This is a genomic window from Nocardia sp. bgisy118 (assembly GCF_057708605.1).
The window spans coordinates 57,672-115,342 of sequence record NZ_JBYISM010000027.1; the positions used below are offsets into that span (position 1 = coordinate 57,672).

General features: G+C 68.2%; 51 protein-coding genes (1 of these 51 only partly in view). 22 read left to right on the top strand and 29 right to left on the bottom strand.

What is annotated here, in order from left to right; translation table 11 throughout:
* Positions 1-24: 24 nt before the first annotated feature.
* The 8 genes from AC3EO7_RS28220 to AC3EO7_RS28255 all read right to left on the bottom strand — a co-directional run bounded on the left by AC3EO7_RS28220 (position 25) and on the right by AC3EO7_RS28255 (position 12,219).
* On the bottom strand, positions 25-1,221 hold the full coding sequence (locus tag AC3EO7_RS28220; protein ID WP_431971449.1) for an N-acetylmuramoyl-L-alanine amidase: 1,197 nt from the start codon (positions 1,219-1,221) through the stop codon (positions 25-27).
* Between the two features lie 160 nt (positions 1,222-1,381).
* Positions 1,382-1,708, bottom strand: a complete 327-nt coding sequence (gene trxA, locus AC3EO7_RS28225) for a thioredoxin (RefSeq protein WP_431971448.1) — start codon at positions 1,706-1,708, stop codon at positions 1,382-1,384.
* A gap of 35 nt (positions 1,709-1,743) precedes the next feature.
* A complete protein-coding gene (gene trxB, locus AC3EO7_RS28230; protein ID WP_431971447.1) occupies positions 1,744-2,730 on the bottom strand; it encodes a thioredoxin-disulfide reductase in 987 nt (328 codons plus the stop codon).
* An 88-nt stretch (positions 2,731-2,818) separates the two neighbouring features.
* Complete coding sequence (locus AC3EO7_RS28235) at positions 2,819-3,652, bottom strand: hypothetical protein (protein WP_435592881.1); 834 nt, start codon at positions 3,650-3,652, stop codon at positions 2,819-2,821.
* A gap of 120 nt (positions 3,653-3,772) precedes the next feature.
* Positions 3,773-4,402 carry an RNA polymerase sigma factor SigM gene (gene sigM / locus AC3EO7_RS28240; protein ID WP_431971445.1) on the bottom strand — a complete coding sequence of 210 codons (630 nt, stop codon included), beginning with the start codon at positions 4,400-4,402 and terminating at the stop codon, positions 3,773-3,775.
* A 219-nt stretch (positions 4,403-4,621) separates the two neighbouring features.
* The gene (locus AC3EO7_RS28245; RefSeq protein ID WP_435592904.1) at positions 4,622-8,518 is read right to left on the bottom strand and encodes a murein biosynthesis integral membrane protein MurJ; all 3,897 of its coding nucleotides are present in this window, start codon (positions 8,516-8,518) and stop codon (positions 4,622-4,624) included.
* Positions 8,519-9,154: 636 nt separating this feature from the next.
* The gene (locus AC3EO7_RS28250; protein ID WP_435592882.1) at positions 9,155-11,686 is read right to left on the bottom strand and encodes a DUF6049 family protein; all 2,532 of its coding nucleotides are present in this window, start codon (positions 11,684-11,686) and stop codon (positions 9,155-9,157) included.
* Positions 11,683-12,219, bottom strand: coding sequence for an NUDIX hydrolase (locus AC3EO7_RS28255; RefSeq protein WP_084501546.1), 537 nt, complete (start codon positions 12,217-12,219; stop codon positions 11,683-11,685). The genes AC3EO7_RS28250 and AC3EO7_RS28255 overlap by 4 nt, the downstream gene beginning before the upstream one ends.
* Before the next feature lie 640 nt (positions 12,220-12,859).
* Here AC3EO7_RS28255 and AC3EO7_RS28260 point away from each other — a divergent pair.
* A complete protein-coding gene (locus AC3EO7_RS28260) occupies positions 12,860-14,317 on the top strand; it encodes a CCA tRNA nucleotidyltransferase (protein WP_435592883.1) in 1,458 nt (485 codons plus the stop codon).
* Positions 14,318-14,329: 12 nt separating this feature from the next.
* Here AC3EO7_RS28260 and AC3EO7_RS28265 read toward each other — a convergent pair whose 3' ends face one another.
* A complete protein-coding gene (locus AC3EO7_RS28265; protein ID WP_431971442.1) occupies positions 14,330-15,145 on the bottom strand; it encodes a hypothetical protein in 816 nt (271 codons plus the stop codon).
* A 169-nt stretch (positions 15,146-15,314) separates the two neighbouring features.
* On the opposite strand from AC3EO7_RS28265, the gene AC3EO7_RS28270 reads away from it, so the two are divergent.
* The 3 genes from AC3EO7_RS28270 to AC3EO7_RS28280 are packed head-to-tail and all read left to right on the top strand — an operon-like array spanning position 15,315 to position 17,634.
* On the top strand, positions 15,315-16,067 hold the full coding sequence (locus tag AC3EO7_RS28270) for a LamB/YcsF family protein (protein ID WP_431971441.1): 753 nt from the start codon (positions 15,315-15,317) through the stop codon (positions 16,065-16,067).
* Positions 16,068-16,081: 14 nt separating this feature from the next.
* The gene (locus AC3EO7_RS28275; RefSeq protein WP_431971440.1) at positions 16,082-16,780 is read left to right on the top strand and encodes a 5-oxoprolinase subunit B family protein; all 699 of its coding nucleotides are present in this window, start codon (positions 16,082-16,084) and stop codon (positions 16,778-16,780) included.
* Complete coding sequence (locus AC3EO7_RS28280; RefSeq protein WP_431971439.1) at positions 16,777-17,634, top strand: 5-oxoprolinase subunit C family protein; 858 nt, start codon at positions 16,777-16,779, stop codon at positions 17,632-17,634. Before AC3EO7_RS28275 ends, AC3EO7_RS28280 begins: the two co-directional genes overlap by 4 nt.
* Here the strand turns inward: AC3EO7_RS28280 and AC3EO7_RS28285 are convergent, their stop codons facing one another.
* A complete protein-coding gene (locus tag AC3EO7_RS28285; RefSeq protein WP_435592884.1) occupies positions 17,635-19,302 on the bottom strand; it encodes a glycoside hydrolase family 183 protein in 1,668 nt (555 codons plus the stop codon).
* Between the two features lie 134 nt (positions 19,303-19,436).
* On the opposite strand from AC3EO7_RS28285, the gene AC3EO7_RS28290 reads away from it, so the two are divergent.
* Positions 19,437-20,087, top strand: coding sequence for a hypothetical protein (locus tag AC3EO7_RS28290; protein ID WP_435592885.1), 651 nt, complete (start codon positions 19,437-19,439; stop codon positions 20,085-20,087).
* A 19-nt stretch (positions 20,088-20,106) separates the two neighbouring features.
* Here AC3EO7_RS28290 and AC3EO7_RS28295 read toward each other — a convergent pair whose 3' ends face one another.
* Together AC3EO7_RS28295 and AC3EO7_RS28300 are read right to left on the bottom strand one after the other, a co-directional pair.
* Positions 20,107-21,456: an MFS transporter gene (locus tag AC3EO7_RS28295; RefSeq protein WP_435592886.1), complete on the bottom strand. Its 1,350-nt coding sequence runs from the start codon at positions 21,454-21,456 to the stop codon at positions 20,107-20,109.
* A 51-nt stretch (positions 21,457-21,507) separates the two neighbouring features.
* Positions 21,508-21,969, bottom strand: a complete 462-nt coding sequence (locus AC3EO7_RS28300; RefSeq protein WP_068060766.1) for an NUDIX domain-containing protein — start codon at positions 21,967-21,969, stop codon at positions 21,508-21,510.
* A 263-nt stretch (positions 21,970-22,232) separates the two neighbouring features.
* Between AC3EO7_RS28300 and AC3EO7_RS28305 the strand changes: the two genes are divergently transcribed.
* On the top strand, positions 22,233-23,021 hold the full coding sequence (locus AC3EO7_RS28305; protein ID WP_435592887.1) for a pirin family protein: 789 nt from the start codon (positions 22,233-22,235) through the stop codon (positions 23,019-23,021).
* A 137-nt stretch (positions 23,022-23,158) separates the two neighbouring features.
* Positions 23,159-23,653, top strand: coding sequence for a DUF4190 domain-containing protein (locus tag AC3EO7_RS28310; RefSeq protein ID WP_431971434.1), 495 nt, complete (start codon positions 23,159-23,161; stop codon positions 23,651-23,653).
* A gap of 6 nt (positions 23,654-23,659) precedes the next feature.
* On the opposite strand, the gene AC3EO7_RS28315 is transcribed toward AC3EO7_RS28310, so the two are convergent.
* Positions 23,660-24,202, bottom strand: a complete 543-nt coding sequence (locus AC3EO7_RS28315; protein ID WP_435592888.1) for a hypothetical protein — start codon at positions 24,200-24,202, stop codon at positions 23,660-23,662.
* Between the two features lie 129 nt (positions 24,203-24,331).
* On the opposite strand from AC3EO7_RS28315, the gene AC3EO7_RS28320 reads away from it, so the two are divergent.
* The 3 genes from AC3EO7_RS28320 to AC3EO7_RS28330 all read left to right on the top strand — a co-directional run bounded on the left by AC3EO7_RS28320 (position 24,332) and on the right by AC3EO7_RS28330 (position 27,699).
* Entirely contained in the window at positions 24,332-25,183 is an 852-nt protein-coding gene (locus AC3EO7_RS28320) for a Scr1 family TA system antitoxin-like transcriptional regulator (RefSeq protein WP_431971432.1), read from the top strand.
* Between the two features lie 10 nt (positions 25,184-25,193).
* The gene (locus tag AC3EO7_RS28325; protein ID WP_435592889.1) at positions 25,194-25,571 is read left to right on the top strand and encodes a DUF397 domain-containing protein; all 378 of its coding nucleotides are present in this window, start codon (positions 25,194-25,196) and stop codon (positions 25,569-25,571) included.
* Positions 25,572-25,680: 109 nt separating this feature from the next.
* Entirely contained in the window at positions 25,681-27,699 is a 2,019-nt protein-coding gene (locus tag AC3EO7_RS28330) for a M13 family metallopeptidase (RefSeq protein WP_435592890.1), read from the top strand.
* 16 nt (positions 27,700-27,715) lie between these two features.
* On the opposite strand, the gene AC3EO7_RS28335 is transcribed toward AC3EO7_RS28330, so the two are convergent.
* From AC3EO7_RS28335 to AC3EO7_RS28365, 7 genes are all read right to left on the bottom strand, one after another.
* Positions 27,716-28,798 (bottom strand): ABC transporter ATP-binding protein, encoded by a 1,083-nt coding sequence (locus AC3EO7_RS28335; protein WP_435592891.1) that lies wholly within the window; start codon positions 28,796-28,798, stop codon positions 27,716-27,718.
* Between the two features lie 30 nt (positions 28,799-28,828).
* The gene (locus AC3EO7_RS28340) at positions 28,829-30,157 is read right to left on the bottom strand and encodes an ABC transporter substrate-binding protein (RefSeq protein WP_435592892.1); all 1,329 of its coding nucleotides are present in this window, start codon (positions 30,155-30,157) and stop codon (positions 28,829-28,831) included.
* Between the two features lie 31 nt (positions 30,158-30,188).
* The gene (locus AC3EO7_RS28345; protein WP_431971427.1) at positions 30,189-31,055 is read right to left on the bottom strand and encodes a carbohydrate ABC transporter permease; all 867 of its coding nucleotides are present in this window, start codon (positions 31,053-31,055) and stop codon (positions 30,189-30,191) included.
* 13 nt (positions 31,056-31,068) lie between these two features.
* Positions 31,069-31,998 carry a carbohydrate ABC transporter permease gene (locus AC3EO7_RS28350; RefSeq protein ID WP_431971426.1) on the bottom strand — a complete coding sequence of 310 codons (930 nt, stop codon included), beginning with the start codon at positions 31,996-31,998 and terminating at the stop codon, positions 31,069-31,071.
* Between the two features lie 197 nt (positions 31,999-32,195).
* Positions 32,196-33,098 (bottom strand): L,D-transpeptidase, encoded by a 903-nt coding sequence (locus AC3EO7_RS28355; protein ID WP_435592893.1) that lies wholly within the window; start codon positions 33,096-33,098, stop codon positions 32,196-32,198.
* A 368-nt stretch (positions 33,099-33,466) separates the two neighbouring features.
* Entirely contained in the window at positions 33,467-34,834 is a 1,368-nt protein-coding gene (locus AC3EO7_RS28360; RefSeq protein ID WP_435592894.1) for a cytochrome P450, read from the bottom strand.
* Positions 34,835-34,879: 45 nt separating this feature from the next.
* On the bottom strand, positions 34,880-35,398 hold the full coding sequence (locus tag AC3EO7_RS28365) for a DUF6764 family protein (protein ID WP_431971423.1): 519 nt from the start codon (positions 35,396-35,398) through the stop codon (positions 34,880-34,882).
* Positions 35,399-35,618: 220 nt separating this feature from the next.
* Between AC3EO7_RS28365 and lppU the strand changes: the two genes are divergently transcribed.
* Positions 35,619-36,236 (top strand): LppU family putative lipoprotein, encoded by a 618-nt coding sequence (gene lppU, locus AC3EO7_RS28370; RefSeq protein ID WP_431971422.1) that lies wholly within the window; start codon positions 35,619-35,621, stop codon positions 36,234-36,236.
* 19 nt (positions 36,237-36,255) lie between these two features.
* Positions 36,256-37,743, top strand: a complete 1,488-nt coding sequence (locus tag AC3EO7_RS28375; RefSeq protein ID WP_431971421.1) for an MFS transporter — start codon at positions 36,256-36,258, stop codon at positions 37,741-37,743.
* A gap of 70 nt (positions 37,744-37,813) precedes the next feature.
* On the opposite strand, the gene AC3EO7_RS28380 is transcribed toward AC3EO7_RS28375, so the two are convergent.
* Positions 37,814-38,482, bottom strand: coding sequence for a S1 family peptidase (locus tag AC3EO7_RS28380; protein ID WP_431971419.1), 669 nt, complete (start codon positions 38,480-38,482; stop codon positions 37,814-37,816).
* 489 nt (positions 38,483-38,971) lie between these two features.
* On the opposite strand from AC3EO7_RS28380, the gene AC3EO7_RS28385 reads away from it, so the two are divergent.
* From AC3EO7_RS28385 to AC3EO7_RS28425, 9 genes are all read left to right on the top strand, one after another.
* A complete protein-coding gene (locus AC3EO7_RS28385; protein WP_431971418.1) occupies positions 38,972-39,826 on the top strand; it encodes an MlaE family ABC transporter permease in 855 nt (284 codons plus the stop codon).
* Positions 39,827-39,830: 4 nt separating this feature from the next.
* A complete protein-coding gene (locus AC3EO7_RS28390) occupies positions 39,831-40,694 on the top strand; it encodes an MlaE family ABC transporter permease (RefSeq protein WP_068060715.1) in 864 nt (287 codons plus the stop codon).
* Positions 40,695-40,701: 7 nt separating this feature from the next.
* Positions 40,702-42,180 (top strand): MCE family protein, encoded by a 1,479-nt coding sequence (locus tag AC3EO7_RS28395; RefSeq protein ID WP_435592895.1) that lies wholly within the window; start codon positions 40,702-40,704, stop codon positions 42,178-42,180.
* Complete coding sequence (locus AC3EO7_RS28400) at positions 42,177-43,220, top strand: MCE family protein (protein WP_431971416.1); 1,044 nt, start codon at positions 42,177-42,179, stop codon at positions 43,218-43,220. The genes AC3EO7_RS28395 and AC3EO7_RS28400 overlap by 4 nt, the downstream gene beginning before the upstream one ends.
* Positions 43,217-44,215 carry an MCE family protein gene (locus tag AC3EO7_RS28405; protein ID WP_431971415.1) on the top strand — a complete coding sequence of 333 codons (999 nt, stop codon included), beginning with the start codon at positions 43,217-43,219 and terminating at the stop codon, positions 44,213-44,215. The genes AC3EO7_RS28400 and AC3EO7_RS28405 overlap by 4 nt, the downstream gene beginning before the upstream one ends.
* On the top strand, positions 44,215-45,324 hold the full coding sequence (locus tag AC3EO7_RS28410) for an MCE family protein (protein WP_431971414.1): 1,110 nt from the start codon (positions 44,215-44,217) through the stop codon (positions 45,322-45,324). Before AC3EO7_RS28405 ends, AC3EO7_RS28410 begins: the two co-directional genes overlap by 1 nt.
* An 8-nt stretch (positions 45,325-45,332) precedes the next feature.
* A complete protein-coding gene (locus AC3EO7_RS28415; protein WP_431971413.1) occupies positions 45,333-46,424 on the top strand; it encodes an MCE family protein in 1,092 nt (363 codons plus the stop codon).
* Positions 46,421-47,599, top strand: a complete 1,179-nt coding sequence (locus AC3EO7_RS28420; protein WP_431971412.1) for an MlaD family protein — start codon at positions 46,421-46,423, stop codon at positions 47,597-47,599. The genes AC3EO7_RS28415 and AC3EO7_RS28420 overlap by 4 nt, the downstream gene beginning before the upstream one ends.
* Positions 47,600-47,728: 129 nt before the next feature.
* The gene (locus AC3EO7_RS28425; RefSeq protein WP_431971411.1) at positions 47,729-48,496 is read left to right on the top strand and encodes a hypothetical protein; all 768 of its coding nucleotides are present in this window, start codon (positions 47,729-47,731) and stop codon (positions 48,494-48,496) included.
* A gap of 97 nt (positions 48,497-48,593) precedes the next feature.
* Here AC3EO7_RS28425 and AC3EO7_RS28430 read toward each other — a convergent pair whose 3' ends face one another.
* The 6 genes from AC3EO7_RS28430 to AC3EO7_RS28455 form a co-directional block, all read right to left on the bottom strand.
* Positions 48,594-49,202, bottom strand: a complete 609-nt coding sequence (locus AC3EO7_RS28430; RefSeq protein ID WP_431971410.1) for a ribonuclease H family protein — start codon at positions 49,200-49,202, stop codon at positions 48,594-48,596.
* A gap of 10 nt (positions 49,203-49,212) precedes the next feature.
* Positions 49,213-49,713, bottom strand: coding sequence for an SRPBCC family protein (locus AC3EO7_RS28435; RefSeq protein ID WP_488186292.1), 501 nt, complete (start codon positions 49,711-49,713; stop codon positions 49,213-49,215).
* A 93-nt stretch (positions 49,714-49,806) separates the two neighbouring features.
* The gene (lhgO, locus tag AC3EO7_RS28440) at positions 49,807-50,985 is read right to left on the bottom strand and encodes an L-2-hydroxyglutarate oxidase (RefSeq protein ID WP_435592897.1); all 1,179 of its coding nucleotides are present in this window, start codon (positions 50,983-50,985) and stop codon (positions 49,807-49,809) included.
* Positions 50,986-51,039: 54 nt separating this feature from the next.
* Positions 51,040-51,708: a hypothetical protein gene (locus AC3EO7_RS28445; RefSeq protein WP_435592898.1), complete on the bottom strand. Its 669-nt coding sequence runs from the start codon at positions 51,706-51,708 to the stop codon at positions 51,040-51,042.
* Positions 51,709-52,066: 358 nt separating this feature from the next.
* Positions 52,067-52,858 (bottom strand): TIGR03084 family metal-binding protein, encoded by a 792-nt coding sequence (locus AC3EO7_RS28450; RefSeq protein WP_435592899.1) that lies wholly within the window; start codon positions 52,856-52,858, stop codon positions 52,067-52,069.
* A gap of 110 nt (positions 52,859-52,968) precedes the next feature.
* Positions 52,969-54,324, bottom strand: a complete 1,356-nt coding sequence (locus AC3EO7_RS28455) for a DUF445 domain-containing protein (protein ID WP_431971405.1) — start codon at positions 54,322-54,324, stop codon at positions 52,969-52,971.
* A 268-nt stretch (positions 54,325-54,592) separates the two neighbouring features.
* Between AC3EO7_RS28455 and lon the strand changes: the two genes are divergently transcribed.
* Positions 54,593-56,968, top strand: a complete 2,376-nt coding sequence (lon, locus tag AC3EO7_RS28460; RefSeq protein ID WP_435592905.1) for an endopeptidase La — start codon at positions 54,593-54,595, stop codon at positions 56,966-56,968.
* Positions 56,969-57,034: 66 nt separating this feature from the next.
* Here the strand turns inward: lon and AC3EO7_RS28465 are convergent, their stop codons facing one another.
* Positions 57,035-57,478 carry a PaaI family thioesterase gene (locus AC3EO7_RS28465; RefSeq protein ID WP_431971404.1) on the bottom strand — a complete coding sequence of 148 codons (444 nt, stop codon included), beginning with the start codon at positions 57,476-57,478 and terminating at the stop codon, positions 57,035-57,037.
* A protein-coding gene (locus AC3EO7_RS28470) for a TetR/AcrR family transcriptional regulator (RefSeq protein WP_435592900.1) crosses the window boundary here: on the bottom strand, positions 57,475-57,671 show its 3' portion. It continues 385 nt past the right edge of the window; the window shows 197 of its 582 coding nt (coding positions 386-582); the start codon falls outside the window, past its right edge — the gene reads right to left on this strand; its stop codon occupies positions 57,475-57,477. Before AC3EO7_RS28470 ends, AC3EO7_RS28465 begins: the two co-directional genes overlap by 4 nt.

A 57,671-nucleotide genomic window follows, 5' to 3' on the forward strand; every position in this document is an offset into this window, starting at 1 on the left:
AGGGGCTTTCGTTCGAGACGGAGCTCAGGCCCGGTCGGCGGCGGCCAGTTCTTCGGCCAGCAGCTCGGCGAAGGTGTACGTGCCGGTGGGCTGATCGTCCTGGCCCAGCAGGTACAGGCGCTTCACCGAGATCAGGATGGCTTCGGCGATGACGTCGCGCATGCGCGGATTGGTGAGCACCGAGGCGTCGTAGTCGTTGGTGAGGTAGCCGATGTCGACCTGGACCGTGGGCATCTTGGTGAGCCGCAACAGATCCCAGGTGCGCGAGTGCGTCCGGCAGTCCTGCAACGACGTGCGGGCCACCACCTCGCGCTGGATGAACCCGGCCAGCACCTGCCCGATCATCGAGACGGAGCCGTGCGAGTTGCCGAAGTGGAAACTGGCCACACCGTTCGCCGAGGGGCTCGGGTTGGTGGCGCAGCGCAGCGAGATCATCAGGTCGGCGTCGAAGGCGTTGGAGGTCTCGGCACGCTCGGCGTCGGTGGGGTTGGCGCCCCACGGCCGCGAGAGGAAGGTCTCCATACCCGTGGCGGCCATCCGGCCCTCCAGCCTGCTGGCCAGATCCCACAGGATCTCCGACTCGTAGACGTCGCCGAATTCGCTCGGCACCGCGTACCCCTTGTCGGGACCGCCGAGACCGGGATCGATGACGATCCGCTTGCCGGTGAGCTGCGGCCCCGCCCGGTGCACCACCTCTTCTTCGGCGATGCGGTGCGGATTGCCGCCGGTGACGCGCGCGCCGAGCAACTCCAGCGAACGCAGCGTGTCCGGACCGCAGATGCCGTCGGCGGCCAGACCGATCTCGCGCTGGAACGCGGTGAGCGCGTCGTGGGTGTGCGGGCCGAAGTACCCGTCCACTCGATGAACGTAGAAGCCGAGGTCCTGCAGTTTGCGCTGCAACGTGGCGACGTCGTCGCCGTACAGCGGCGCGGACAGCTGATAGATCAGCGTGCGCGCGCCCAGCCGGTAGGACGCCTCCTTCAGGGCCCGGTATGTGGCCGGACCCACTACACCGTCGACGAGCAGCCCGCGATGTTGCTGGAACGCGCGGACCGCGGAGTCGAGGTGGTGATCGAAGGAGGCTTCGGTGTCCTTCCAGTACTCGCGCGCGTCGCCTTGATCGGCGCCGATGGCGTGTGCGTGCAGGAAGCCGAGACTTGCCAGGGTGCTCCGAACCTCTGCGACGGCTGGACCGGTATCACCGTGACGAAGTCGGTGCATGCGTGAGAGCCCTTTCCTTCCGTCAACCCGGGTACCCACTCATGCGACGGCATACACCCTCGCACGACGGAGCGTCGGTCGATTGTCTCAGACCTGCCCCGGAATCCGACAATTACGGGGGTGGTGCAGGCATCCTACGGCGCGTCGTGGATTCGCGCCGTCAGATCTCGCCTTCCAGTTCGCGGAGGAGGGCCGCTTTGCCCTTGGCGCCGACGATCTGCTTGACCGGCTTGCCGCCGCGGAAAAGCATCATAGTGGGCAGGGAAAGGATCTCGTACTCGCGGGCCGTCTCCGGGTTGGCGTCCACGTCCAGCTTGGCGACGGTCAGCTTGTCCGCGTTCGCGCTCGCGATCTCCTCGAGCACGGGGGCGACCATCTTGCACGGACCGCACCAAGCCGCCCAGAAGTCGACGAGGACGGGCTTCTCACTGAGCAGCACCTCGTCGGCGAAGGACTTGTCGGTCACGGTGACCGTGTTCTCGGACATGGGTTTTCTCCTTGGTGAATCGGTGAGAGCGAAGATCAGTTGGTCGGCACGGCGACCGGCCGGCCCGCGGCGTCCAGGGTGTTCGCGGTGATGTCACCCTGCTCGGCCAGCCAGCGCTCGGCGTCGATCGCGGCGCGGCAGCCGGTACCCGCGGCGGTGATGGCCTGCCGGTAGGTGTGGTCGACGAGGTCGCCCGCGGCGTACACACCGGGGATCTTCGTGGCCGTCGTCGGGTGCTCGACCTGCACGTAGCCTTCGTCGTCCAGCTCCACTTGGCCGCGCACCAGCTCACTGCGCGGGTCGTGACCGATCGCCACGAACAGACCGGTCGCGGCCAGCTCGGAGGTCTCGCCGGTACGGGTGTCGCGCAGCGTGAGACTGGTCACCGCTTTCTCGCCGTGCACCTCGAGCACTTCAGCGTTCAGCACGAACTTGATCTTCTCGTTGGCCTTGGCGCGCTCGAGCATGATCCGGGACGCGCGGAACTCCTCGCGGCGGTGCACGATAGTGACGCTCGACGCGAACTTGGTGAGGAAGGTCGCTTCCTCCATGGCCGAGTCGCCGCCGCCGACCACCACGATGTCCTGGCCCTTGAAGAAGAAGCCGTCGCAGGTGGCGCAGGCGCTCACGCCGCGGCCGAGCAGTCGCTGCTCACCGGGGACGTTCAGATAGCGCGCGGCCGAGCCCATGGCCAGGATGACCGCGTACGCCTGGTAGGTCTGATCGCCCACCGTGACCGTCTTCACCGGCCCGCTCAGGTCGATGGCGTCCACGTCCTCGGTGCGGATGTCCGCGCCGAAACGCTTGGCCTGCTCGCGCATCTCGTCCATCAGGTCGGGGCCCATGATGCCGTCGCGGAAGCCGGGGAAGTTCTCGACCTCGGTCGTGGTCATCAGCGCGCCGCCGAACTGGGTGCCTTCGAACAGCAACGGCTCGAGTTCGGCGCGGGCGGCGTAGACGGCCGCGGTATAGCCCGCGGGGCCGGAGCCGACGATGATCAGGTCGCGAACTGGCGTGCTCATGGGGCCCTTCCGAGAAGATCTGGGGGGAACGTGACGGTCAACAACAGCCTAAACGCTGTTGTTCCCGCGCCGGGCGGCCCGTGCTCGGTCAGCCGATGTCGGTGACTTGCTTCACCTGCGGGTCGCTCGTGGTGCAGCCGGGGCCGACGACCAACGCCGTGACCTTGTTCTGGGTGGGACCGGTGAGCAGGATGAGCACCGCGTCCTTGCCCTGATACTTCATGTTCATCGACCCGAGGACTGCTCGGTCGATGCCCGTGGCGGCGACGCAGCGGTCGAGTGCGGCTCGGTTGCCGAGTGGTCCGGTGACGTCGTTGCGGCCGAGGGCGGCGAGCGCGGCGGTGGGGGTCAGATCACCGAGGGGACCGTTGCTCGGCGTCGGTTGTGCGGTGGGCGTCACTTCGTCGACGCGGAGCATTTGGGCGCCGATGGCGGTCCCCGCGATCACCGCGAGGGCGGCGGCCGCGGCGGCGAGCCAGCGCAACCGTCTTCCGCGACGCTCGTCGAGCGAGACGGGCGCCGCGAGGTTATCCGTCCGCTCTTCGGAAGGCATTGGCGCGCTGTGACTTCCGACGGCAGCGTCGTGTCCGGGGGCGGCGCCGTTCCAGGATGCCGCGGTGCCGATCCGATGAATGGTGGCGACCCGTTCGGTCGGCTCCTCGTCCAGTTCCAGTTCGGTGACGAAGGCCGCGAGCCGTTCGCAGACGTCCTCGGGCATCGGATGGACGACGCGCTCGTCGGCGCGCAGGGCGCGAATCCGCGTCGTCACCTCGTCCAGGGAGCGCAGGTAGCGCACGGCGTCCGAGTCGGCGCGGACGGCGGGCCACAGTCGCGCGCCGAGTTCGGGGTCCACGTTGTCGGCGTGCAGGTCGGCCAGCAGCTCCGGCGAAAATGGAGGCTGCGGTACGGACCGGGTCGCCATCGCACCTCCAGTGTTCTCATCCGACGTAACTGTCTTGTCTGCCGCGGTCGGGCCGCGGGAACTCGCGGGCACCGTATGTACATCGCTCAGGTGTTCGTCACTATTAATGACGCATCGCCACTACTTCCGGTTCCCCGGATCACGGAGAAATTCCAACCGTTCTTGCAGGCGTTGCCTGCCGCGGGCACAGCGACTCTTGATGGTGCCCTCCGGAACCCCCAACATCGCGGCCGCCTCCGACACGCTATACCCCTCCAGATCGATCGCGACCAGAGCGGTGCGCTGATCGGGCGGCAGCGAGAACAGCGCGCGGTCCACCACGATCGACATCTCCAGTTCGGCGAACTCGTCTCGTTCGTCGCGCGGCTCCGGCAGCGTCTCGGGTGACAGCGGGATCGCCCGCCGGGTCTTGTTGCGCCGGATCCGGTCCAGGCAGGCGTTCACCACGATCGCGTGCAGCCAGCTGCGTACCTCGGCCTCGGCGCGGAACGATCCCGCGGTGCGGTGCGCGGAAAGCAATGCGTCCTGGAGCGAATCGGCGGCGTCCTCGCGGGTGTAGGAGGTGCGCAGGGCGGTCTGCCAGAGGTGGTCGTTGTGCCTGCGCAGCAGTTCGGCGAAGGCGTGGCGCTCGCCGCGCGCGTGGGCGCTCAGCAGTTCTTTGTCGGTGAGCTCGCCGAGCGCGAACGAGCGCTCGCGGGACGCGACCCGCGAGCTTCCCGCGTGGGAATCCTCGTTCAATTCGGACGACAAGACCAACCCCTTGGACGTGCGCTCAACTGACGACAGCGCGAAGCGGTCGTCGCCGAAAAAATTTCGCAGCATCCGGGATCGAAAAAACCAGGTCCCGGGAAGCTCCCCTACTGAGAGCGCGAGCCGATCATATCGGGGATGCCGAAGTGGCAGCAACAAGACCGCTCGGGATGGGATACGCCGGAACAGGCGAGAATTCGGCGCGCGGGCCGGGTGGAATCAGGGTGCGGCGTCGAACCGCAGATCGGCGATCGTCGTCTGGAACTGGTTTCCCGAGCGGCCGAGACCGGTGATCCAGACCAGCACGTAACGAGCGGACTGGTCTGCGCTGACCGGGATTTCGGTGACGCCGTCGGCCAGCTGGGCCGTGCCGATCAGCTGGGTCTGATCCAGTGTCGGCGAATTCGTCGGCGAGGTACGGATTTCCACGGACGTACCGGGGCTCGGCGAGGTGATCGAGACGTTCGTCAGCTTCGCCGGGCTCGGCAGCGTGGCCAGCAGCCCCACGCCCTTCTTGAGGGCGGGGAACTGCTGGAAGTACTGATCGGAGCGCCAGACGGTGGCCGGGTCGTTGTCCAGCACCGCGCCGACGCCGCTGACGTTGTCCGGCGTGCCCTCCGGGGAGAACACGGTCGCTCCGGTCACCGGGACCGGGACGCCGCCCTCGGACGCCTGGTTGCCAGGGATCGCTCCGGCCGGCGTGGTCGGCGAGGGCAAACTGTTGGTGGTCAGACCGATATTGCGCTGCTCGTCGAGCGGTGCTTCGGACGCGCCGGGCGCGAAAACGCTGACCATCCACCAGATCACGATGCCGACCACCAGCGCGGCCAGAATGCCGAGGCCGACCATGATCCACATCATGCGCTGCGACCGCTCGCGTTCCGCGGCGAGCAGTTCGGGATCGGCCAGCGAATCGTCGGTGTTGACCGGCTGCGCCCGCTGCCCGAGCCGCAGCACCGGAATGAAATCGGTCTTCTGGTCGACGACCGAGGCCTGTTCCAGCACGTGCTGGACGGTGGCCGCGGTCCGCACGCCCTTGTTCGACTCCAGCGAGCGCACCGCGACCGCGGAGATCTCGAAGGGCACCTCGGGCCGAATCTGTCTCGGCTCCATCGGCGTTCCGTCCGGGCCGAAGTCGGCGAGGCGCAAGCCGCCGACGGTGGCGGCGGTGCCGGTCAGACCGCCGGAGCGGATCGGCCAGCGCGCGGTGATGAGCGCGTAGAGCATGGCGCCGAGACCGCGTACGTCGGATTGCGCGTCGGAATCGGATAGCGTGCCGGGGAAGGCGAGCACCGCGTCACCGGACGCGCTGATCCGCACCCGGTCCGGGTGGTCGATGGACAGCGAACCGCCGCTGCGGTGGGCCAATTCGGCCGCCGAGGCGAGTGCGCGGATCGCCCGCGCCGCGCCGATCGGCGACGGCACCGTCTCGGCCATCTCGCGTAGCGAGCGACCCGGGGTCCACTCGGCGACCACGATGCCGCCGGAGCTGCCGCGCACCACGTCGAGAACGCGGGCGAGGCCGGGCGAATTGATGCGGCCGAGCCGCAGCGTGCGGGAAAGGATGGCCTGCGGACCGTCGTGGCCGGAGTTGTCGGTGGCCTTCTGATCGGCGTCGACGAACGTGAGCGCGACCTCGCGGTCGAGTTTGATGTCGAGCGCCTGCCAGAACTTCAGTCCACGCGCGCCGCCGTGGCTGGCGAGCAGGCGGTAGCGGCCGCCCGCGACCGAAGCGCCCGGAATCAGCTTGGGGCCGCGCGGAGTTCGACGCGAAGCCGTCGTTTCCGGCGCGGTGGGCGGCAGCTGCGGAATGGGGATCATTCCGGTGTCGTACATCGGGTCGCGCGGCGGCGCCTGGCGCGAGGTCTCGCGCGGACCGTGCTGCCCGTCGGTGGAGGGAGTGCCTACCGCTTCCTCGTTCGTATGCTCGGGGTCCGACGGGTTCTCCGCGGCGGGCGGATGGTCGGTGGACAGGCCACCGGCCTTGGGCGCAGAAGGATCGGCGGCTGGGACGCCGCCCACCGCCGCGTCGTCGCTCACCCTGGTTCCTCCTTCGCCCTGGTATGTCGAAGATCCGGCGAATTCGCCACTTGTGCTTCTCTGCCGAACAGGGTACGGGAACTCCCCCCGCCCGGTGCGGTCAACAGCATCCGGTCTGATCACGGGCAAGACCATCGTGGCCTGCGAATCCAGGTACGGATCGAAGCCGGAGTACATGTACGGATCGGGCCTGCGGAACACCTGCGTGGCGTACTGGTCCTCGACCGGTCCATCGAGGTCCAGATCCGGCGCGGGCGGCGTGATGCCGAGGCGACGGGAGATGGCCACGGTGATGGCGACGATCTCCGGAATACCGGCGAGACGCATGAGCCCGAACGCCGTCGCGAACATGACGATCGCCGTGATCGTCACGCGGATCAGCGAGCCGGGACCGCCCATGGATTCCGACAGCCGCTCCAGGCCGAGCACCTTGTCCACGATCAGCATCACCGCGCCGCCCGCGATCGACGCGAGCACGACCCGGGTGACGGTGCGGCCGACGTTCGCCATCCGCAGATCGCCGAGGCTGCGGTGCAGCAGGTAGCCGCCGATGATGGCGCCCGCGGTGAACCCGAGGCCGGTGGCGACGCCGAGCACGATGACGACCTGATCGCTGTTGTCCGCGATGACCGGCGCCAGCGCCGAGAAGGCGATCTTGACGGCGGTGATGCCGAGGATGATCCAGGTCGGCGTCCACGCCTGCTCCCGCGCGTAGAACACCCGCAGGTGGATCAGCACGAGCGCGTAGGGAATCAGCGCGAAGGCCGACCAGCTCACGGCGTAGCCGAGGCGTTCGGCGTCGCCGGTGAAGCGCGCGTACCCGAACAGCGCCTCGCCGAGCTGGGGTCCCGCGAGCGTCAGGAAGGTGACAACGGGGACGAGCGCGATCATCGTCAGGCGGGTCGCGACGGACAGGTCGTCGACGACGGCGGGGGTGTCGCCCTCGGCCGCATTGCGGCTCAGCCTCGGCATGATCGCGGTGAGCACCGTGACGCCGAGGACGCCGTAGGGCAACTGGAGCAGCAGCCAGGCCAGCGAGTAGATGGCGGGGCCCGCCTCGTCCGCCGTCGAGGCGATGTGGTTGGCGAAGACCAGGCCGACCTGGCTGATCAGCACGTACAGGATGATGGCGGCGCCCATCATGCCGAACTGCTTGAGCCGGGTGTCGACGCCCCAGAGCGGCCGCAGGTCGATCCCCTCGCGGCGGATCGCGGGCAGCAGGGTCGCCGCCTGGGTGAACACGCCCAGCGTGACGCCGATACCGAGGACGAGCAGCTTCGGATCGCTCATCCGCACCGGATCGAGCGTGATCTCACCGGGCGTCACCGCGTACAGGCCGAGCACAACGAGCACGACGACGTTGTTCAGCACGGGCGCCCATGCGCCGGGTTTGAACACCTGGCGGGTGTTCAATATCGCGGTGAACAGCGCCGACATGCCGTAGAAGAGGATCGCGGGCAGCAACAAGAAGGTCAGCGCCGTGGTCAGCTGGGTGTTGACCTTGCCGTCGGCGGAGACGAAGACGTGCGTCGCCAGCAACGGCGCCGCGGCCGTCGCCAGCAACGTGGCGCCCAACAACACCACGAAAGCGGCCGTGACCAGGCGTCGGACGAAGGCCGACCCGCCGTCGGGGTCCTCCTTCTCGGCGCGCACCAGCGTGGGCACCACCATCGCGGTCAGCACGGCGCCGAGCACCAGCTCGGTGATCATGTTCGGGATCAGGCTCGCCGAGGTGAAAGCACTGGCGATCGCCGGACCGAGTACCGCGGCGAGCAGCAGCTGCTTACCGAATCCGGTGATTCGGCTGATCAGCGTCGCGATCGCGATCGAACCGGAGTCCCTGAGCAGCCGAGCGTTCGTGTTCTCCGTGCTCTCGGCCGCCTCCGGCTCGGCCTCGGTGACCGCCCAGTCGTGGGCCGGCGGACGGTCGGCCTGGGCCGAGCTGTGCGCGGCAGGCCCGGTCCGGGTCCGCAGCGGCGCCGGGTTCGGCTGCTGCGGCGCGTACTGGGGCGGCGGCGCGAAACGCTGTGGCGGCGCCGGGGTGCGCGGGATCGGCCTGCCTTGGCCGGGCGGCATGCTGGTCGGCGGTGCGGGTCGTCCCTGCGGAGGGGGTGCGGGCCTGCCTTGCTGCGCGGGCGGCGCGGGGCGGCCCTGCGGCGTAGGACGCGGTCCGCCGGGACCAGCGGGCTGCGGCGGGTAATGATGCTGACCGGGATGCGGAGCGGCGTCGGGCCGTTGCGGCGGCACGGGCGGACGGCCGACGGGTCCGTGCTGCGCGGGCATCGGGCCGGATTGTCCGGGAAGCGGGCCGCGCTGCGCGGGCATGGGCCCCGAGGGCGGCGCCATCCGACCGCCTTGCGGCGGCCCGGACGGGCGGCTGACCCGAGGCACTCTCGGATACTCGCCGTAGGGGTCCCGGTGCGTCATGCCGGGATCCTCCTGCGGTTCGCTCTGCGGCCGGACCCGCTCCCAAGGTGCGGCGGGCGCCCGGCGGGCGGGCGGCCCGTCAGGTCGTTCATCAGGTCGAGACCGATGAGCGGATAAATCATCGTCGCTCATCATGCCTCCTGTGTCGTACCGGACCTGCGCATCCGGCATGCCCGATCGGCGTTTCGCCCATCGAGCCTCCCCCGCCGTGCTGGTTTACGCGCCCGCGCCGGAGCGGGCACGACGATGCTCCGATTGTCCCGCACGGTGAGGGCATCCGATCGATCATCCCTCATCGTGTCCGTGATCCTGTTCGCGTAGTACTCGCTTGCGCGCACGCCGGTACCTGTTCACCCGACGCCTGATGCCCGGGTCGAAACCCTCGTCCGCGGGATCGGGCTTGCCACGGAAGCGCCGCCAGAGCCGGCGGCCGGCCAACAGGAAGAGCAGCAGTCCGGCGCATGCCGTAATTATGGCCAAGGCCTGGCCGTAGGCGTTCGAACGCACCGAGACCGAGGTGGCGTTGCCGAGCGCGACACCGTCGGGGGTGGTGAGGGAAATCGGAATCACCAGGTTGCGGCTGTCGCTGACCTCGGTGGGAATCTGGAACGACCGCGTGCCCTTCGGTGGAAGCTGCTGTTCGCCGATGTCGGTGATATTCGTCTCGGCGGGCGCCTCGATACGGAACCTGATGCGGATCGCGACGGGCAGGTCGTTGCGCGCGACCAGCAGCAGCGGGCTCTGCTCGGAGGCCAGCGTGTACACGCCGCCGGGCGGGAGCACCGTCACCGACCGGTACAGGTTGTCCATCGTGCGGGTCGTCTGATCCAGCCGTCGCTGCGCGAAGGTGTCCGGCTGGGTGGCATTGCCGGTGCGGCGATCGGAGAGGGAGAGGACCCGCAGCAGGTCGTCGCGCAACGGCGTGAGGAACTGGCGCGGCGTCGGCTCGATCTCCGGCACGTCCACCAGCGCTCGCATCAGTTCGGTGATTCGGTGGCCCTGGTCGCGGGTCGGCAACACGAATCGCGCGGGCACCGCGTCCTCGGCGGCCTGCGGCAGATAGTCGAGCTCGTGCGGTTGGGCGTCCGGCGGCTGCGCGAGCAGGTCCGTGAACGAGCGCGGCACCGCGAGATTGTTCCTGACCAGCAGCTCCAGCTGCGCGAGCAGCGCGGCGGCCTCGTCCCGGTTGGCGCCCCACTGCTGCGGTGGCATCAGCAGCAGCGAGCGCGGCTTGCCCGGCTCCGGATGCAGCGCGCTCCACGAGACCGCGCCCAGCGCGTCCTGGAGACGGGCGGCGCGCGAGTCGTTGGTGACGTCGTAGCGCACCCGGTCGGGGGTGAACGACGGCGTCGGCGGATTCGAACCGACCGCGGCGAGCGCCGTCGCGGACCAGATGTCGAAGGTCGCCGCGTGCAGGGCCGGGTCCGGCTGTGCGGCGGGCGGTGCGCCGGGTTCGGGGGCCGGGGGCGACTGCTCCGGCGTCGGGTGCGCGGTGACGTCCGGTAGCCGGACCAGTTCGGGCGCCGCGGACTCGGCGACGTCCGTCTCCGCGCCCGCGGACGCGCGACCGTTGCTGAAATCCGCCGAGCCCGCCTCGCCGACCGGCACTGCGGCCGTGCCGGCCAGCACGGCGGTGCCGAAACCGTGGCTGCGCAACAACTTCCCGCCACTCGTGTCGATGCTGCCGGAATCCGGCAGGCTGACCCCGCGCAGCGAGCGGGTCGCCAGGATCGAATCGATGATCTCCGCGGGCGCGTGCAACGCGCGGGCCGACAGCTCCGGATCGTTCACCGCTGCCAGCGCGGTCACGTCCACCTGAGCGAACGGCAACGCCACCGTGCACACCGACGAGGCGAGCGTGCGCAACCGGTCCAGCCAGGTCTGCGCGTGCTCCGCGCCGGTGCCCTCGCGCGTCGCGCCGTCCGGATCCGACGGGCTGGCGAGCACGCGGTAACCCCTGGTCATCGCTTGCACGGTGAGCAGCAGATCCGGATCGACGGCGACACACACCGCCGAGGCAAGGCCGCGATCCCGGCTCGCCCCGGAACCGAGCGCCGACTCCAGCGCGCCGAGCAGCTGCTCCAGGCGCCCGCCCTTGCCGAGCGAAGCGGCCAGCTCGTCGTCGGTCAGCTCGACGTTCCCGTTCACCGAACCCGGCACGCCCGCCACCATCCGCGGCCGGTCGGCCAGCGGCCACAGCAACGTCGTCGCCACCGGAGCGTCGCTCGGCGCAGGCACCGGCTGCGGGGCGTTCGGCCCGGCCGGCGGCAGGCCGAGCACCGGCAGCAGGAACCGTGCGTCGTCGAGCCGCGCCTGGCTGCCGTACGCGGGCTCGCCGTTGACGTTCAACAGCAGCGGATACACGCCGGGCTCGGTGATCTGCAACGACGCGTCGTCGTCCGACCGCAGCGGAATGCTCAACGTGAACTGCTTGCGCTGCCCGGGACTGAGCCGCTCCACCACGTCCTCGAACGGACCGGTGAGCTCGTAGTTGACCTGGTCCAGCCGCAGCGCCGAGCGCAACCCGCTCGGCGCCGACACCGCGGCGGCCCGTTGAATACGGACGCTGACGTCGTCGACGACGCGATCGCCGATGTTCGTCACCGTGCCCGACACCGTGAGCAGCGAATCACTGGTCGTGGTCACCGCCGAGGGCGAAACCGAATCCAGCGACAGCTTCAAGAATTTGGGCGTCGTGGAATTGTTCGACCCGTTCGGCTGCGCACCCGACGGGGCGGCGAGCAACACCGGCGCGGCCGTCATCGAACCGAGCAGGGTCAGGACCGCCACGATGATCCGGAACAGTCCACGCGTCATCGCTTGCCGGTCTCCATCCGGTCGATCAACCGGTTCGCCACCTCGGCCAGTCTGCGCTCGTCGGCATAGGCCAAACGAGAATCCAGTTCCGTCAACGGAACCCACGCGACCTGGGTGACCTCCACGTCGGCATCGGACAACTCGCCGCCGACGGAACGCAAAAGATAATGATGCACGGTCTTGTGTACCCGGCGGCCCTCGGTGACGAACCAGTAATCGATACTGCCCAACTCGGCCACCACCACGCCGTGAATGCCGGTCTCCTCGGCCACCTCACGGATCGCGGTCTGCTCCGCCGTCTCGCCTTCCTCGATATGACCCTTCGGCAACGACCACAGCAACCGGCCACGGCGATCGGTGCGACCGATCAAGGCAGCGCTGCGTTTATCGCTCGGTCCGTCCAGACCGTCCACGACCAATCCCCCCGCCGAAGTCTCCCGGACGGTACGCATGCGCGGTTTCGCCGCGTTGGCCGCCGAACCGCGGCGCCGAGGCTGGCGGCGTCGACTGTTCGCGCGATCGGCCGGAGACACCAAGCAATCCTACTGTGTTCAATTTGCCGCGCTGGCGCGCGGCGGGTTCGCGGCCCTCTATGTCTCGCTTCCCAGCGACCGAGACTCGCGACTGCGTCGCATGCGTCTCGGTCGCTGGGAAGCGAGACGGCCGCGAACGGTCGCTCGTCGGGCTCGCTCCGTGGTGGGGCAGGTGAGGGTGCGATGTTGCGTGAGTTCAAGGCTCTTACATCTGACTTGGTAGGCGTCGAGACTCGCGACTGCCGTCGCATGCGTCTCGGTCGCTGGGAAGCGAGATGGCCGCGAACGGTCGCTTGTCGGGCTCGCTCCGTGGTGGGTGAGTGGGGATGGGATGTTGCGTGGATTCCAGATCTTTGCGGCTGGCTTGCTTGGGGCGAGACTCGCGACTGCGTCGCATGCGTCTCGGCCGCTGGGAAGCGAGACGGCCGCGAACGGGCTCGTAAGACTCACCCTCGGAGTGGTTGGGGATGTGGGAGTTCGCTTCATGGGCTGCCCGGAGGGGTTGTGACCATCGGTTTGTCAGGTGGGATGGACGTCACCTTTCGTCCGAGGCGGTTGTTCGGTCGCGTGCCGGAAAATCGCTTTTCCCGGCTCGGTAAGCTGCTGCTTCGTGGTTTCGCCCAAGTCCGAGGATGCGCAAGTGACCGATCCACCTCCGCTGTCTTCCGAGGAGCGGCGTACCCGGTTGCTGGCCGCGGCGGCGGTCACTCTCGGCGGGCTCGCCGATGTGCTCACGCCACTCGGTGAACTGTTCGCGGCGCGCGGGCACGAGCTGTATCTGGTCGGCGGCAGTGTGCGCGACGCGGTGCTCGGGCGGCTCGGCACGGATCTGGACTTCACCACCAGCGCGCGGCCCGAGCAGGTGCAGGAGCTGATGCGCGGGTGGGCCGACCACCTGTGGGATACCGGCGGCCTGGCGTTCGGCACGGTCAGCGCGGCCAAGGACGATCAGCAGCTGGAGATCACCACCTTCCGCAGCGACTCCTACGACCGGGTGTCGCGCAATCCGGAGGTCACCTTCGGCGACACGCTCCAAGGCGATCTGGTGCGCCGCGACTTCACCGTCAACGCGATGGCCGTGAAGATCGCCGCGGACGGTTCGCTCGAGTTCATCGATCCGCTCGGTGGCATGGACGCGCTGCTGGCCGGTGTGCTGGACACCCCTGCGGCGCCGGAGGATTCGTTCCATGACGATCCGCTGCGCATGCTGCGCGCCGCCCGCTTCGTCTCCCAGCTCGGCTTCGAACTGGCGCCGCGGGTGCGCGTGGCCATCGAGGCGATGGCGGGCGAGATCGATCGCATCACCGCCGAGCGGGTGCGCACCGAACTCGACAAGCTCATCGGCGGCGCGCATCCGATCGACGGCATCAATGTGATGTGTGAGAGCGGTCTCGCCCAGCGGGTGCTGCCCGAGGTGCCCGCCATGAAGCTGGAGATCGATGAGCACCACCAGCACAAGGACGTGTACTGGCACTCCCTGACCGTGCTTCAGCAGGCCATCGACCTCGAGGACGGCGATCCGGACCTGGTGCTGCGCTGGGCGGCGCTGCTGCACGACATCGGCAAGCCCGACACCAAGCGCAACGAGGCGGGCGGCGGCGTCAGCTTCCACCATCACGAGGTGGTCGGCGCCAAGATGGTGCGCAAGCGGATGCGCGCGCTGAAGTATCCGAAGCAGTTCACCGAGGACGTGGCGAGGCTGGTCTTCCTGCATCTGCGTTTCCACGGCTACGGCAAGGGGCAGTGGACCGATTCCGCGGTGCGCCGCTACGTCACCGACGCCGCCGAGCTGCTGCCCAGGCTGCACAAGTTGGTGCGCGCGGACTGCACCACCCGCAACAAGCGCCGCGCGGCCGCGCTACAGGCCACTTACGACGAGCTCGAGGTGCGGATCGAGCGCATCCAGCAGGAGGAGGACCTGGCCAAGGTCCGCCCCGACCTGGACGGCAACGCGATCATGGAGCTGCTCGGCCTGCCGCCCGGCCCGGAGGTCGGCAAGGCGTGGAACTATCTCAAGGAGCTGCGCCTCGACCGCGGCCCGCTGACCCGCGAGGAAGCCGAGGCGGCGTTGTTGGAATGGTGGAAGTCGCAGAGCTGAAAAGGCTTTCGCTCAGAAGACGATGAGCGTGGTGCCCGCGACGATGGCGTTGCGGATCTGCGCCAGGTCGAACGAGCCGGTCGTCTCCGGCAGGTCCGCGCGGAATCGGACCAGGTCGCCCTCGCGGACGGCGTGTGCGATGCGGGCGTGCCGCGGCAGGTTCTCCAGCAGCAGCGCGGGCGCGGTGATCGCGCGCCGCGGTATCCGGACGCCGAGCCAGTTGGCCCGGTGGATCTCGACGGTGAGCAGGTTGTTCTCGACCGCGGCGTCGACCAGCGCGGTCAGCCTGCGTTTTCGGTGCCTGGCCACGATCAGGCCGCTCTGGTGCACGCTCAGCTGCCAATCCAGCGGCAGGGTGTTCAGCCAGCCGACCAGGGCCGCCGTGGTGACGGTGGCCTCCACGTCCAGCTGAGACGCCCGCAACTTGGTCGGGACGCCGGGGATCAACCGGACGCCGTGCGCGATCACCGTCACCGCTTCGATGGGGTGTTCGTCCCAGCTCAGCCGCGACAGCACCGTCTTGGTCTGGAAGTGCGCTCCGCGCCTGCGCACCTTCAACACCTGCAGCGTCGCGTTCACCTCGTGGCCGAGCAGGGTGGCGTTGACCTCTTGGCCGCCGAACCTGCTGAGGATGCCTTCGCTCAGCACCGTCATCAGTGCGTCCGGCATCAGCGCCGTGACCGTGCCCGAGCCGAGGTCGACGACCGGATCCATCCACGAGGTGGTCGTCGCGATCCATTGCTCCAGCCAGGACTGATCGAACAGGCGCTTGCCGAAGTCGACGGCCCACAGCGGTGACCATGACTTCGGATCGAAATACGTGGCCATGATTGCTTCGAGGGTACTTGCCGCCGAGCGGTGCGACCATTCGTACGGGGAGGCGATCGTCTGCTCGAGGAGGCGGCCATCGGCGCCGGTCTGCCGATTCTTTGGCCGGTGCGGCGCGCGAGGACGACAATGTCGGGGCACGCGCAGGATCGACGGCGGGAGGACACCGATGGCGCTGGATCTCAACAGCGATCTCGGCGAGGGCTTCGGCCCGTGGACGATGGGCGACGACGCGGCGATGCTCGACATCGTGACCAGCGCCAACATCGCCTGCGGCTTCCACGCGGGCGATCCGTCGATCATGCGCGCCACCTGCGCGACGGCGGTGCGCAAGGGGGTGCGGATCGGCGCGCACGTCGGGTACCGCGATCTGGTCGGATTCGGCAGGCGCGCGATCGCCGTCGCGCCCGCCGAGCTGCGCGACGAGGTGCTGTATCAGATCGGGGCGCTGGATGCCTTCGCCAAGACGGCGGGCGATCGGGTCCGCTACGTGAAGCCGCACGGCGCGCTCTACCACGCCGCCGCGGCGGATCGGGAGCTGGCCGAGGCGCTGCTCACGGCGTTGGCCGACTACGACGCCGAGCTCGCGCTGCTCGGCCCGGCCGGGACGGAGCTGGAGACGGCCGCCGCCGAAGCGAAGATCCGATTCGTCGGCGAGGGCTTCGCCGATCGCGCCTACACCCCGTCCGGCTCGCTCGCCCCGCGCGGACAGCCCGGCGCGGTATTGCACGCCGACGAGGCCGTGGCACAGGCGATGTCGATCGCGGCGTCGCGCACCGCGCGCACGATCGAGGGCGGTGCGGTCGCGGTCACCGCGGCCAGCCTGTGCGTGCACGGCGACACTCCCGCCGCGGTGGAGATGGCGCGCCGGATTCGCGCGTCGCTCGCCGAGTCGGGTGTGCCGGTCGAGCCGTTCGCGTAAACCGGAGCGATGCGATGAGAAATCCCAGCGCCGCTCTGCGGGATCGAAAATCGCCCTGGCAGCAGTACATTCGTGCCGCTGGGGATCGAGCATTGCTGGTCACGCCGAGCGAGCCCGCCCTGGCTGCCAGGTTGGCGGACGGGCTACGCGACAGCGCACCCGAGGGCGTCCAGGACGTGCTGCCCGCCGCCGAGACCGTGCTGGTGACCCTGGTATCCGCCGATGACGCCGAATCGGTGCGCCGCGAGATCTGCGCACTGCTGGAAGACGCCCAGCACGAGCCTGATTCGCCGGATGTTTCCCGTGAAACACTGCCGCACAACGATTCTCCCGAGCCGATCGTCATTCCGGTGCGCTATGACGGAGCGGATCTGGCCGGCGTCGCCGAACTGCTCGGCATGACCGAGGACGAGGTGATCGCCGCGCACACCGGCACGGTGTGGCGCTGCGCGTTCGTCGGATTCGCACCGGGCTTCGGCTACCTGGAGTCCCCCGACGGCCGTTTGAGCGTCCCGCGCAGGGACTCGGCTCGCACGTCGATACCCGCGGGCGCCGTCGCGCTCGCGGGCGGCTACTCGGCGGTGTATCCGCGCAGCACACCGGGCGGCTGGCAGTTGATCGGCCGCACCGAGCTGCCGATGTGGGATGTCGACCGCGATCCGCCCGCGCTGATCCGCGCGGGCGGTCTGGTCCGTTTCGAGGTGGCCGGATGATGTTCGTCGAGTGGGTCGGTCCGCTGGCCACCATCCAGGATCTGGGCCGCCCGGGTTGGTTCGATTCCGGCGTCGGACCTTCGGGCGCGGCCGATCGCGCGTCGTTGCGCCTGGCGAATCGGCTGGTCGGGAATCCGGAGGGCGCCGCGGCGATCGAGGTGCTGCTCGGCGGCCTGGTGTTGCGCGCCGAACGGCACCACACCGTCGCCGTCACCGGCGCGCCCGCCCAGGCGGTGCTCGACGGTACCCCGGTCGGTCATGCCAGCGTGCTGGAAATCGAAGAGGGACAGTCCCTTCGGCTCGACTTCGCGCCGAACGGGCTGCGCAGTTACGTCGCGGTGCGCGGCGGCATCGACGTCGCGCCGGTGCTCGGATCACGCAGCCGCGACACCCTGTCCGGCATCGGGCCGGAACCGCTGCGCGCGGGCGTTCGCCTGCCGATCGGGCCGGTGCCGCGCGAGCTGCCGCTCGTCGATGTCGCGCCCGTCGCCGGTCCGTCCGGCGGGCTCGTCACGGTGCGCGCGTTGCTCGGCCCGCGCGACGACTGGTTCGACGACGCCGCAGCGCTTTTCGCGGGCGAGTGGGCGGTGTCCCCCGACACCGACCGGGTGGGCGCCCGCATCGGCCGCGTCAGCGGACCGCCGTTGCGGCGGCGGATCACCGGCGAATTGCGTACCGAGGGCATGGCGCTCGGCTCGGTGCAGGTGCCGCCGAGCGGTCAGCCGGTGATCTTCCTCGCCGATCACCCGATCACCGGCGGCTATCCGGTGATCGCGGTGGTACTCGACGCCGACGTCGACGCGGTGGCCCAGGCCAGGCCGGGTCAGCGACTGCGCTTCCTGCGGGTCAGCTGATCACTTCGGCACGCTCATGTCGGCGCGCATCAGATACACGTTGTAGGTGTCCCAGGCCGAGATGGTGAAGTACAGGTCCCGTCCCGACGACCACGGGTGGATGAAGCCGCCGTAGGCCTTCGGGTAGTCCGAGGTGTACGCCAGCGGCACCGATTCGGTCCAGATACCCTGCGGCGCAGCGGCTTCGCGCAGCACGATGGCGCCCTGCGCCGAATCCAGGTACACCATCTGCCATGTGCCCGCGGCCGCGTCGTAGCGCACCGACACCTCGCTCGCTATGCCGAGAAACAGTGGCGTCGCGTGGTTTTCGATGACCGGCGCCCAGCTGCCGTGCACCCAGTACTGGTAGGCGGTCTTGTTCAGCACCTGATTCTTCGGCACCCTGGCCAACCCGACCATGCCGACCCGCCCGTTGGGCGTGCCGAACATGTACACGTAGTCGCCCTGCGGGACCATCGCGGTGACCTGGAACTGGCCGATGCCGAAGAGGTTGTCCCACTTGGCGTACTGATCCTTGGTCCAGGTGCTGCCGTTGTCGTCGGACCAGGCGATGCCGCCGTAGTTGGTCCGCCACAGACCGGGGATACGGCTCCACCTGTTCACCGACATGTAGCTCAGGTACTGGCGCTGCCCGATCGCGAACCCCGAGGTCGGGATCACGGTGGTCTCCCAGTTCTTGATCTTGCGGCTGCTCAGGATCTCGGCCGCGTGGCAGCGGGTGTCCTGCACCATGGTGTCGATGGTCAGGCCGTCGGACAGGTCGCGGTCGGTGCTGTAGGCGAGCACGTTGCTGCGCCAGTCCGGGCCGCCCGCGCCGCCGGTGACCCAGCCCTCGCCGAAGGTGTCGCCGAAGACCACGGCGACCTCGCCGGGCTTGGTTTCCCACATCAGGCCCAGGTCGGTGCCGTCGACCTGCCAGCGCATGTCGGTGCGGTTGTCCGAGCCGTGCCCGGTGACCTGGCCGACCAGTTCGACCTCGTGGACCAACGGCTTGCCGACGCTTTCGGCCACCGGCCCCGGTTCGATCGGATGCACGACCAGCGGCGGCGGATCCTGGGGCTTCTCGCCGGGACCGCCCGGCACGGGAACGGGGATCGGCTCGATCTCCGGGCGGAACTCGATGCGCGGCAACTGGATTCCGCCGTTGCCCGAGCCGGTGCCGCTGCCCGTGCCTGAACTTCCTGTGCCGGAGCTGCCTGTGTCCGCACTGCCCGTATCCGCACTGCCCGTGCCGGAACCGCTGCCGCTGCCCGAGCTCGATCCGGTGCCGGGGGCGGGCGCCTCGGGCGTCTCCGGGTCCGAAGCCGCTGTCTCCGGTTTCGGCGTGTCGCGGATGTCGGGACACGGGTTCCGGCACGGATCCTCGGGCAGCGGCTCGGGAACGATGCGGGTGGTGTCCTGCGGCGGGTCCGGCACCGGCACCGGGGTGATCTCCGGGATCGGCACGGGAATGTCGATCTGCGGCGGCAGCACGATCGGCGGTGCCGGCGGCAGGCTCGGGTCGGGCTCGCGGGCAAGCGGATCGAATCCCGTCTCGCCGCACAGATTCACCGGCGGAGGCGCCCACGGATGCGGAGCGGCCTGCGCGGGCGCGGGGACCGTCAGCACTCCGGCGAGCAGTACCCCGAAGAGCGCTGGGGATTCCAGCTTCCGCGGCAGCGCTCCCATATCTGTTGACTCCCTGGTCGAATCGGTCGCAGCTCGATCAACTTACCGGAACGGACGTGCTCCGGCCGGGCGCCGTGCGGCGCCGATCGCGATCGCGATGGAACCGTATTCGGGCTGGTCGCGTCCAAGCAGATATGAACGACATCGAGTACGGCTTCGGGACGGGCGACGGCACCGTCCACGTCTGGTCGTCACCGGCCGATCTCGACCTGGCAGGCACCGGCACCACCGACGCCATCCAGCTGGATTTCGACGGCGACGGCCTGGTCGACGACGCGATGTGGGATTCGCACGGCACCGGCATCGCCGACGTGACCGCGCTGGATCTCGACGACGACGGCGTGCTCGACCACTTCTATACCGATCCCACCGGCCTCGGCACCTGGAATCACCAGGTCACCGGCTCGGCCGCCGACGCGTCCAGCGAACCGCTCGACTGGATCGTGCGCACCGGCCCCGAGCCCCTCGCCGCCCCGCAGTACGGTGCGGCCCCCACCGTCACCGAAGCCCTCGCCGACTACCCGATCCACCCGGAACCGATGGCGCACGCAGGCGCCGTGCACCAGGTTCCCCCGTGGGACCACCCGGCGTCGCCGCGAGACCTGCCGCCCGCCCCGAATCATCCCGAGCCGCAGCATCATTCGATGCTCGGATCGGAGTATCCGATGTGGTCCGACCGCCAGGCCCGCCCCGGCGACCCGCCGCTGCCGACCGAGACCGCGCCGATGGGCGAACCGCCCGCGCAGGCACCCGACCTGTTCGAGGATTCGCACTCGCGCTGGTGATCCGCGAGCGCCCGCCGTTCTAACGCGCGATCGTCCGCCGCCTGCTGTTCAGCGCGATCGCGAGAATCCCCAGTCCATACCCGACCGCGCCCGCCACGACCACCGGCAGTGAACGCCCGTCGTCGGGGATCAGCACGGCGGCGAGTGCGATGGCCGAGACGAACGCGATGTTGAAGACGGTGTCTTGCAGGGCGAACACCTGTCCGCGTCGCGCGTCGTCGATATCTATCTGCATGGTGGCGTCGCCGGTGAGTTTGATCGTCTGCCCGGCCAGCCCGAACAGGAAGGCGCCCGCCAGCAGCAGATGATGCGCGCGCTCGGCCGCCGCGCCCGCCTCGGCCACGGCGATGGGCGTCACCAGGGTCAACTGCACGACCATCGCCGCCACCAGCCCGGTGACCACCGTGCGCGATCGGCCCAACCGCGGGATCACCAGCGGCGCGACGACGGCGGCGACCAGCATGCCCGCGGCCGTCGCGGCGATCGCCACACCGAACCCGATCAGCCCGCTGCTCAGCCCGGAACCCTCGGGCACATGCCGCAACACCAGGACCATGATCAGCGTGTTGGCCCCGAACACCACGCGGTGCGTGCCGATGCCGATCATCGCCGTGGTCACCGAGACCGACTGCCACACCGCCATCGCGCCGGTGCGCAACCCGGTGATGATCGCGTGCGCGGTCCCTTCCCGGACCTCGCTGCCGTCCTCCGGGCCGAGCACGCCGGACCGGAAGCCCGCCGCGAGGAGCGCGCCGAGCACCGAACCGGCCGCGCTGATCGCGACGGCGACGGCCGACCCGAAATCGCCCGCCCCGATCACCCCGATGACGGCCACCGCGATGGCCGCGCCCGCGGCCGCGCACCCCGAGGCCACCGTGGCGAGCACCGAATTCATCGGCACCAGCCACTGCTGGGCGAGCACCTTCGGCAGCGCCGCCGAGACGCCCGCCATCACGAACCTGCTGATGCCGATCACGGCCAGCGCGAGCAGCAGCACCGGTGGCTCGGCGACCCCCGCGACCAGGCACACGCTCGTCACGCCGATCAGCACGCCACGCAGCACATTCGCCACCAGCAGCACCGCGCGCCGATCCCAGCGGTCGAGCAACGCGCCCGCGTAGGGCCCGATCACCGAATACGGCAGCAGCAGGACGGCGAAGCCGGCGGCGATGGCCAGCGGATCGGTCTCGCGCTCGGGATTGAACAGGATCGCGCCGGACAACGCCGCCTGGAACATCCCGTCACCGAACTGTCCGGCGAAGCGCACGATGGCCAAGCGCACCACGCCGGGACTCTCGCGCAGCGCCGTGCGCAGCCGAACGCGCGGCGCGTCGGCGAGCGGGCTGTCTTCTTGGCGACCGATCGACACCGCCCTGATTGTGCCCTCTCGACCGAGCACGGGCGGAGGTACGTCCCTCAGTCAGCCCCAGCTGACCAGGGAACTGACGGCCGCGCGCATATCCGGCGCCATCGGCAGCTCGTCGAGTGCGCCCGCGTCTATCCAGGCGAAGGCGTCGTGTTCGCCCGGCGCCAGCGCCACCTCGCCGGGCTCCACCTCGACCAGGAAGCTGAACTTGCGCACCCTCGGTTTGGTGCGGGTGGCGTAGTCGATGCCGCCGAGGAACTCGGTGATGCTGCGCACCCGCAGCCCGGTCTCCTCGAACAATTCGCGCGCCACGCACTCGGCGAAGGTCTCCCCCGATTCCACGCCGCCGCCGGGCAGTTCGTACATGCCGCCGTGGTAGTCGTCGGGCACCCGCCGGACCACGAGGAGCTTCCGGTCGCGGAACACGGCGACACCGACCACGAAGTCGCTGATGCCGTCGCGGCGCGCCTCGGAGCGGAGCTGCCGCTCGATGCGATCGAGCGCCTCCCGTCGCATTTCGGCTCTCACCTCCGGTTCCGTTGGGGCGCATCATGTTACGAACCCGGTGCCGTCGGGAGAGGGCTCCGTCGCCGGTTACCCTACGTGTCCTGTTCTCGCGTCGCCGCACCGGTCGGTACTGGTTGCCTGCCGTTCACCCGCTGGTCGCTCGCGTAAAATGCCGAGTGCAGGACAATTTACTAGGAATCAGGAGTACGTCGACCTCGAGTGCTCCTACCCTGAAAGGTGATCGGTGCACGGTCGGAGAGAGGAGGACCCAGATGTCCACACTCACGACGCCCCACATCGATGTCCACCGTGGCGGCGACCGCATGAAAACGCGGGTGTCCTGGTTGGATTCGAAGCATTCGTTCTCCTTCGGTGAGCACTACGACCCGGAGAACACCCACCACGGCCTGCTGCTGGTGAACAACGAGGACATCGTGCTGCCCGGGCAGGGTTTCGACACCCACCCGCACCGGGACATGGAGATCGTCACCTGGGTCCTCGGCGGCAGCTTGGTGCACCAGGATTCGCTCGGGCACAGCGGCGTCATCTACCCGGGCCTGGCCCAGCGGATGAGCGCGGGCACCGGCATCCTGCATTCGGAGAAGAACGACTCCTGGCGGCTGGACAACAGTGCCGAGCACCAGGAGCCCGTGCATTTCGTACAGATGTGGGTGGTGCCCGACGAGCCCGGCCTCACCCCCGGCTACGAGCAGCTGGAGATCGACGACGAGCTGGCGGGCGGCGGCCTGGTCACCGTGGCCTCGGGCCTGCCGCGCTACCGCGATCGCACCGCCATCGCGATCAACAGCAGCCATTCCGCGCTGCACGTGGCCCGCATGGCCGATGCGGAGCCCGACGCCGCGCCGCAGGTGATCGACCTGCCGGACGCGCTGTACCTGCATCTTTTCGTCGCCCGCGGCGAGGTGGAGATGGAGGGCGTCGGACCGCTGTACGAAGGCGACGCGGTGCGCCTGACGCGCAGCGGCGGCCAGCGCATCACCGCGCACGGCCCGGCGGAGGTCTTGGTCTGGGAGATGCACGCGCGACTCGGCGGACAATGAGCGGTCCCTCGTTCGGTATGTCCGATTAACATCCGAATGTACGGAGCGCGATCAGTAGGCGACCGCCGCGCAGCGCCCCAGCAGAACCCGCGAGACCCGCAGCGAGTTCCCCAGCGGCACCGACTGAGAGGAAGTCCATGTCGCAATATCCCCCGCCCGGACAGTACCCTCCGCCGCCGCCCGGACAGTATCCGCCGCCCGGCGGGTATCCCCCGCCCGGACAGGGCGGCTACTGGCAGGAATCGCCGAAGGGCAAGGGGCTCGCCATCACCGCGCTGGTGCTCGGCATCCTGGCGTTGCTCAGCTTCTGGACCATCCTCGGCGGCGCCGTGTTCGGCCTGTTCGGCCTGATCTTCGGCATCATCGCCTTCGCCAAGGCCAGGAGGGGCACCGCGGGCGGGACCGGAATGGCCGTCACCGGTTCGATCTTGAGCGTGCTCGCCCTGATCGGCACGGTCCTGATCGCCATCGTCGGCTGGAGCTTCTTCGTCGATTCCGGCGGCAAGGATCTGCTCGACTGCCTGGACAAGGCCGGCAACGATCAGGCCAAGATCGACGAGTGCGAGCGGAAGTGGAACCAGAACATCGAGGATCGCTTCAGCGTCACGCTGACGCCGCGGCCGACGCCATAGGCGAGCTCATTCGTGCTTGGACGGGATCGTCACCGCCCTGGTAGCGGCGATCACCTCCGGTAGCTCCGGCCGGTAGTCCCGGTTCGGCCGCGCGACCCAGGTGCGGTAGCCGGTGTGTTCGTCGGCGGGCGATGGCAGCACGATTCGGCTGCCGGGCAAGGCGACCGCGGCGCAGACCCGGAAAAGGTCGGCGAAGAGCGCCATGTCCAGGTAGGAGTTGTCGGTCGGACCGGTCAGGAACGTCCAGCGCCCTGAACGCGGATGCGCGATGATCGGTCCGCCTTGTCGTCCGCCGGTGGTGAGCAACCCGCGCACCTTCGTGCCGAGGGAGGCGGGCATGACGACCGCGCCGACGGCCCCGACCTCGAGCATGATGCGACCGAGCGCCGGGTCGACGACGGCGTACAGCCCGTTGTCCTTGCGGTAGTGGCGGCAGCGGGCGAAGGCGTCCTGGTTGGCCGTGTACTCCTGAGCGGCCGCATGCGATGGCGAGGCGTCCGGCGATCCGAGTGGACCGTGACTGCCTGATTCAATGCGGAACGTGCTCATGACGAACCTCGCCTCGATACGGAGTGAACGTGACGGGTGAATCGGCCGTTGGTGTCGACCCTAGCCCTGCGCAACTGGGTTGACAATAGTCACACGCTGGCGTGTTGCCGAGGCGTAGCATCCCGTGCTATGGCACCCGTCTCGCCCACTGTCGCGCGTTGGGAGCTGGTGCTGCGCCTTCGCGAGTTGCGTGAGCAGCGTGGCTTCGATTCCGCCACCTTCGCCAAGCTGGTCGGCTTCACCCCGGCGAACTGGTCGCACGTGGAGAAGGGCAGGCGCGTACTCACCGGCAACACCATCGGTCCCGTGCTCGAACTGCTCGAGGTGACCGCCGAGGAGAGCACCGAACTGCTCACCCTGCTCGACGCCAGCAAACAGCGCGGCTGGTGGGCGAAGTCCTCCGCGCTGATCGGCCCGGAACTCCAGCGGCTGTACGGAATGGAGCACGGCGCGCAGAGCATCCGCAGTTACGACAGCCTGATCGTGCCGGGTTTGCTACAGACCGAGGCCTATGCCCGCGCACTCATCAGCGCCGACGTGATGATCCGTCCCGTGCAGGTGGAAGAGCTGGTGTCCATCCGCATGCGTCGCCAGGAACGGTTGCGCGGTCCGGACCGCGTCGAGCTCACCGCCGTCATCGGCGAAGCCGCGCTGTTGCAGCAGACCGGCGGCCCGGCCGTGCTGCACGGCCAGCTCGAACACCTGGCCAAACTGATCGAAGAACTGGACAGTGTCGAGGTGCGCGTCATCCCGTTCGCCGCGACCGCGGGCGCCACTCTCGGCGGTTGCAGCTTCCATCTGATCGACTTCGTCGGAGTGCAGCTGCCCACCTTCGGCTGGGCCGAGAGCGCGGTGTTCGGCGGTGCGGTCGACGACCCCGATCTGGTGCGCGATCTGAGCTTCGCCTACCTGCGCGCGTTGGAGCAATCGCTGACCCGTGACGAATCATTGGCCCTGATCAGACGGTACGCGCTCGGGTAAAATCCTGCCCATGGCCACCACCGCTAGCCCCCAGCCGGGCTCCACCGGCTGGTTCACGTCGAGCCGATCGAACAACGGCAACCAATGCGTCGAGGTCCGGTTCGATGGTGATGCGGTGCTCATCCGTGACAGCAAATACCGCCGCAACCCGGCCAACCGCCCCGCCGAAGAGCCCATCATCACCGTCACCGCGAGCGCATGGACTTCGTTCCTGACCTTGCTCAACAGTGGACGGGCGCACACCGACCTGATCGTCCACACCGCCGCGGACGGCGCCACCACGCTCCGCCACGGCGACGTCACCCTCACTTACACCCCCGAAGAGTGGGAAGCCTTCCTCGCCGGCGTGCACGACGGCGAGTTCGACAGCATCATCCTGCCCGCCTGATCGCCAGCCCCCGGTCGCCGCGCGACCGGGGGTTCACTCTGCGTGAACGGGCCGCGTCCGCGGCGGTTATCGCCTCGCGCGCTCGCGCCGGATCGGCATACTGGACATCGTGACTTCCGAACCGATCAGCCCCTCCGGCCTCGACCTGTCCCATCTCGACGACTCCGTCCGGGTGCAGGACGACCTGTTCGTGCATGTCAACGGCAAATGGCTGGACCACTATCGGATACCGGCCGACCGCGCGGTCGACGGCGCCTTCCGCGCGCTGTACGACCAGGCCGAGCTGGACGTCAAGGCCATCATCCAGAACGCCGCGGCCGAGGCGGCCGAGCCGGGCACCGACGCACGCAAGATCGGCGACCTGTACTCGAGCTTCATGGACACCGAGACCGTCGCCGCCGCCGGGCTCGCGCCGATCTCCGCCGAACTCGCGGCCGTGCACGAGGTCGCCGATCGCAGCGCCTTCGCCGCGCTGCTCGGGCGGCTCCAGCGCACCGGCATCGGCGGCGCGGTCGGCGTCTACGTCGACACCGACGACAAGGACTCCAGCCGCTACCTGGTGCACGCGGGCCAGTCCGGCATCGGCCTGCCCGACGAGTCCTACTACCGCCAGGACGAATTCGCCGAGATCCGCGCGAAGTACATCGCGCACATCGGCCGCATGTTCGCGCTGGCCGCGGCCGATCCGCGCATCGCCGCGCTGCTGCCGGAAGACCTGGACTCGATCGGGCAGCGGGTGTTCGAGCTCGAGCGCAAGCTGGCCGCGGGCCACTGGGACGTGGTCCGCCGCCGCGACGCCGAACTGAGCTACAACCTCACCACATTCGACGCGCTGGTCGCCGAGAACCCCGAATTCGACTGGGCCGCGTGGACTTCGGCCCTCGCCGAAGGCGCGGGCAAGTCGGCCGACGAGCTGTTCGCCGAAGTGGTGGTGCGTCAGCCCTCGTACCTGCGCGCCTTCGCGCAGACCTGGGCCGAGGAAGATCCGGCCGACTGGCGGGCCTGGGCCGCGTGGCGCGTCCTGCGTTCGCGCGCGGCGTATCTCACCGACGAGGTGGTCGAGGAGAACTTCGACTTCTACGGCCGCACGCTCACCGGCGCCCAGGAGAACCGGGAGCGCTGGAAGCGCGGCGTCTCCCTGGTGCAGGAACTGCTCGGCGAATCGGTCGGCAAACTGTATGTGGCCGAGCACTTTCCGCCGGAGGCGAAGGCTCGGATGGTCGAGCTGGTCGCCAATCTCCAGGAGGCGTACCGTCGCAACATCTCCGAGCTGGAGTGGATGGGGCCGGACACCAGGAAGGCGGCGCTGGCAAAGCTGGAGAAGTTCACCCCGAAGATCGGCTACCCGGAGCGCTGGCGCGATTACTCCGCCGTGGTGATCGATCCCGCCGACCTGGTCGGCAACTACCGCAGCGGGTACTCGGCCGAGCACGATCGCGATCTGAAGAAGCTCGGCGGGCCGGTCGATCGCGACGAATGGTTCATGACCCCGCAGACGGTGAACGCCTACTACAACCCGGGCATGAACGAGATCGTCTTCCCCGCCGCGATTCTGCAGCCGCCGTTCTTCGACATGAACGCCGACGACGCGGCCAACTACGGCGGCATCGGCGCGGTGATCGGCCACGAGATCGGCCACGGCTTCGACGATCAGGGCGCCAAGTACGACGGCGACGGCAACATGATCGACTGGTGGACCGATGCCGACCGCGCCGAATTCGCCAAGCGCACCAAGGCTTTGATCGATCAGTACAGCGTGCTCTCCCCGAAGGACCTGGCCGACGAGCACACCGTCAACGGCGAATTCACCATCGGCGAGAACATCGGCGATCTCGGCGGCCTCTCCATCGCCTTGGAGGCGTACAAGATCTCGCTGAGCGGCGCCGAGCCCCCGGTCATCGACGGGCTCACCGGTTTGCAGCGCGTCTTCTACGGCTGGGCCCAGGTCTGGCGCACCAAGGCTCGCTCCGAGGAGGCCATCCGCCGCCTCGCCGTCGACCCCCACTCCCCGCCCGAATTCCGCTGCAACGCCGTCGTCCGCAACATCGACAGCTTCCACGAAGCCTTCGACGTCAACCCCGGCGACGCCCTCTACCTGGAACCCGCCGAACGCGTGAAAATCTGGTAGTCCTGTCGAAATCGCTTCAGCGGAGGCGGGATTCGTTTTCGGGATCGAAGAAGAAGATCTCGTCGGGTTCGGCGCGTAGGTGGAGTCGGTCGCCGAGGGCGAGGTGGAAGCGGCGGTCGACGCGGGCCACCACCTTGCCGGTGCGGCTGCGCCAGTCCTCCGAGGCGCCGTGGCTGTAGACGAAGGATTCGGCGCCGAGTTCTTCGAGGATTTCGGCGGTGACCGTGAGGCCGGTCGCGGGATCGGCGGTGACTTCCCAGGATTCGGGGCGGATGCCGACGATGACGCGATGGCCCGCTGCGGCGCTGCGGGGCAGCGGGATTCGGAGGTTGTCGAGCACCGCGGCGCCGTCGCGCACGGGCGCGTCGAGGAGGTTCATGCCCGGCGAGCCGATGAAGCCTGCGACGAAGGTGTTGACCGGGTCGTCGTAGAGCGCGCGCGGGGCGGCGATCTGCTGAAGCCTGCCCTCGCGAAGCACGGCGACCCGGTCGCCCATCGTCATGGCCTCCACCTGGTCGTGGGTGACGTAAACGGTGGTGGCGCCGAGGCGTTTCTGCAAAGCGGCGATCTGAGATCGGGTGCTCACGCGCAGTTTGGCGTCCAGGTTGGACAGGGGCTCGTCCATGCAGAAGACCTGTGGCCTGCGCACGATTGCCCGCCCCATGGCGACGCGCTGGCGTTGCCCGCCGGAGAGCTTGGCGGGCTTGCGGTCGAGCAGATCCTCGAGCTCGAGCATCTCGGCGGCCTCCTTGACCCGGACGGCGGCCTCGGCCTTGTCGACTCCGGCATTGCGCAGCGCGAATCCCATATTCTGCGCGACGGTCATGTTCGGGTAGAGCGCGTAGCTCTGGAACACCATGGCCACGTCGCGCGCCCGCGGCGGCAGTCCGGTGACGTCGCGGCCGCCGATCAGAATGCGCCCGCTCTCCACCGATTCCAGCCCGGCCAGCATGCGCAGGCTGGTGGACTTGCCGCAGCCCGACGGTCCGACGAGGACCAGGAACTCCCCGTCGGCGATCTCGAGCTCCAAATCGTCGACAGCGGGCGCGGGCGCACCGTGATATCGGTGGGTCACCCGGTCGAAATGCACCGTCGCCATGCTGAAGTCTCCTCGTGTCGTCGCGGGAACTTACTTGGGTAGCTTGGGCGTGATCTGGCGGTCGACAATCGTCTGCAACTGCTGCGCGACATTCGCGAAAACCGTTGCGGGATCCGCATTCCGAAGTCCAATCTGCTCCAATCCTGTTCCGATGATCTGATCGCCGCCGGGCACGAAAACGCGAGCGTAATCCTGCGACTTGGTCAGCGGCAGTTGCTCGATCGCGACCTTCGCGTTCGGATTCTCGGCCAAGAATCGCTGCTCGCTCGGGTCGTGCACGGCCGATTTCCGTACCGGCATGTACCCGGTGTTCTGCGAGAAATACGCGGTGCTCTCGACATTGGTGACGAATTCGATGAATCTGAGCGCGTTGACTTTTCGCTCGTCCGAGATAAGCGACGGGATGGCGAGCCCCGCCCCGCCGGTGGTGACGCCGGGCCCGGTGGGATGCGGCAGGAACGCGGTGCCGAAATTCAGCTTGCCCTCGGCGTTCTTCTTTATCCCGCGCAGATCTCCGGTGGAGGCGATGGTGGAGGCGATCACGCCTGCGCCGAAATCGACCGCGATCTGCGGCTCGATGCCCGCGTATTTCTTGGTGTGGATCATCTGGCGCAGGAAGTTGCCCGCCGCGATGGTGCCGGGTTCGGTGAACTTCAGGGTCCAGCCGTCGGAGTACGCGCCGCCGAAGGTCCAGTTCGGGCCCTGGAAGGTCCAGGCCAGGTAGTTCTTCGCATCGCCCCAGCCGTGCGCGAGTTTGCCCTCGCCCACCACGGATTGGATCCTCGGGCCCCACTCGTCGAACTCCGGCCAGCTCTCCGGACCGCGATCGGGCAGTCCGGCCGCGGCCCAGACATCCTTGTTGTAATAGAACAGCGGCGTCGATCTGGCGTAGGGCAGCGCGTAATGCTTGCCGTCGAACAGGTAGTCGGCCGCCAGCGAATCGACGTAGTCGTCCAGCCGCACCCCGGCGTCGGCGAAGTGCCCGTCCAGGGGTTCGATGGTGCCGTTCAGCGCGTAGTTGAACCACCAGACATCCGAGAGCACAACCACATCCGGCAGCGCACCGCCGGAAAGTGCCGCGTTGAACTTCTGCGACACCTCCTCGTAGTTCTTGCCCGCGTCGACCAGGTCGACCCGCAGATCAGGGTATTTCGCGTGGAACCGCCGGATCAGCTCCAGCTCGAATTCCTTCGAGGTGCCAGGGTGATTCGACCAGAAGGTGATGGTGTTCGCGTCTCCGCCCTGCTCACCCCCGCCGCCGGTGCCCGCGCACGCGGTCAGCGCCACTCCCGCGGCGGCCGCGCCCGCCAGTCCGATGAATCCGCGCCGGGACAGCCCGGGGAACGGTGCTGCGGTCACGTGATTCCTCACTTTCCGACGGATCTGCCCGTCAACCCTTGACCGCACCGGAGGTGAGGCCCTTGATCATGTGGCGTTGCAGCAGCAGGAACACGACGAGGATCGGCAGCATGGTGAGCAGCGTCCCCGCCATCACCGGCCCCCAGTTGGTGACGCTGGGATTCTCGGTGTTCTGCAGCAGCGTCAGGCCGACCGGCAGCGTCGCGACGCGCGTGTCGTCGGCCATCAGGAACGGCCAGAGGTATTCGTTCCACTCGTTGACCAGCGTGACCACCGCGAAAGCGACCATCGTCGGCCCGGACATCGGCAGCACCACCCTGGTGAGCAGCCGCCACCAGTTGGCGCCGTCCATGCGGGCCGCTTCGATGATCTCCGTGGGCAGCGAGAGGAAGTGGTTGCGCATCAAGAAGGTTCCGAAGGCGACGCCGCAGAGCGGCACGATGATGCCCTGAAAGGTGTTGCGCCACCCCCACTGCGCGACGAGCGCGTAATTGGAGATGACCGTGATCTGGTTCGGCACCATCAGCGCCGCGATGATCACCAGGAAGATCACCGTCTTGCCCGGGAAGCGCAGAAACACCAGGCCGTAGGCGCTGAGCACGCCGAGCGCGAACTTCACCGCGGCGATGGTCCCGGTGACGAGCAGCGAATTGCGCAGGAAGGTCCAGAACGGCAGCGCCGAGGTGGCCTCGGTGTAGTTCTCCGGATGCCAGCTGTGCGGCCAGTACACGGCGGGCTGGGTGTAGATGTCCGGGCGCGCCTTGAACGAGGTGATGACGATCCAGAACAGCGGGACGCCGACGACGGCGAGCACGCACACCATGGCCGCGTACCCGAGCAGGGTCGCCGCCCGCTGCCGTCGGCGGTACGAACGTGTCTGCGGCCCTGTGTTTTTCATCGTTCGCCGGGTCTCATTGCTCGCCCCGATCCATCACGCGTACCTGGATCAGCGTGACGACCAGCAGCACCAGGAACATGAGCGTGGCGACGGTGGCGCCGTACCCGGCCCGGAAGTTGCGGAACGATTCCTGATAGACCTGGTAGACCATGGTCGTCGTGCCGGTGCCGAGCGGCCCGCCGCGCGTCATCACGTTGATGATGTCGAAGACCTGCAGCGAGTTCAGCAGCACCGTGATGGACAGGAAGAACGTGGTCGGGCGTAGTTGCGGCAGCAGCACTTCGGCGAACATGGTCCAGCGGCTCGCGCCGTCGATCTCGGCGGCTTCCATCAGATCCGCCCGCACGCCCTGCAGGGCGGCCAGGTAGATGACGAAGGTGTAGCCGAGGTTCTTCCAGATGTAGGTGACCGTCACCATGAACAGCGCCCAGTTCGGGTCCTGGTAGAAATCCGGCACCCGCTCGACGCCGACGCGGCGCAGCAGATCCTGGACCAGCCCGAAACTGGGATCGAAGACGAACTGGAAGGCCACCCCGATCGCGGCGCCGGAGATGACGAACGGCGCGAAGACCGCCGATCGGACGACGTTGCGGCCGAACAGCTTCCGATCCAGCAGCAGCGCGAGCGCCAAGCCGAGCGCCATGCTGCCCAGTACCGCGGCCAGCGTGAAGACCACCGTGTTGGTGACGATTTCCCAGGAATCGGCCCGGCTCCACCACTCCCGGTAGTTCGCGAAGCCGATGTAGCGGGCCACCGGGTCGGAGATGTTCCAGTCGGTGAAGGAGAGCCGGATGTTGTCGACCAGCGGCCGGTAGACGAACAGCGTCAGCAGCGCCAGATTCGGCGCGACGAGCACGAGGAACAGCCCGTAGTCCTGCCACGGCTTGCCCCGAAGCCCCCTGTCGCGGGGTTGCGGTAGCACTCGCTCCGGCCGTGTTCGCACGGCGGAGACTTTACGACGCGCGCAGCAAATGTTCGGTGAATATCGCCTGGCGGCGCGCTGAACATTCGACCAGTTCGCGTGCCGCCGTCGAACCGATATCCGTGACCAGCTATTTCGTGGCGAAGACGGCGGCAAGGACGAAAACGCCGACCGCGCGGCGGTGCGCGGTCGGCGTTTTCGTGGCTATTACCTGGGGATCAGTTCCAGTCGCCCAGGCCGTCGCGCGAGTTCAGCGTCCCGCCCGCGGTGTTCTGCACGATGACCGGATCGCCCTTCTGCGCGTTCTCGAAGAACCAGCGAGCGTCCTCGGTGCTCACGTTCAGGCAGCCGTGGCTGGCGTTCGACACACCCTGCTGGCCCACCGACCACGGGGCGGCGTGCACGAAGATGCCGCTGTTGGAGATGCGGGTGGCGTACTCGACCTCGAGCTTGTAGCCCTCGGGCGCGTCGATCGGCACGCCGTAGGTCGAGGAATCCATGATCATCTTGCGGTTGCGCTCGCCGACGATGTAGGTGCCGTTCGGGGTCTCGTACTTGGGCTTGCCCATCGAGGTCGGCATTTCCTTGACCACCTCGCCGTTGCGGGTGACGGTGATGGTCTTGGTGGTGTCGTCGGCGGTGGTGATCAGCGCGTCGCCGATGCGGAACGAGCTGGTCGTGCCGCCCGCGACCACGGTCACGTCGGTGTTGTCCGGCCAGAAGTCGTACGGCCGCCAGCGCACCTGCCGGTCGCTGAACCAGTAGAAGTGGCCGGGCGCGTCCTTGGCAGAGGTGATCTTGATTGCCTTCTCGGCGGTGGCCTGGTCGGTGACCGGCTCCTGGAAGGTGATGATGATCGGCTGCGCGACGCCGACCGTCTCGCCGTCGGCGATGTTGATGGTCGGCGGGGCGAAGTTGGCCTGCGGAGCGGGATCGGTGGCCGCGGCGGCCGATCCCGAACCGACTCCGGAAACGCCCTGCTCGGCCTGAGCGGGAGCGACGATCATGGCACCGGCCGCCGCGATCGCCGCGGACAAGAGGACGCCCCGCCGAATGCGGCGGGCTAGCCGGTTTTCCTCGCGGAAACTCGACAGCGACCTGTTGTTCGAAGCGGCTTGCATAGGTTTTCGTCCATTCCAGCTCTCGCGCGCGCGTACGCGAGCGAGATATCTCATCGGTTTGGTGCTCGGGCGCCCGCGAACCGTGTCGCGAGTCCATCGGAGCTGCCATGGGTATTGCCGGGGGCCTGCGAAGCACCCACGGGCATGACAGCCCAACCCCGTTCATTCCTACCGTCCCGGCACGACATGAAGCCAGTGGCGATATTCGGTTATGCGCCCGCACGGTCGGATGTGTTATGGAACACATAAGCCATTGACAGTCATTGCCTTTCGGTAAACGGCCCGGTCAGGTCGGCAAGTGCGGTGCCGGGGCGGCAACCTGCCGTCCGTCCGGTTTTGTGCAAGATCAAACAATTTCGTGACCGAAATCACTCGATGACGTCGAAGGGAATCGACCGATGCGGCCCGGTCGCGATGTTGTGCGGCACCGAGAGTGGCGTCCGTCCGCGCGCGTAGCGCGGCGGCAGAGCGAGGCGGACGCGGCGGAGCAGTGTGGCCAGCACCACGCGCAGTTCGTAGTCGGCGAGGCTCGCGCCGACGCAGCGTCGATGTGCCCCACCGTACGGCGCGAGCTCGAACGGACCGTAGCGACGGTCGAGGAATCGCTCGGGCCGGAATCGGGCGGCATCGTCCCAGGTGTCCGGGTCGGAGTGCAGCAGGGGCAGCGCGAGGCCCATCGTGTCGCCGGCGCGCACCCGCACGCCGCGCAGCGTGACGGGCTCGGTCACCCGGCGCAGCACGATCGGCACCGGCGGGTGCAGGCGCAAGGTCTCCTGGCAGACGGCGTCGAGATAGGGCAACCCGGGGAGAGCGGCGGGCGAATCACCCGCCTCGCGCAGTTCGGCGCGCAGCCTGCGCAACGCCTCGGGTGCGCGGTGCAGATGGTAGAGCGCCCAGACCAAGCTGGTCGCGGTGGTCTCGTGCCCGGCGACGAGCAGGGTGCGCAGCTGATCGCCGAGATCGGCGTCGGTGGGGGCGCTTCCGTCGTCGTAGCGCGTGCTCAGCAGCAGGCCGAGGATGTCGCAGTCGTCTTGGCGCGCAGTGCCTTTGCGCTCGGCGAGATCCGCCTGGACGAGCCGGTCCAGATGTTCGCGCGCCGCGACGAACCGATCCCACGGCGCGCGGCCGAACGCACCGCGGCGCAGCGCGGGCAGCAGCAGCAGCGGGCCGGAGAAGGCGGTCAGGAACTCGGTGATCGCGGCGGTGTAGGCGACCCGTCGCTCGCGGGCGCGCACGCCGAAGACCGCCTCCAGGATCACCCGCAGCGTGATCGAGCGCGCCGCGGCGCGCGAATCGATCCGCGTCCCCGGTCGCCACGGCGTCGTCTTACCCGGTCGCCACGGCGTCGTGCCGCCGTCGATCTCGTCGAGCGTCGCGGCCTGTATCAGCTCGCCGTAGGCGCGGACCCGCGCACCGTGGAAGGCGGGCGCGAGCAGGGTCCGATCCCGCCGGTGCCTGGCGCCCGAGGTCAGGATCAGCGAGGCCGGTCCCACCAGCGGCTCGATCGGATTCGGCCGCGGCGGTTCCAGCAGCTCCGTCGGCGCGCGGAACAGTTCCCGCGCGCCTGCCGGTGTTCCGGTGAACAGCACCGCACCGAAGCCCGGGAAGCGGACGTAGAAAGGATCCCCCTCGCGGGCCCGCCGCCAGCGGAAATACCGTTCGAAGTCCAGCCCGGCCGCGAGCGCGTGCAACGGGAACAGTCGCGGCGGCGCGGGGACGGCGGTCTCGGTCGGCATGCCTTTACCTACGAGTTGCCCGCGGCGGCGGTTCGACCGGAGAGGTCAGTGCGGCGAACTCCAGCGCCCGAACGGCGTCGCGAGGCAGGACGCGCCGGTGGCCATGTTCCAGGCGAGGGCCGCCGCGCCGAGGCACACCACGGTTCCCTCCTCGGTGCTGACCTGCGCGCGCGATCCTTCGAAGGCGATGGACAACGCGATGGTCCTGCCGTCGCCCGGATCGGGATCGGTGATCGAGGTGAGGGCGAGTGCGTCAGGGCCGAAGCCGAGGGCGACCGGAATCCCGCCCGCGCCTTCGCTCGCTCCGATGCCGCCCGCGGCGCCGATGCCGAGCGCGGTGGCTCCCGAGGTTGCGCGGGCATAACCCACACCGTCGAAACCGGCCGAACGCGCTTCCCCGAGTGTGTCGGTGGCGGCACGGCAACCGCTGCGACCATCGATGACGGTGATATCGCCGCCGTACTCCGCACTGCAATGCGCATCGGTTGCCGATGCGAGGGCGGGGAACGCGAACGAGCTGCCCACCGCGGCGGTCGAGCAGATGAGTGCGCTGATCAGCTTCACGGACAACCCCTTTCGCGCCGTAGTGCCCACCATACCGAGACGGTTGCCCGCGGAGTTGTGCCGCTGCGTGCCCGCTCGAGTGTGCCTGCCGAGCCCGTTCCGACTCGACTACCGCGTTGCTGATGGTGTATGCATGGCGTGATATTTGAAGATCAGGTCGTCAACTTCGGATTCTTACGGGGGTGTGAGTTCGGAGCGTTACAGCTCGGGAGGACTGTACGTGTCTCGTCAACTGCTATCCGGTATCGCGCTCGCGATCGGAACCGCCGCCGCCGTGTTCGCCCTGGTGGCCTGTAGCTCGACGATCAGCGGCACCGCGCAGCCCGCGGTCGACAGCGGAACCATCGACGCGGTCAACACCAGCACTCCGAAGACCTCCGCGCCCAGGTCCAGCGCCAGGCCCACCTCCGGCAGGCCGACGCCGACGGGCGGCAACACCGATTTCGAGGCCTCCATCGGCGATTGCGTCACCTTGGGCGGCACCACGACCAACGCCACCATCGCGAAGGCCTCCTGCGGCAGCCGGGCATCGAACTACAAGGTCATCGGCAAGACGCCGACCAGCTCGGGCTGCCCGGCGGACCGCGACAACTACTACGCCGAGACCATCAACGGCGTGCAGCAGGGCGCGCTGTGCCTGGACATCGATTGGGTGGTCGGCGGCTGCATGGACGTCGGCGGTGACGACCCGAAGCGGATCGACTGCACCGAGCGCGGTACTCAGGGCGTCCGGGTGACCAACATCAAGACCGGCGCGACCGACGCGAGCGTCTGCGACAGCGGCATCGGGTTCGAGTACTCCGAGCGCCGCTTCGTGGTCTGTGTCGAGGAGCTGTAACTCGCACTAGGTTGGACCGGTGACCACCGCCCAGGAGCTACCCCGGCTGCATTCGGCGACCGGGCGGTGGATCCTGCTGGCGACCATCCTCGGTTCCTCGGTCGCCTCGTTGGACGCGACAGTCGTCAACATCGCGCTGCCCCGCATCGGGGAAGCCCTCGACACCGACGTGGCCGGTCTGCAGTGGACGCTCAACGGCTACACCCTGACGCTGGCCTCGTTCATCCTGCTCGGCGGCTCGCTCGGCGACAAGCTCGGCAGGCGCAAGGTCTTCGTCTGGGGCGCGGTCGGTTTCGCGATCGCCTCGGTGCTGTGCGGCGCGGCCGTGAACATCGAGATGCTGGTGGCGGCGCGGGTGCTCCAAGGCGTGGCGGGGGCGATGCTGACGCCGGGCAGCCTGGCATTGATCTCCTCCTCGCTCGACGAACGCGATCGAGGCGCGGCGATCGGGCTGTGGTCCGGTTTCGGCGGGGTGGCGGGCGCGCTCGGGCCGTTCCTCGGCGGCTGGCTGATCGACTGGGTCGGTTGGCAGTCCATCTTCTTCATCAACGTGCCGCTGGTCGCGGTGGTCGTGGTCGTCGCGCTGCGCCACGTGCCGGAGAGCGTCGACCCCAACGCCGTCGCGCGGCTCGACGTCCCTGGCGCGGTGGTGGTCGCGCTGGCGCTCGGCGCGCTGACCTTCGGGCTGATCGACGCGATGCCCCTGCTCGCCGCGTCCGGCGTGCTGTTGCTCGCGGTGTTCGTGGTGATCGAGCTGCGCAGCGACCATCCGCTGGTGCCGCCCGCGCTCTTCCGTTCGCGGGTGTTCACCGCGGCGAACCTGGTGACGCTGGCGGTCTACGCCGCGCTCGGCGGCGTCTTCTTCCTGCTCGTGCTGGAACTCCAGCTGGTGGCGGGCTATACGCCGTTGCTGTCGGGGCTGGCCACGGTGCCGGTCACGCTGATCATGCTGGCGCTGTCCGCGCCCGCCGGGCGATGGGCCCAGGTGCACGGACCGCGCATTCCGATGACGCTCGGACCGCTGCTGGCCGCCGCGGGATTGGTGCTGCTGCTCCGCATCGGACCGAATGCCGGATACGTCGGCGACGTGCTGCCGGGAGTCGTGGTCTTCGGGCTCGGTCTCGCCGTGCTCGTCGCGCCGCTCACCGGCGCCGTGCTCGGCGCGGTGCCCGCGTCCGAGGCCGGTATCGCCTCAGGGGTGAACAACGCCGTCGCCAGGACCGCGCAGCTGCTCGCGGTCGCCGCGCTGCCCGGGCTGGCGGGCATCTCCGGTTCCCTCGCCGACCCGGCCGCGTTCGACGACGGGTTCGAGACCGCCATGTGGATCTGCGTGGGGCTGTTGGCGGCCGGGGCGCTGATCGCCGCCGTGCTGTTGCGTCCGCAGCGCCATGCGCCGGATCTGAAGAGCGTCGAGTGCCTGCCGCAGTGCGCCGTCGCGGGCCCTGCTATCGCACCCCGGCGGAGCCTCGTCGATGACGCGACGCACGGGAGCGCTGAAGCCCCCTAGGCGGAAGCTCCATAGATACAGAAGGGAGCGGGCGATATCGCCCGCTCCCCGTCGTCCGCACGGTGGCCGATCAGATCGGCACGAAGCCCGAGCCGGGCCCGCCCCGCGCGTTGAGGTCGTTCATGATCGCACTCATGTTGGTGCCGACTTCGGGACCGAAGCAGGCGATGGCCAGGTAGGCGTTCACCATGCCGACCAGGGTGGTACCCACCACCACGGGAGCGCCGGAATCACCCTCCACGACGCACATCTGGCTCCAGGTCTCGACATTGGTGCCGAACACGTCGCCCCACGCGATGCCACAAGTGTTGCCGGTGGTGCGGCCTTCCTTGCAGACGATCATCGGGAACTGGGCAGGCGCGCCGATGCCGGTGATGGTGACGTTGCCGATCCGGTTGACCGGGGTGATCGCGCCCCCGTCGAACTCGATGACGGCGTAGTCCAGCTCGGAGTTGGAGTAGACGAAACGACCGATCTGGCCCGCGCCGCGATCGGCCTCGGAGTACACCTTCGCACCCGCGTCGCCGCAGTGTCCGGCGGTCAGTCCGACAAGTCTGCCCGCGCTGTCGTGACCCACCGTGGTGACGGTGCACTCGAACATATTGTCGATGATGATGCCGGATCCGCCCCCGATCACCGGCGGCGCGGCAGCCGCGGGGCCCGCGCCCGTCCCTAGCAGCGCCGCGCCGAGGGCGACGGCGAAGACGGCGTTGGCCGCCTTGACGAGTTTGCTGAACATGTCCCTCCAGATGTCGGAAGCCCGCACGATATCAATCTGTCGCACCCATCGTGTCAGTATTCGGTCTCGGGCGCGTCTCGTACCGAGGATGCCTCGGAGGTGCCGCCGAATCGTAATCGCGATAGCTAATCTCTATTACTGAGCTCAATTGGACGACACGCCCAATGTGTTTCAAATTCGGTAGAACTCATTCAGCAAGCATTCAAAATGACGCCAGCTTTTAGATGAAAGATTTCCTCGTAATTGACCGGAGATAGAAGAGAAGCCCATATGGCGGCGCCTCAACTGTAACTTGTTCTAAAATTTTGGTGCTTAATTTTGGTGCCGGAGACAAGGAGGTCGCAGCGTTCTCGTGAGGTTTCCACGAAGGTGACTCGAATCTATGACTGCAATCACATGACGATGGTGTGTTCTGCACTACTCCGTAGTAAGGTGCGTCAAGCAAACAAGTCGTCGGGGTGAGCAACCGGCGTCGAGAGGGGTTAGTCAGTGCAGTCGACCAAGAGTCCTCCCACGGGATCACGGATAAGTGAAGCGGTCGATTGGACGAGGTCGTACTGGGAAGACCATCCCAAGCGGTCACTGGAGACCTTCGGCCGTCAGATCACGATGGGTATCGCCGCGGTAGCGGAACTGTTCATCGCCATCTTCCGGCGGCGGTTCCCCTTCGGTGAATTCGTCCGGCAGTGCGCCTTCATGGCCAATGTGGCCGCGGCCCCCACGTTGCTCGTCGCGATTCCGATCGGCGTCATCGTCTCGATTCAGGTCGGCGCGGTCGCCGGTCAGGTCGGCGCGACGTCGTTCATCGGCGCGGCCAACGGCCTCGGCATCATCCAGCAGGGCGCGCCGCTGGTCACCTCGATCATGATCGCGGGCGCGGTCGGATCCGCCATCTGCGCCGACCTCGGCTCGCGCACCATCCGCGAGGAGATCGACGCCATGAAGGTGATGGGCGTCGATCCGATGCGCCGCCTGGTCGCACCGCGGCTCGGCGCCGCGATGCTGGTCAGTGTTCTGCTCTGCGGCTTCGTCGTCTTCGTCGGCTTCCTGACCGGCTACATCTTCAACATCTTCGCCCAGGGCGGCACGCCGGGTTCGTACGTCAGCACCTTCTCGTCGTTCGCCGTGACCCGTGACCTGTTCGTCGCGTTGGTGAAGTCGCTGATCTTCGGCCTGCTGGCCGCCATCATCGCCTGCGATACCGGTCTGAACACCCGCGGCGGCCCCGGCGGTGTCGCCAACTCGGTGAACTCGGCGGTGGTCAGCTCCGCGCTGATGCTCTTCGGCGTGAACCTCATCATCACCCAGGTCTACAACGCACTCTTCCCCCCACAGGTGGTCTGAGCCGGTGTCATCAACCTACGTACCGCCGCTGCTGCGGCCCCTCCAGGGACTCAAGCGTTCCGCGCAGGCGCCGGTCGATCTCGTCGCGCGGCTCGGCCATCAGGTGTTCTTCTTCCTGCGGTCGGTCGGCTCCATTCCGCTGGCGCTCAAGCAGTACCCCAAGGAAGTGTGGCGGCTGCTCTCCGACGTCACTTGGGGCAACGGCAATCTCGTCGTCGGTGGCGGCACCATCGGCGTCATCGTGATCCTGAGCGCGTTCGGCGGCATGACCGTCGGCATCCAGGGTTACACCTCGCTGAACCTGCTCGGCCTCAGCCCGATCACCGGCGCGATCTCCGCGTTCGCGACCACCCGTGAACTCGGCCCGCTGCTCGCCTCGCTGGCCTTCGCGGCCCAGGCGGGCTGTCGATTCACCGCGCAGCTCGGCGCGATGCGCATCTCCGAAGAGATCGACGCGCTCGAGTCGGTGGCCATCCGGCCGCTGCCTTACCTCGTCAGCACCCGGATGTTCGCGGCGATCGTCGCGATCGTCCCGCTGTACTGCCTCGGCCTGGCGACCGCCTACCTCTCCTGCTCGCTGACCGTGCAGCTGGTCGGCGGCACCGCCAGCGGCACCTACGCGCACTACTTCTACCAGTTCCTGATACCGACCGACGTACTGTATTCGCTGCTCAAAGCGATCATTTTCGTCGCGATCACCACCTTCATCCAGTGCTACTACGGCTTCTTCGCCTCCGGTGGCCCGGAAGGCGTCGGTGTCGCGGCGGGGCGGGCAATCAAGATGTGCATCATCCTGGTCGTTTTCGCGGACCTCTTCATGACGTTGGCGATATGGGGGGTCAACCCCGGAATCCGGATCTCGGGGTAAGGGCCAGATGATCATCGATCCCAGTGGGCGCGGGCCCACGATGCGGCAGTTGCTGATCGCCGGCGTGTGCGGACTCGTCGTCTTCGCGCTGGTGCTCGCTTTCCTCATGGCGCGCTACACCGGCTACTTCGTACCCAAGGTGAACGTCGTCGCCAGCCTGACCACGACCGGTGACGGCCTGCCGTCGGAAGCCGACGTGAAGTTCCGCGGCGTCCTGGTCGGCGTGGTGGACTCGGTCGAGGTCGCGGCGAAGGGCGAACTGCAGAAGGTGCAGATCGAACTGAAGCCGGAGTACGCGGGCGACATCCCGTCCAACGTCACCGCGCGCGTGGTGCCGAGCAACCTGTTCGCCGTCACCTCCATCGAACTGGTCTTCAACGGACCGGCCGACACCTACCTGAAGGAAGGCTCGGTCATCGAGGAGGACCGCAGCAAGGGCACGATCGCGCTGCAGGACACGCTGACCACGGTCCGCAACATCCTGGACAAGATCGACCCGGTGCAGTTCGGCCGCGTCCTCGGCACCCTCTCGCAGGCGCTGGACGGCAGCGGCCGGATGCCGGGCTCGACCATCGAGCGGCTGGACCGCTGGGTGCTCGCGGTCGACGAGTCCATTCCGGATCTCGGTGTGCTGCTCGACGACTTCTCCGGTTCGTTCCGCGCGCTGAACCAGTCGGCGCCCGAACTGCTCGACGTGCTCGGCAGCTCGGTGCAGACCGCGACCACCATCGCCGAACGCCGCGACGAGCTCGTCGCGCTCATCACCGGGACCAGCGGCACGGTGGACACGGTGAACGCCCTCTTCGCCCGCAACCCCGATGTCGGCAAGCAGGTCACCGTCGGTACCGCCGACATGTTCGGCGCGCTGACGGCCGACCCCGACGCCATCACCAGGACGCTGCTGAACCTGAGCGAGTCGACCAGGGCGATGAGTACCACCTTCCACTGGGGTCCGCAGCAGCAACAGGTCTGGAACGCCGGTATCACGCTGACGCCGTACAAGCCGTACACCGTCGCGGACTGCCCGCGCTACGGCGGGATGGCAGGCCCGAGCTGCGCCACCGCTCCCGAGGTGAACGAACTGCCGCCGCTGCCGGAGAACCTGCGGCCGCGCGCGCTGGAATCGGCGGCCGGTCTGCCACCGGTGGTGCCGATGCCCGGCCTGCCGCTGATCCCCGGCGTCACCATGCCCGATCCGGGCCGGGTCGTCGCCGACCTGCAGCAGAACGCGCAACAGCCGTTCGCGGGCACGCCACTCGAGGGCCTGTTCCCGATGCTGCCCGGCCTGCCGGGCATGGCGCCCGCTCCCGCGCCCGCGGCGGCTCCCGCCGCGACCCCGGCGGCCGCCCGCCCGATCTCCTATCAGGGTGACGCGGCGATCGAGCAGCTGCTCGGCCGCAAGCCGACCACCGCGGAGTACCTGCTGCTGAGTCCGATTCTGAAGGGCGGAACCTTGCAAGTGTCCGAGAATGGTGCCGTCCGATGAGTATTCGTAAGCCGCTGATCGGTTTCGGACTCTTCGCGATCGTCTCGATCCTGGTGACGGTGGTCGTCTGGAACACGCTCGCGCGCGTGGTGCCCGGCGACACCAAGACCTACTCCGCGACGTTCACCGATGTGCTCGGCCTCCGCGAAGGCGACGACGTGCGCATGGCCGGTGTCCGGGTCGGCAAGGTCGAGAAGATCGAGCTGGCTCGTGACAATCGGACCAGGGAGTCGGTCGCGAACGTGACGTTCATCGTCGAGAGCGACCAGACCATCTACGACGACACCAAGGCGCTGGTCCGCTACCAGAACCTGATCGGCCAGCGCTATGTGGCGTTGTCCCCGGGCGGAGCGTCGAATCCCGCGCCGCTGAAGAACAATGCGTCGATTCCGCTGGAGCGCACCGAGCCGTCGTTCGACGTGTCGGGTCTGCTCAACGGATTCCAGCCGCTGTTCCAGGTACTGCAGCCCGAGCAGGTGAACCGCCTCTCGGAGACGTTCATCCAGGCGCTGCAGGGCGACAACGTCTCGCTGAGCTCGTTCATCGTGCAGGCCGCCCAGCTGGCCACCGATTTCCAGCGCCGCGACGCGATCCTGTCCGACGTGATCACCAACCTGTCCGGTGTGATGGCGGGCTTGGCCAAACGAGGTGATGAATTGGAGACCCTGGTGACCCAGACCCGGGCCTTGATCGGCGGACTCTACGAGCAGGGCCAGATCCTGCTGCATTCCACCGAGCAGATCGCGAGCGCGACCACGTCGCTGGTCGGCATGGTCGGCAACATCCAGCCCAAGCTGCAGGTGGCGCAGAACTCCACGAGCGCCGCGCTGACGCTGCTGCTGGCCAACGGCGCCAAGCTGGACCAGGCCGCGATCGACGTGCCGAACATCCTCTCGGCGGCAGGTAGGCACACCTCCGAGGGCGGCTACGCCAACGCCTACCTGTGCGGCCTCGACGTCTCGCTGTACGGTGTGCTCTTCCCCCGCGGTCTGTTCTCGCAGATCGGCGGCAACGCGCACTCGGCGGTGTGCCGCCCATGATCGCGAAGATGAAGAACCGCTTCGACAGCAACCGCTACTTCTGGCTCGGCCTCATCGGCGCCGCTCTGATCGTGGTGCTGCTGATGGCATCCGGCATCATCCGGATGCTCGGCGTCGGCGATCAGACCGTCAAGGCCGAGTTCGTGCAGGCGGCCGGTATCAAGGTCGGCGACAAGGTCAACGCCGCGGGCGTTCCGGTCGGCACGGTGACCGGTGCGAAGCTCGAGGGCGGCCACGTGCTGCTCACGATGAACGTCGACAAGAACGTCGAGCTCGGTCCGGACGCGCGCGCCTCGATCAAGATGGCCACCCTGCTCGGCGCCAGGTACGTCGACCTCGATCCGGGCAACGGCTCCGGACTGAAGGACGGCCGGATCCCGTTGTCCAACACCGCGGTTCCGTACAACCTGGCCGACGTGGTGCAGATCGGCACCCCGAAGTTCGAGGCGCTCGACACCGCCAAGCTCGCCGAGTCGCTCAATGTCATCAACGAGTCGATGGGCGGCTCGGCCGAGCTGACGGCGCAGGCGCTGGACAGCGTCGGCGCGCTGGCCAAGGTGATCGACACCCGCCGCGACGAGGTCGACAAGCTGCTCAAAGACTTGGACCGGGTCACTCAGATCCTCGGCGACAACCGCAACAGTGTGCTGCTGGTGATCACCCAGGGCGAGGCCATCGCCAACCGGGTGATGGAGCGGCAGGACCTGCTGCGTCAGCTGCTCGACAATATCGCCGCGCTGACCAAGCAGCTGCAGGAGATCGGCGCGCAGAACGAGGGTCAGCTCGGCCCGACCATCCAGCAGTTGAACACCATGGCCGAGGGTCTGCAGAAGAACAAGGACAACCTGGATCGGATGCTGTCGATCATGCCGCCCACGGTGCGCTACCTGGCGAACTCGTGGGGTGGCAGCGGCCCGTACGGCGACGTCGGTCTGCCGTGGCTGTTCCCGGACAACTGGTTGTGCTTCGCACAAGCCATCGAGGGGTGCCAGTGATGAAATTCGCCACCACAGGCAAAATCAAGTCCGTCGCAAAGCTTTTCGCGATCAGCGCCGCCGCGCTGACGGTCGGCAGCTGCTCGCTGTTGCCCACCTCGGTGAACGACGCGCTCGGCGGCACCATGCACATCACCGCCGACTTCGAGAACATCGCCGGCATCTACGAGGGCAACCCGGTCACGGTGCTCGGACTCCAGGTCGGCAAGGTCGACAAGATCGTGCCGAAGGGCACCCTCGTCGAGGTGCATCTGTCGATCGATTCCGGGGTGAAGATCCCGAAGAACGCGGAGGCGGCGATCGTTTCGCCGTCGATCGTCACCGATCGGCACATCGAGCTCACCCCCGTCTACACCGAGGGCGAGGCGATGAGCGAAGGCACGCATCTGCCCAAGGCGCGCACCAGAACCCCGGTCGAGCTGGACACGATGATCAAGACCATCGATCAGTTCGCCGCCGCACTCGCGCCGCAGGAGGGTTCCGAAGGAATCGGCCCGCTCGCCGGCCGGGTGCTCTACCCGATGCTGGACGGCAACGGCGCGAAGATGCGGGACACCCTCAACGCGCTCTCCGGCGCGCTGAAGGTCGGCGTCGACAACAAGGACGCGATCTCCAATATCATCGTCCAGCTCAACGAGCTGACCACGATGCTGGCCCAAAACGACCAGTCCGTGCGCGATTTCAGCAACCGGGTGACCCAGATGACCGGTCTGCTCGCCGAGCAGGCGCCCGGTCTGCAGGCCACGCTCGACCAGCTCAACGACTTCCTGGCCAACACGAGCACCACGCTCGTCGATTACCAGGATCAGCTGTCGGGCAGCCTGACCGGGCTGACAAACGTCACCCAGCAGCTCAGGGACAACGCCTACGGCCTCACCGAGGTCACCGACGTGGCGCCGATGGCACTGCAGAACGTCGACCGGATCGTGAACCGCGAGGGCCGCTACGTGCGCCTGCACGCCATCATCGGCACCGCGCTCAACGGCGAGATCGTCGCGCTGTTCTGCGAGCGGATACAGATGAAGGCCGACGGGTGCCGCACCGGAAATATGCAGGACTTCGGACCCGACTACGGACTCACCGCCGCACTGCTTGGACTGACGAAATGACGTACCGCATGACGATCAAGGCACGCAGGGCGCTCGTCGCCGTCGCGGCGGTGGCCGGGGTGGGCATCACCTCCGGCTGCGGTCTCACCGTCGAGGATCTACCGCTGCCCAAGCCGGGGCAGGCGGGTGAGACCTACACCGTGCAGGCCGTGTTCGAGAACGCGCTGAACCTGCCCGACCAGGCGAAGGTGAAGATCGGCGGTTCGGATGTCGGTGTCGTCACCGACATCAAGACCAAGAACTTCCAGGCGGTCGTCGACCTGAGCATTCGGAGCGATATCGAGCTGCCCAAGGGCAGCACCGCCGAGCTGCGCCAGGCCACTCCGCTCGGTGACGTGTTCGTCGCGCTGTCCAAGCCGAAGGTCGAACCGGGCGCGCCGATGATGCACGACGGCGACACCCTCACCCTCGAGCAGACCTCGGCGGGCGCCACCGTCGAACAGCTGCTCATCTCGGTGTCCATGCTGTTCAACGGCGGCGGCATCGCCTCGCTCACCAAGCTGACCTCGGAACTGGATTCCATCGTCGGCGGGCGCGGGGAGCAGGTCGCGCACCTGATCACCGAATTGACCGGTGTGGTCGGCAGTTTGAACGACAACACCGCCCGGGTCGACGCGGTGCTGAACCAGTTCGGCACGCTGGCGAACACGCTCGAGTCGCGGCGCTCGGAGCTGGGTCAGGTGGCCGACACGCTGCCCCAGATGATCGGCGCCATCGCCGAGAACAACCGGGCCATCGGCGAACTGCTGACCAAGGTGTCGGTCGCCAGCGCCGCGCTCGGCGATTACGCCGACACCACCGGCGATCAGCTGGGTGACCTGCTGGTCAATACGCAGGCGCTGATGGACGCGCTCTCGCGAACGGGCGACGACTTCGGCCTCCTGATGGATCGTCTGCACGAGATCCGCCCCAAGGTGGACGCCACCTTCCGCGGCCGCAGCTTCGCCGTCTACGCGACCGCGACCAACCTCGATCTCAGCGCGCTGACCGACCCGCAGCACGGCAGGCTCCCGAATCTGGAGGACCTGCAGGACTTCGCGGGCAGCCTGATCCAGGTGCTGCAACTCGTGCAGCAGCGGGTGGAAGGAGGCCACCGATGAGCGCGCTGTCGAAGATCTGGTCGAACAAGCTGATCCTCTCGGCGATCGGCCTGGTGATCGTGCTGATCGTCGGCGCGTCGTACCTGCTGGTGAGCGTCATGCGGATCAACCCGCTGCGGTCGAGCTACACCGTGACGGTGAACCTGGACCGCTCCGGCGGCCTGCAGCCGGGCAACGACGTGACGCTGCGCGGTTACCGCGTCGGCAAGGTCACCTCCATCGAGCTGACCGATCGCGGGCAGGCCATCGCCGCACAGGCCGAGATCGACAGCCGGTACAAGATCCCGGTCGACACCGACGTGGCGGTGCAGGCCCTGTCCGCCGCCGGTGAGCAGTACATCGACTTCCGTCCCGGCACCGAGGACGGCCCGTTCCTCGCCGACGGCGCGGTGGTCCAGTTCGATCCGGAGACGGTCAAGACGCCGACCCCGGTGTGGTCGGTGCTGGACAACACCAGCGAGCTGATCGCGCAGGTCGATCCGGACAAGTTCAGCGTCATCCTCGCCGAGCTGGACATCGCGCTCAGCGGCGGCCCGGATCAGCTGCGCGGCCTGGTCAACGGCATCAGCCTGGCCACGTCGGGTCTGGATTCGCTGCTGCCGCAGACGACCAGCCTGATCACCAACCTGCGTACCATCGCCGACACCACGTCGCAGGCGCAGCCGGATCTCGCCACCCTCACCGCCAACTCCGGGGAGCTGTTCGCGCAGTTCAACGCGGCCAACGCGGAGCTGCAGAGCGTCCTCGACTCGGGCCCAGGGCAGCTGCAGAGCCTGGGTGCGGTACTGGACAAGACGTCGGATCCGATCACCAGCCTCGCCACCAACTTCGTCGCCATCACCAAGGCCGCGCAGCTGCGCCTGCCCGCGCTGCGGGCGCTGTTCCCCTCGCTCGCCGTGGGCGTCGAGGCGCTCGGCATCCCGGCGCACGACGGCGAGTTCCACGCGATCATCGACATCTGGCCGCGGCCGTACTGCACGTACAACACCCCGCAGATCCGCAACGAGGTGGTGCAGGACGGCACCATCCCGAAATGGAACTACTGTGTGAACCCGCCGCCGGGCCAGCAGATCCGCGGTGCGGCGAACGCCCCGCGGCCCGACGTGCCGAACAACGGCGCCCAGATGCCGCCGGGTGTGGATCCGAACGAGCGGACCCTCCCCCCGGTGCGGTGAGTGTGCACCCGGGCCGGTGGCTGTGCCATCGGCCCGGCATACTCGCTGGTAGAACGCGTACGGTTCGCCCATGCGGACCGGCCAGCCGATACGGTGCGTGCGCGCGCCGGGAAAGTGCAGGATTTATCGATGTCCACCGACGACGCCGACACCAATAAAGACGCCGAGACCACGAAGAACGTCGAGCCCGCCGAGAAAAGCGCAGAAAGCGCCGCCGCGGCCGGGAAGAGCGACGCGGAGACGGCCAAGCTTGACCTGGGGAAGGCGGGCGAGAAGCAGAGCGAACCGAAGCCGAAGCCCGCTCCCGCGGCGGCCCAGGACCGGTCGAATCTGCTGCCGGTGATCGCGGCATTCGTGGCGGGCATCCTGCTCGTCGCGGCCGTCACCGCGGTGGTGGTCTTCTATCTCCAGGCCCAGAAGAAGTCGGACGAGCTCGCGGCGGTCAACGACGCCACGCGCGCGGCCTGCGATTTCGGTCGCGACGTCTCGGTCTACGACTACTCGAAGGACCTGGAGGGCTACTTCACGAAGGTCAAGGAGGGCTCCACCGGCGAGTTCCTGAAGGAATTCGACGACGCGACCAAGGCGCTCACCGACGCCATGGTGCAAGCACAGGTCAAGTCCTGGGCCGACGACGTGCAGTGCGGATACCAGGGCGGTGACACCAGCGAGGCCAAGGTGCTGGTGACGCTGACCCAGTTCCGCACCAATTTCACTCAGCAGCAGCCGGATCGGCAGTTCGTGGTGATCGTCGCGGATCTGCAGAACGAGGGCGGCAAGTGGAAGGTGAGCAAGCTCGACTCGCCGATGCTGAAGGGTGCGGGCACCGGCCTGCCCGGCGGCGCTCCCGCGCCCGGCCAGGCTCCGGCGCCGACCCAGCCGCAGCCCGGCAACTGATCGTTCGGAAAGTTCTCCGAAAGCGCCTCCGGCGGTGGGCCCAGTCACCACCGCCGGAGGTCTTTCGGGCGGTCCTGCTATGCGGTCGCGGAGCTGCTCAGAACAGGGTCAAGGTCTGAGGAGCCGCCGCGACCGCCTTCCCCGAGGCCCGCGGCCCGGTGGTCTTGTGTTGCGGTGCAGAGCTTTTCGACACGGTCTTCGGCGCGAGCGGAACCGTGCTCTCCGCCGCGGTGACAACGGCCGGTTCGGGCGCGTCGACCTCGGCGGCCGCCGAAGCCGCGGCCTTACGGGCCGCCTCGCCCGCGAGGGTGTCCGCCATCTCGTTGAAGTAGTTGCCGACATGGCCACGTACCCAACGGAATCGGACCGGACCCGGCCTGCTCGAGATGGCGCGGTCGATCTGTTTGATGATCTCCACGTTCTTGACGGCGCCACCGGACGAGGTCCGCCAGCCGTTCAGCCGCCAGCTCGAGATCCATTCCGACGCGCACTTGATCGCATAGAGCGAATCGCTTTCGATCAGAAGGGGTTCGGCGCCAGGGTGCGCGTCGACGGCCTCCAGGATCGCGCGTAGCTCGGCGATCTGATTCGTCCCCGTCGAGGCTCCCCCGCTGCGCGAAGTGCTCCCTTGATGATTGACCCAAGCCCAGCCGATAGCGCCGCCGGGATTTCGGAGGCAGGATCCGTCGGTGCTCACGATGATCATGGCTGGCACCCTACGCAATCCGACCGACAAGATCGGTACCGTGGAATTCCTCTATCTCCCTTCGCAATCGAGACTCGGTACGACGTAGCGCCGATCGCACGGCACTGTCGACCAAGCGTGCGCACATGCGGCCGAGGAAGCCGCGAGGTGCAGCGTACTCCGCTTCGGAAGTCAGCACCGACCGTCCATACCCGAGCGGGTCGAAGCGCAGCGTCAGGGTTCCCGACAACCGCCCACGCAGCGTATACCCGATCACCATGTTGCGGCGATATTCGGTGATCTCGCAGGAGATCGTGGGATGCCACGGGCCGAGCCTCGCCGCCGTGGCGAAGAGTGCGCCGAGACCTTGGTCCACCTCGCCGGTCGGTTCGAAGGAAGCGACGCCGAACATCCAGTCGGGTACGAACTGGTGGTTGTCCGTGTAGGTGAACGCTACTTCTACCGGAGCCCCGACGTCACTCGCGTACTTGATGTGGCCCATAGGCCCTCCCTGATCCACGGCTGCGGACAAAAGTACTACAACTCTCCTCTTTATTCGAGAGATTGCCGGGAATGTGGGTGAGAGGGCTTTCCAGATTCATGACCGGGCGGTTGCTTGGTGGAATCAGATCCGATCGACGATGTACTCCGCGATCGGCATGGCCGAAGTCGCCGCGGGCGACGGCGCGTTGAGGACGTGCACCGAGCGCGCGGTGCGTTCGATCATGAAGTCGTGCACAAGGGTGCCGTCGCGCAGCACGGCCTGGGCGCGGATGCCCGCAGGGCGCGGCCGCAGGTCGGCCGCGGTGAGTTCCGGGCAATAGCGGCGACATTCGGCCAGGTACCCGCGCTTGAACAGGGAATTGCGCAGTTCGCGCAGCCCCGTCCTGACGTGCGCGCGGGCCACCCGGTGCATGCCGGGAAACCCGACGATCTCTGTGGCGTCGCGCAGATCGACGCTGCCTTTGCGGTAGCCCTCGCGCGCTAGGCCGAGCACCGCGTTCGGGCCGACGGTGAGTTCGCCGTCGATGGTCGGGCTCAGGTGCACGCCGAGGAACGGCAGGTTCGGGTCGGGCACCGGATAGATCAGCGTCCGCACCAGTCCGGCGCGCTCCGGCGGCAGCTGGTAGTACTCGCCGCGGAACGGGACGATGCGAAAGTCGATCGGCAGGCCCGCCAGCCGCGCCATCCGATCGGCTTGCAGACCGGCGCAGGCCACGAGGGTGCGCGCCGTCCACGCGCCGGCCGGGCCGGAGACCGTCGCCGCCGTATCGGTCTCCTCGATCGCGGTGATCTCGGCGCCGAGCACGATCTCACCCCCCGCCGCGCGCACCTGCTCGGCCAGCGCCGCGGTGATCTTCCGGTAGTCGACGATGCCGGTACCCGGCACGAACAGCGCGCCGACGCCGGTGATCCGCGGCTCGCGCCGGACCAGCTCGGCTGCGTCGAGCAGCTCGACCTGCACCCCGTTGGTGATCGAGCGCTCGTACAGCGCCAGCATCCGCTCGTACTCCGCGGCATCGGTGGCCACCAGCAGCTTTCCGCATACGTCGTACGGAATCCCTTGCGCCGCAGCGAAATCCTTCGTCCACTGCGCACCCCGCCTGCACAGCTCCGCCTTCAGGCTCCCCGGCTCGTAATAGATCCCGGAGTGAATCACCCCGCTGTTGTGCCCCGTCTGATGCACCCCCAGCCCCGCGGCCTTCTCCACCAATACCAGCCGAGCCCCCGGATACCGCTCCACCAGCCGCCGAGCCGTCGCCACCCCGACGATCCCGCCCCCGATCACGCAAAAGTCGTACACGCCCCGACAGTACTTCCCTGCCGCCGCGCTGCGCGCCACCTCCCAGGGGAGATCTCAGATGGTGGTGGTGGGGTGGGGGTCGTCGTGGCCGGTGGGGGCGTCCGGGGTGGAGGGGGTTGGGTGGCGCTGGAGTTGGATTGTGTGTTCGCCGAGGTTGGCGTCGGAGAAGACGAGGGAGAGCTCGCCGGTGCGGATGTCGAATTCGGTGCGGAGCTGGGTGATTCCGGCCGGGTCGAGGTGGATGCCGAGGTGGTCGCGCACGGGTTCGGACAGCACGAGGCCGGTGAGCGCCGAGAAGGCGTTGGTGTCGACGATGAACGCGACGGTGTTGGTGCGGACCGGGGCGACCTGTGCGCCGACGTAGGCGGTGCCGAGGCCCAATCGACCGCCGAGCCCGGCGGGTCGCGACGGCGGCGCGGCAGCCGGATCCGATTGTGGCACAACCGTTCTGGCGGGGAACACGGCGGCTTGGTAGATCGGCGACAGCGCGTGAGTCTCGCTGTTCAGCACGGTGATGGCGGTCTGGGGGCCGGGGTGCGGCGCGAAGGGTTCGACGACGGGTGCGGGCGACAGCGGTGCGGCCTGCACCGTGCCCGCGCGCTGGGGATCGGCCATCTGGTTCACGATGTACGCGCCGGCAACGAAAGTCAGGCTGAGACTGGCCGCGCCGGCCAACACGATCGCGGTATGACGCACGATCTGAGCAGGATTGTGTGCCGTCACGATGCGTTCCTTTCCCTCCGCCCCGACTCCCCTCGCGTCGTCGGCCCGCATCGTTGAAAGCCGAACGCATGTCCAGGTTACGACGCCGCCCGATCGGGCACCGCATCCGTGCGAGCAGGATCACAATAGACCGGGCTACGGATGTTTCCGCCGGTTGAAGAGCGGGTAAAAAGCGGATAGCTGGCGAGCGTCATTCTCGACTGCCACTCTTAGACACCCGGCCAACGTCGTCCGGCCGTCGACGCGAACGGCGCACCCAAGTCTGGCGCTCGCCCGCTCCCGAGTTTTTCGAATCGGGTCGGGTGAAGCCCGGTCGGACGTTGTCCGGCCGGGCTGCTCGCCGTTCAGGGGGATCGGCTCAGGCGAACTGTCCCGCCGCCCGTCCCTTCCCGGTCGGTCCGGCGAAGGCCTGGGCGATCGTCAACCACTCCTCCGCATCCGCGCCGATGGCACGCACCGCCAGGTCATCGAGGTGGCGGCGCTGGGTGACCAGCAGGCAGAAGTCCAGCGCGGGTCCGGTCACCCGCTGCGCGGCGTCCTCCGGCCCCCAGGTCCAGACCGTGCCGTCGGGCGCGGTGAGCTCGACACGGAATTCCTCGGCGGGCGCCGCCTTGCCGCGCACCGAGTAGGCGAAGTTCCTGGTCCGCACGCCGAGGTGGGCGACGCTGCGCAGCCGAGCGGTCGGCTCGCGAGTCACGCCGAGCGCGTCGGCCACATCCTGTCCGTGCGCCCAGGTCTCCATGAGCCGGGCGGTGATCATCGAGGCGGGACTCATGGGCGGGCCGAACCAGGGCAGCTTGGTGCCCGCCGGCACCGCGCGCAGCGCCTCGACCAGCGTCTTGCGCCCGGCGCGCCAGCGCTCGAGCAGGTCGGCGGGCGGCGCGGCGGCGGCTTCGTCGGCCGCCTCGTCGACGAAGGTCAGCGCCCTCGGCGCGGCCGCTGCGACCTGCTTCGCGAACTCCTCGGCGTCCGACGCCGAGACGGTGGCGATCTCGTCGGTCCAGGTCAGGTGTCCGATCTGGTGGGCGATGCTCCAGCCGGGGGCGGGCGTCGGCCGCGCCCAGTCCTGCGGGGCCAGCGGGGCGACCAGTGATTCCAGGTCCGCGCATTCGCCGGCGAAATCGCCGAGCAGCGCTTCGAGGTCAGCCATGAGTTCCCTTGCCGATCGCGGGCACACCGCCGCGTGTGCCAGGTGGGACCCAGCATCGCAGCGCCGCCGAAAAAATGCAAGCATGCGTGCTTGTATTTATCGGCGCCCCGTCACCACCCGAAAAGCACCAGGTGGGCCGCGCCGACGACCAACCCGAGCAGCGCGCCGTGCAGGTACAGCAGCCAGGCGTCCTGCTCCACCGAGGCGTAGAACATCTCCATGAACTCGCCCGGGCTCAGCTGCTGGAGCTTGCGCGCGGCGAACTCGTCGATCTTCTTCGCCTGCTCGCGCGCGAACTCCTCGTCCTCGACCATGCTCGGCGCCAACCCCACCGCGGCCCCGGCCGCGCCGACCGTCAGGTTGTCGAACTGCCGCTTGCCGAACGCGGCGCGCACCATCGAATGCGTCGGCCCGAGCTGACGGTGGATCTCCTCGGAGATCAGGCGCTCGATCAGCTGCCGTGTCTTGTCGCCGTTCGGTCCCTCCAGCAGTTCCGCGGAGAGGTTGGGCAGCGTGAGCACCTGGTAGGCCAGGATGCGCGCGAGGTCGGTGGCGGCTTGCGACTGACGCTTGGCCAGCAGCGCCTGGCGCCACAGGTACTTGTAGCGCGGCTGCGGCTCGCCGGGCTCGAAGACCATCTTCACCGCGATGACGTTCACGATCACGCCGATCGCGGCCGCGCTGAGCAGGACGATCACCCAGGCGGGCACCCAGCCGAGCACCGGAATGCGGTCGTGCACATGCAGATACAGCGCCATCAGCAGGCCGAACGGCGCACCGAGCAGGCCGACGCGGACCATGAACTTCAGCTCGGGGGCCGCGATCGTGGTGGTGAGATCCTTCAGGATGTAAGGGTTCTCGCGCAGGTAGCGGATGACGAAGCTCTTGATGTCGATGAGCTGATCGATGTTGTCGCCGAGCGAGTCGAAGCCTCGGCGGCACAGTTTCGGCAGCTGCCGGTCGACCCGCTGGTAGATGACCTGTCTCATCTGCCGAGGCACCGAGCGCCACAGGTCCGGGTTCTCCCGGTACATCACCTCGTCCACGAGCGGCCGCACCTGCGTGCGTGCCAGCTCGGCGATGTAGTCGGCGATGCCGTCGAGGTCGATTTCGTGAATGAAGTCCCTGGGACTGCCGATCCGCATCAGCGCCTTGTCGACGCAGATGCTGGCCATCTTCTCCGCCCGCGCCGGGATGAAGCCCTGGAAGCCGAGCCTGCGCCCGTCCTCGGAGAAGGTCGGCAGCACCTGCACTCGACGCGGCAGGTACGGGTACAGCACCTGCAGCCCCGGCACCCGGAATCCGCGGAACTGTACCGGCCAGAAGAGCATCAGCACGCCGGTCCAGTTGGTCAGCCAGCCCGCGAGGGCGCTGAAGATCGGGAAAGTGACCAGGTCGACCACGAACTTCGTCTGGCCGGTGAGCTCTTCCCAGTCGATGAACACCCCGGATGCGAGAGTGTTCATCCTGCGTTCCCCTTAGTGCCGTGAGCTGTAGAGGCACCCACATTCTCATTGCGCTCGCGAGGGTGTCAACGCGAGAGCGGGCACTGTCACAGACGGCCACGGCCTTCGATCGTGCCTTCGCCCTGAGCGAACGTCCGGAAAGGGTGGAACAAACCCGGAATGGGTGGGGTTGAGTAGGCATCGCTCAACTTTTGGAAGGGTCGAACACGTGACTACACCTCAGAATCTGCCGGTGCTGTTCCTGACCGATCCGATCGTGCTGCCGGGCATGGTCGTGCCCATCGAACTGGACGAATCGGCGCAGGCCGCGATCGACGCCGCGCGCGCCGGGAAGAAAGAGGCGGTCCTGCTCGCGCCGCGACTGACCGAGGGCTACGCCACTTACGGCGTCGTCGCGACCATCGAACAGGTCGGCCGGATGCGTGGTGGAGCGCCCGCGGCGGTACTGAAGGCGGAGCGCCGAGCCAAGATCGGTCACGGCGTCACCGGACCGGGCGCCGCGCTGTGGGTCGAGGCCGAGCCGGTCGAGACTCCTACGCCGGACGGCCGCACCAAGGAGCTGGCCGCCGAGTACAAGAAGCTGGTCGTCTCGGTGTTGCAGCGCCGCGAGGCGTGGCAGATCATCGACGCGGTCAACCAGCTGACCGACCCGTCGGCGATCGCCGACACCGCGGGCTACGCGCCGTACCTGTCCGCGGACCAGAAGCGCGAACTGCTCGAGACTCCCGACGCGGTGCAGCGATTGACCCGACTGATCGAGTGGACCAAGGCGCACATCGCCGAGGCCGAGGTCACCGAGAAGATCAGTGACGAGGTCCGCGAGAACGTGGAGAAGACCCAGCGCGAATTCCTGCTTCGCCAGCAGCTCAACGCCATTCGCAAGGAACTCGGCGAGGACGAGCCCGATGGCGCCGACGACTACCGCACCCGCGTGGAGCAGGCCGACCTGCCCGAGTCCGTCCGCGAGGCGGCGCTGCGCGAGGTCGGCAGGCTGGAGCGGGCCAGCGATCAGAGCCCGGAATCCGGGTGGATCCGGACCTGGCTGGACACCGTGCTCGAGCTGCCGTGGAACGAGAAGACCACCGACTCCACCGATGTCGCGGCCGCCCGTGCGGTGCTGGACGCCGACCACCACGGCTTGGACGAGGTCAAGGACCGCATGGTCGAGTACCTGGCGGTCCGGGCCCGGCGCGCTCAGCGCGGGCTGGAGGTCGTCGGCGGACGCGGGTCCGGTGCGGTGCTGGTGCTGGTCGGTCCGCCCGGCGTCGGGAAGACCTCGCTGGGTGAGTCCGTGGCACGGGCGTTGGGGCGCAAGTTCGTTCGGGTCGCCTTGGGCGGCGTACGCGACGAGGCCGAGATCCGCGGGCACCGCCGCACCTACGTCGGCGCGCTGCCCGGCCGTATCGTGCGCGCCATGAAGGAGGCGGGCTCGATGAACCCGGTCGTGCTGCTCGACGAGATCGACAAGGTCGGCTCCGACTTCCGCGGCGACCCGGCGGCGGCCCTGCTCGAGGTGCTGGATCCGGCGCAGAACCACACGTTCCGCGATCACTACCTGGATCTGGATCTCGACCTGTCCGACGTGCTGTTCATCGCGACGGCCAATGTCATGGAGACGATCCCCGGCCCGCTGCTGGACCGCATGGAACTGATCACCGTGGACGGCTACACCGAGGCCGACAAGGTCGCCATCGCCCGCGACTTCCTGGTGCCGAGGCAGCTGGAACGCAACGCGCTGACCGCCGACGAGGTGACCATCACCGAGGAGGCGCTGCGCGAGATCGCGGCGAACTACACCAGGGAAGCCGGCGTGCGGCAGATGGAGCGCCTGATCGCGAAGGCGTTGCGCAAGGCGGCGACTCGGCTCTCGGAGGGTGAAATCGGTTCCGGCGCCGCGGTGTCCGACATCGGTCTCGGCTACGACCCGGAGCTCGGCTACGACGTGCCCGAAACCGCCTCGCCGACAATCTCTTCCGGCCGCCTGACCGTCGGTCTCGGCGACCTGAAGGATTACCTCGGCCGTCCCCGCTTCACTCCGGACTCGGTGGAACGCACCGCGGTCCCCGGTGTGGCCACCGGCCTGGCCGTGACCGGCGCAGGCGGCGACGTCCTCTACATCGAGGCCAACGCTGCCGAGGGCGAGCGCTCGCTGACTCTGACCGGCCAGCTGGGCGACGTCATGAAGGAATCGGCGCAGATCGCGCTGACCTACGTGCGCTCGCACCTGGAGGAAATCGGCATCGAACCGTCGGTGCTGGACCGCAATATCCACATCCACTTCCCGGCGGGCGCGGTGCCCAAGGACGGTCCGTCCGCGGGCATCACCATGGTCACCGCCTTGGTGTCGCTGGCGCTCGGCCGCCAGGTGCGCTCGGATGTCGGCATGACCGGTGAGGTCACCCTGAACGGGCGGGTCCTGCCGATCGGCGGCGTCAAGCAGAAGCTGCTCGCCGCCCAGCGCGCCGGACTGAAGACCGTGTTCATTCCCGCTCGCAACGAGCCGGACCTGGACGAGGTCCCCGCCGAAGTGCTTGCGGCGCTGGATGTGCGCCCGGTCGCCGACGTGGCGGAGATCTTGGCCTACGCCATCGAGCCGGTGGTGGAGGAGACGCTGAAGCGACCGGCGTTCGCCGCTACTGCGTGAGTTCGGTTTCGGGGCCGGGTGCGGGAAACCGTGCCCGGCCCCTTCGTTTTCGGTGGTGATCGCCGATCATGAGCCCCCGAGCTCACGCTCGACACTGCGCGTTGTCCCCTGCGCCACCGCGCACAGCACCGACTCCCCCGTCTCCGACTCCGCGTAGATCTCGCACCGCACCACCGCCTGCCGCCGCGTGGACCCCGTCACCGCCGCCTCCGCGCGCAACCGAACTCCGGCGGCCGGGCGCAGATAGGTGATGGTGAACCCGCCGGTCAGCACGTTCGCGCCGAGCACCGTGCCGGCCGCGAAGGTGAGGGCGTTGTCGGCGGCGTAGGCGAGCACCCCACCGTGCACGAAGCCGAACTGCTGGCCCAGCTCCGGTCGGATCGGGATGACGAGAGTGGCCGCGCCGTCGCCGAATCGGGTGAGCTCGGTGCCGACCAGCACCGCGAAAGGTTGCGCGGCCAGTACCTGTTGGGCCTGGTGGAAATCGAGTGCCGATGTGCCGACGGTCATTGCCGCTCCATTCTTTTCGGTATCGATCCGGCGTCGAGGGCCAGCCAGGCCGCCTCGGCCAGTTCCGCGCCGACCTCCGTCGGCGCGGTGCGGATGTCACCGCCCAGCCACTGCCGCGAATACTCCTGCGCGGGGCCGAGCCACAGTGCGTAGACGAGATCCAGATCCAGCGAACGCACCGCGCCGTACGCCG

Coding starts and splice junctions, on each gene's coding strand:
- AC3EO7_RS28415 (WP_431971413.1), top strand. CDS start 45,333: ATGACGATCAAGGCACGCAGGGCGCTCGTCGCCGTCGCGGCGGTGGCC.
- AC3EO7_RS28315 (WP_435592888.1), bottom strand. CDS start 24,202: ATGAGCACGTTCCGCATTGAATCAGGCAGTCACGGTCCACTCGGATCG.
- lon (WP_435592905.1), top strand. CDS start 54,593: ATGGTCGTGCCCATCGAACTGGACGAATCGGCGCAGGCCGCGATCGAC.
- AC3EO7_RS28320 (WP_431971432.1), top strand. CDS start 24,332: ATGGCACCCGTCTCGCCCACTGTCGCGCGTTGGGAGCTGGTGCTGCGC.
- AC3EO7_RS28305 (WP_435592887.1), top strand. CDS start 22,233: ATGTCCACACTCACGACGCCCCACATCGATGTCCACCGTGGCGGCGAC.
- AC3EO7_RS28270 (WP_431971441.1), top strand. CDS start 15,315: ATGGCGCTGGATCTCAACAGCGATCTCGGCGAGGGCTTCGGCCCGTGG.
- AC3EO7_RS28455 (WP_431971405.1), bottom strand. CDS start 54,324: ATGAACACTCTCGCATCCGGGGTGTTCATCGACTGGGAAGAGCTCACC.
- AC3EO7_RS28275 (WP_431971440.1), top strand. CDS start 16,082: ATGAGAAATCCCAGCGCCGCTCTGCGGGATCGAAAATCGCCCTGGCAG.
- trxB (WP_431971447.1), bottom strand. CDS start 2,730: ATGAGCACGCCAGTTCGCGACCTGATCATCGTCGGCTCCGGCCCCGCG.
- AC3EO7_RS28310 (WP_431971434.1), top strand. CDS start 23,159: ATGTCGCAATATCCCCCGCCCGGACAGTACCCTCCGCCGCCGCCCGGA.
- AC3EO7_RS28345 (WP_431971427.1), bottom strand. CDS start 31,055: ATGAAAAACACAGGGCCGCAGACACGTTCGTACCGCCGACGGCAGCGG.
- AC3EO7_RS28420 (WP_431971412.1), top strand. CDS start 46,421: ATGAGCGCGCTGTCGAAGATCTGGTCGAACAAGCTGATCCTCTCGGCG.
- AC3EO7_RS28335 (WP_435592891.1), bottom strand. CDS start 28,798: ATGGCGACGGTGCATTTCGACCGGGTGACCCACCGATATCACGGTGCG.
- AC3EO7_RS28285 (WP_435592884.1), bottom strand. CDS start 19,302: ATGGGAGCGCTGCCGCGGAAGCTGGAATCCCCAGCGCTCTTCGGGGTA.
- AC3EO7_RS28380 (WP_431971419.1), bottom strand. CDS start 38,482: ATGTTCAGCAAACTCGTCAAGGCGGCCAACGCCGTCTTCGCCGTCGCC.
- AC3EO7_RS28360 (WP_435592894.1), bottom strand. CDS start 34,834: ATGCCGACCGAGACCGCCGTCCCCGCGCCGCCGCGACTGTTCCCGTTG.
- AC3EO7_RS28250 (WP_435592882.1), bottom strand. CDS start 11,686: ATGACGCGTGGACTGTTCCGGATCATCGTGGCGGTCCTGACCCTGCTC.
- AC3EO7_RS28405 (WP_431971415.1), top strand. CDS start 43,217: ATGATCGCGAAGATGAAGAACCGCTTCGACAGCAACCGCTACTTCTGG.
- AC3EO7_RS28355 (WP_435592893.1), bottom strand. CDS start 33,098: ATGCAAGCCGCTTCGAACAACAGGTCGCTGTCGAGTTTCCGCGAGGAA.
- AC3EO7_RS28290 (WP_435592885.1), top strand. CDS start 19,437: ATGAACGACATCGAGTACGGCTTCGGGACGGGCGACGGCACCGTCCAC.
- AC3EO7_RS28395 (WP_435592895.1), top strand. CDS start 40,702: ATGATCATCGATCCCAGTGGGCGCGGGCCCACGATGCGGCAGTTGCTG.
- AC3EO7_RS28325 (WP_435592889.1), top strand. CDS start 25,194: ATGGCCACCACCGCTAGCCCCCAGCCGGGCTCCACCGGCTGGTTCACG.
- trxA (WP_431971448.1), bottom strand. CDS start 1,708: ATGTCCGAGAACACGGTCACCGTGACCGACAAGTCCTTCGCCGACGAG.
- AC3EO7_RS28430 (WP_431971410.1), bottom strand. CDS start 49,202: ATGATCATCGTGAGCACCGACGGATCCTGCCTCCGAAATCCCGGCGGC.
- AC3EO7_RS28400 (WP_431971416.1), top strand. CDS start 42,177: ATGAGTATTCGTAAGCCGCTGATCGGTTTCGGACTCTTCGCGATCGTC.
- AC3EO7_RS28300 (WP_068060766.1), bottom strand. CDS start 21,969: ATGCGACGGGAGGCGCTCGATCGCATCGAGCGGCAGCTCCGCTCCGAG.
- AC3EO7_RS28410 (WP_431971414.1), top strand. CDS start 44,215: ATGAAATTCGCCACCACAGGCAAAATCAAGTCCGTCGCAAAGCTTTTC.
- AC3EO7_RS28245 (WP_435592904.1), bottom strand. CDS start 8,518: ATGCCGCCCGGCCAAGGCAGGCCGATCCCGCGCACCCCGGCGCCGCCA.
- AC3EO7_RS28450 (WP_435592899.1), bottom strand. CDS start 52,858: ATGGCTGACCTCGAAGCGCTGCTCGGCGATTTCGCCGGCGAATGCGCG.
- AC3EO7_RS28235 (WP_435592881.1), bottom strand. CDS start 3,652: ATGGCGACCCGGTCCGTACCGCAGCCTCCATTTTCGCCGGAGCTGCTG.
- AC3EO7_RS28425 (WP_431971411.1), top strand. CDS start 47,729: ATGTCCACCGACGACGCCGACACCAATAAAGACGCCGAGACCACGAAG.
- AC3EO7_RS28265 (WP_431971442.1), bottom strand. CDS start 15,145: ATGGCCACGTATTTCGATCCGAAGTCATGGTCACCGCTGTGGGCCGTC.
- AC3EO7_RS28220 (WP_431971449.1), bottom strand. CDS start 1,221: ATGCACCGACTTCGTCACGGTGATACCGGTCCAGCCGTCGCAGAGGTT.
- AC3EO7_RS28465 (WP_431971404.1), bottom strand. CDS start 57,478: ATGACCGTCGGCACATCGGCACTCGATTTCCACCAGGCCCAACAGGTA.
- AC3EO7_RS28280 (WP_431971439.1), top strand. CDS start 16,777: ATGATGTTCGTCGAGTGGGTCGGTCCGCTGGCCACCATCCAGGATCTG.